The organism is Intestinirhabdus alba, assembly GCF_009711095.1.
Classification (GTDB): Bacteria; Pseudomonadota; Gammaproteobacteria; order Enterobacterales; family Enterobacteriaceae; genus Intestinirhabdus; species Intestinirhabdus alba.
This window is the reverse complement of sequence record NZ_WMJZ01000012.1, coordinates 1-56,475: the sequence shown is the minus strand read 5'-3', so window position 1 is coordinate 56,475 and position 56,475 is coordinate 1. Positions and strand designations below refer to the sequence as shown.

General features: G+C 57.5%; 55 protein-coding genes, 1 tRNA gene and 1 riboswitch (1 of these 57 only partly in view). Of the genes, 26 read left to right on the top strand and 30 right to left on the bottom strand.

Going from position 1 to position 56,475, the window contains the following annotated elements; genetic code table 11:
- The 5 genes from GJV78_RS10455 to GJV78_RS10435 form a co-directional block, all read right to left on the bottom strand.
- Positions 1-16, bottom strand: partial view of a YgiQ family radical SAM protein gene (locus GJV78_RS10455; RefSeq protein WP_155108288.1) — the 5' end (the start) only. It extends 2,171 nt beyond the left edge of the window; 16 of the gene's 2,187 nt are visible here — the first part of the coding sequence; the start codon lies at positions 14-16; its stop codon lies off the left edge, out of view.
- A 102-nt stretch (positions 17-118) separates the two neighbouring features.
- On the bottom strand, positions 119-1,531 hold the full coding sequence (ftsP, locus tag GJV78_RS10450; protein ID WP_155108287.1) for a cell division protein FtsP: 1,413 nt from the start codon (positions 1,529-1,531) through the stop codon (positions 119-121).
- A gap of 72 nt (positions 1,532-1,603) precedes the next feature.
- The gene (gene plsC, locus GJV78_RS10445) at positions 1,604-2,341 is read right to left on the bottom strand and encodes a 1-acylglycerol-3-phosphate O-acyltransferase (protein ID WP_155108286.1); all 738 of its coding nucleotides are present in this window, start codon (positions 2,339-2,341) and stop codon (positions 1,604-1,606) included.
- 394 nt (positions 2,342-2,735) lie between these two features.
- On the bottom strand, positions 2,736-4,985 hold the full coding sequence (gene parC, locus GJV78_RS10440; RefSeq protein ID WP_155108285.1) for a DNA topoisomerase IV subunit A: 2,250 nt from the start codon (positions 4,983-4,985) through the stop codon (positions 2,736-2,738).
- Between the two features lie 132 nt (positions 4,986-5,117).
- On the bottom strand, positions 5,118-5,513 hold the full coding sequence (locus GJV78_RS10435) for a YgiW/YdeI family stress tolerance OB fold protein (RefSeq protein ID WP_155108284.1): 396 nt from the start codon (positions 5,511-5,513) through the stop codon (positions 5,118-5,120).
- Between the two features lie 240 nt (positions 5,514-5,753).
- Here GJV78_RS10435 and qseB point away from each other — a divergent pair, with 240 nt between their 5' ends.
- The 5 genes from qseB (at position 5,754) to lysM (ending at position 9,343) form a co-directional block, all read left to right on the top strand.
- A complete protein-coding gene (gene qseB / locus GJV78_RS10430) occupies positions 5,754-6,419 on the top strand; it encodes a quorum sensing response regulator transcription factor QseB (protein WP_155108283.1) in 666 nt (221 codons plus the stop codon).
- Entirely contained in the window at positions 6,416-7,759 is a 1,344-nt protein-coding gene (gene qseC, locus GJV78_RS10425; protein WP_155108282.1) for a quorum sensing histidine kinase QseC, read from the top strand. The genes qseB and qseC overlap by 4 nt, the downstream gene beginning before the upstream one ends.
- Positions 7,760-7,868: 109 nt before the next feature.
- Positions 7,869-8,450: an NAD(P)H-dependent oxidoreductase gene (locus tag GJV78_RS10420; RefSeq protein WP_155108281.1), complete on the top strand. Its 582-nt coding sequence runs from the start codon at positions 7,869-7,871 to the stop codon at positions 8,448-8,450.
- A gap of 31 nt (positions 8,451-8,481) precedes the next feature.
- Positions 8,482-8,796 (top strand): putative quinol monooxygenase, encoded by a 315-nt coding sequence (locus GJV78_RS10415; protein ID WP_155108280.1) that lies wholly within the window; start codon positions 8,482-8,484, stop codon positions 8,794-8,796.
- Between the two features lie 106 nt (positions 8,797-8,902).
- Positions 8,903-9,343 (top strand): peptidoglycan-binding protein LysM, encoded by a 441-nt coding sequence (gene lysM, locus GJV78_RS10410; RefSeq protein WP_155108279.1) that lies wholly within the window; start codon positions 8,903-8,905, stop codon positions 9,341-9,343.
- 242 nt (positions 9,344-9,585) lie between these two features.
- Here the strand turns inward: lysM and parE are convergent, their stop codons facing one another.
- The 5 genes from parE to nudF are packed head-to-tail and all read right to left on the bottom strand — an operon-like array spanning position 9,586 to position 13,989.
- The gene (parE, locus tag GJV78_RS10405) at positions 9,586-11,478 is read right to left on the bottom strand and encodes a DNA topoisomerase IV subunit B (protein WP_155108278.1); all 1,893 of its coding nucleotides are present in this window, start codon (positions 11,476-11,478) and stop codon (positions 9,586-9,588) included.
- A 26-nt stretch (positions 11,479-11,504) separates the two neighbouring features.
- A complete protein-coding gene (gene yqiA, locus GJV78_RS10400) occupies positions 11,505-12,086 on the bottom strand; it encodes an esterase YqiA (RefSeq protein ID WP_155108277.1) in 582 nt (193 codons plus the stop codon).
- Complete coding sequence (gene cpdA, locus GJV78_RS10395) at positions 12,086-12,913, bottom strand: 3',5'-cyclic-AMP phosphodiesterase (RefSeq protein WP_155108276.1); 828 nt, start codon at positions 12,911-12,913, stop codon at positions 12,086-12,088. The genes yqiA and cpdA overlap by 1 nt, the downstream gene beginning before the upstream one ends.
- Before the next feature lie 24 nt (positions 12,914-12,937).
- Positions 12,938-13,360 carry a DUF1249 family protein gene (locus GJV78_RS10390; protein ID WP_155108342.1) on the bottom strand — a complete coding sequence of 141 codons (423 nt, stop codon included), beginning with the start codon at positions 13,358-13,360 and terminating at the stop codon, positions 12,938-12,940.
- Positions 13,357-13,989, bottom strand: a complete 633-nt coding sequence (nudF, locus tag GJV78_RS10385; RefSeq protein WP_155108275.1) for an ADP-ribose diphosphatase — start codon at positions 13,987-13,989, stop codon at positions 13,357-13,359. The genes GJV78_RS10390 and nudF overlap by 4 nt, the downstream gene beginning before the upstream one ends.
- Positions 13,990-14,187: 198 nt before the next feature.
- Between nudF and tolC the strand changes: the two genes are divergently transcribed.
- From tolC to GJV78_RS10370, 3 genes are all read left to right on the top strand, one after another.
- Positions 14,188-15,654 (top strand): outer membrane channel protein TolC, encoded by a 1,467-nt coding sequence (tolC, locus tag GJV78_RS10380; protein WP_155108274.1) that lies wholly within the window; start codon positions 14,188-14,190, stop codon positions 15,652-15,654.
- 204 nt (positions 15,655-15,858) lie between these two features.
- Positions 15,859-16,527, top strand: coding sequence for a DUF1190 family protein (locus tag GJV78_RS10375; RefSeq protein ID WP_155108273.1), 669 nt, complete (start codon positions 15,859-15,861; stop codon positions 16,525-16,527).
- 5 nt (positions 16,528-16,532) lie between these two features.
- Positions 16,533-17,693, top strand: coding sequence for a glutathionylspermidine synthase family protein (locus tag GJV78_RS10370; RefSeq protein WP_155108272.1), 1,161 nt, complete (start codon positions 16,533-16,535; stop codon positions 17,691-17,693).
- A gap of 68 nt (positions 17,694-17,761) precedes the next feature.
- Here GJV78_RS10370 and ygiD read toward each other — a convergent pair whose 3' ends face one another.
- Entirely contained in the window at positions 17,762-18,550 is a 789-nt protein-coding gene (ygiD, locus tag GJV78_RS10365; protein WP_155108271.1) for a 4,5-DOPA-extradiol-dioxygenase, read from the bottom strand.
- 177 nt (positions 18,551-18,727) lie between these two features.
- Here ygiD and zupT point away from each other — a divergent pair, with 177 nt between their 5' ends.
- Complete coding sequence (gene zupT, locus GJV78_RS10360; RefSeq protein ID WP_155108270.1) at positions 18,728-19,501, top strand: zinc transporter ZupT; 774 nt, start codon at positions 18,728-18,730, stop codon at positions 19,499-19,501.
- 15 nt (positions 19,502-19,516) lie between these two features.
- Here the strand turns inward: zupT and GJV78_RS10355 are convergent, their stop codons facing one another.
- Positions 19,517-19,693 (bottom strand): hypothetical protein, encoded by a 177-nt coding sequence (locus tag GJV78_RS10355; protein ID WP_155108269.1) that lies wholly within the window; start codon positions 19,691-19,693, stop codon positions 19,517-19,519.
- A gap of 533 nt (positions 19,694-20,226) precedes the next feature.
- Here GJV78_RS10355 and GJV78_RS10350 point away from each other — a divergent pair.
- Genes GJV78_RS10350 through dsbI form a run of 3 tightly spaced genes read left to right on the top strand, consistent with a single transcriptional unit; the run spans position 20,227 to position 23,414 of the window.
- The gene (locus GJV78_RS10350; protein WP_155108268.1) at positions 20,227-22,023 is read left to right on the top strand and encodes an aryl-sulfate sulfotransferase; all 1,797 of its coding nucleotides are present in this window, start codon (positions 20,227-20,229) and stop codon (positions 22,021-22,023) included.
- Positions 22,024-22,054: 31 nt separating this feature from the next.
- Positions 22,055-22,723 (top strand): thiol:disulfide interchange protein DsbA/DsbL, encoded by a 669-nt coding sequence (locus GJV78_RS10345; protein WP_155108267.1) that lies wholly within the window; start codon positions 22,055-22,057, stop codon positions 22,721-22,723.
- A 13-nt stretch (positions 22,724-22,736) separates the two neighbouring features.
- The gene (gene dsbI / locus GJV78_RS10340) at positions 22,737-23,414 is read left to right on the top strand and encodes a protein-disulfide oxidoreductase DsbI (protein ID WP_155108266.1); all 678 of its coding nucleotides are present in this window, start codon (positions 22,737-22,739) and stop codon (positions 23,412-23,414) included.
- Between the two features lie 59 nt (positions 23,415-23,473).
- On the opposite strand, the gene ribB is transcribed toward dsbI, so the two are convergent.
- On the bottom strand, positions 23,474-24,127 hold the full coding sequence (gene ribB, locus GJV78_RS10335; RefSeq protein WP_155108265.1) for a 3,4-dihydroxy-2-butanone-4-phosphate synthase: 654 nt from the start codon (positions 24,125-24,127) through the stop codon (positions 23,474-23,476).
- 105 nt (positions 24,128-24,232) lie between these two features.
- Positions 24,233-24,382: riboswitch (FMN riboswitch) on the bottom strand.
- A gap of 133 nt (positions 24,383-24,515) precedes the next feature.
- Here ribB and ubiK point away from each other — a divergent pair.
- The 3 genes from ubiK (at position 24,516) to GJV78_RS10320 (ending at position 27,458) form a co-directional block, all read left to right on the top strand.
- Complete coding sequence (gene ubiK / locus GJV78_RS10330) at positions 24,516-24,812, top strand: ubiquinone biosynthesis accessory factor UbiK (protein WP_155108264.1); 297 nt, start codon at positions 24,516-24,518, stop codon at positions 24,810-24,812.
- A 288-nt stretch (positions 24,813-25,100) separates the two neighbouring features.
- Positions 25,101-25,730, top strand: coding sequence for an OB-fold-containig protein (locus GJV78_RS10325; protein WP_155108263.1), 630 nt, complete (start codon positions 25,101-25,103; stop codon positions 25,728-25,730).
- A gap of 30 nt (positions 25,731-25,760) precedes the next feature.
- Complete coding sequence (locus GJV78_RS10320) at positions 25,761-27,458, top strand: flotillin family protein (protein ID WP_155108262.1); 1,698 nt, start codon at positions 25,761-25,763, stop codon at positions 27,456-27,458.
- Positions 27,459-27,695: 237 nt separating this feature from the next.
- Here the strand turns inward: GJV78_RS10320 and hldE are convergent, their stop codons facing one another.
- Genes hldE through GJV78_RS10305 form a run of 3 tightly spaced genes read right to left on the bottom strand, consistent with a single transcriptional unit; the run spans position 27,696 to position 33,337 of the window.
- The gene (gene hldE / locus GJV78_RS10315) at positions 27,696-29,129 is read right to left on the bottom strand and encodes a bifunctional D-glycero-beta-D-manno-heptose-7-phosphate kinase/D-glycero-beta-D-manno-heptose 1-phosphate adenylyltransferase HldE (protein WP_155108261.1); all 1,434 of its coding nucleotides are present in this window, start codon (positions 29,127-29,129) and stop codon (positions 27,696-27,698) included.
- A gap of 47 nt (positions 29,130-29,176) precedes the next feature.
- Complete coding sequence (gene glnE, locus GJV78_RS10310) at positions 29,177-32,017, bottom strand: bifunctional [glutamate--ammonia ligase]-adenylyl-L-tyrosine phosphorylase/[glutamate--ammonia-ligase] adenylyltransferase (RefSeq protein WP_155108260.1); 2,841 nt, start codon at positions 32,015-32,017, stop codon at positions 29,177-29,179.
- Between the two features lie 18 nt (positions 32,018-32,035).
- Positions 32,036-33,337: a CYTH domain-containing protein gene (locus GJV78_RS10305; RefSeq protein WP_155108259.1), complete on the bottom strand. Its 1,302-nt coding sequence runs from the start codon at positions 33,335-33,337 to the stop codon at positions 32,036-32,038.
- Between the two features lie 347 nt (positions 33,338-33,684).
- Between GJV78_RS10305 and GJV78_RS10300 the strand changes: the two genes are divergently transcribed.
- Together GJV78_RS10300 and GJV78_RS10295 are read left to right on the top strand one after the other, a co-directional pair.
- Complete coding sequence (locus tag GJV78_RS10300; protein WP_155108258.1) at positions 33,685-34,305, top strand: TIGR04211 family SH3 domain-containing protein; 621 nt, start codon at positions 33,685-33,687, stop codon at positions 34,303-34,305.
- Positions 34,306-34,618: 313 nt separating this feature from the next.
- Positions 34,619-35,866: a multifunctional CCA addition/repair protein gene (locus tag GJV78_RS10295; RefSeq protein WP_167519501.1), complete on the top strand. Its 1,248-nt coding sequence runs from the start codon at positions 34,619-34,621 to the stop codon at positions 35,864-35,866.
- A gap of 59 nt (positions 35,867-35,925) precedes the next feature.
- On the opposite strand, the gene bacA is transcribed toward GJV78_RS10295, so the two are convergent.
- Positions 35,926-36,744: an undecaprenyl-diphosphate phosphatase gene (gene bacA / locus GJV78_RS10290; RefSeq protein ID WP_155108257.1), complete on the bottom strand. Its 819-nt coding sequence runs from the start codon at positions 36,742-36,744 to the stop codon at positions 35,926-35,928.
- Positions 36,745-36,864: 120 nt separating this feature from the next.
- A complete protein-coding gene (folB, locus tag GJV78_RS10285) occupies positions 36,865-37,230 on the bottom strand; it encodes a bifunctional dihydroneopterin aldolase/7,8-dihydroneopterin epimerase (protein WP_155108256.1) in 366 nt (121 codons plus the stop codon).
- Between the two features lie 106 nt (positions 37,231-37,336).
- Here folB and plsY point away from each other — a divergent pair, with 106 nt between their 5' ends.
- Positions 37,337-37,954, top strand: a complete 618-nt coding sequence (gene plsY, locus GJV78_RS10280) for a glycerol-3-phosphate 1-O-acyltransferase PlsY (RefSeq protein ID WP_155108255.1) — start codon at positions 37,337-37,339, stop codon at positions 37,952-37,954.
- A gap of 39 nt (positions 37,955-37,993) precedes the next feature.
- On the opposite strand, the gene ttdR is transcribed toward plsY, so the two are convergent.
- Positions 37,994-38,932 carry an L-tartrate utilization transcriptional activator TtdR gene (gene ttdR, locus GJV78_RS10275; protein WP_155108254.1) on the bottom strand — a complete coding sequence of 313 codons (939 nt, stop codon included), beginning with the start codon at positions 38,930-38,932 and terminating at the stop codon, positions 37,994-37,996.
- Positions 38,933-39,141: 209 nt separating this feature from the next.
- Here ttdR and ttdA point away from each other — a divergent pair, with 209 nt between their 5' ends.
- The 3 genes from ttdA to GJV78_RS10260 are packed head-to-tail and all read left to right on the top strand — an operon-like array spanning position 39,142 to position 42,167.
- Complete coding sequence (gene ttdA / locus GJV78_RS10270; RefSeq protein ID WP_155108253.1) at positions 39,142-40,053, top strand: L(+)-tartrate dehydratase subunit alpha; 912 nt, start codon at positions 39,142-39,144, stop codon at positions 40,051-40,053.
- Positions 40,050-40,655 (top strand): L(+)-tartrate dehydratase subunit beta, encoded by a 606-nt coding sequence (gene ttdB / locus GJV78_RS10265; RefSeq protein WP_155108252.1) that lies wholly within the window; start codon positions 40,050-40,052, stop codon positions 40,653-40,655. The genes ttdA and ttdB overlap by 4 nt, the downstream gene beginning before the upstream one ends.
- 48 nt (positions 40,656-40,703) lie before the next feature.
- Positions 40,704-42,167 carry an anion permease gene (locus tag GJV78_RS10260; protein WP_155108251.1) on the top strand — a complete coding sequence of 488 codons (1,464 nt, stop codon included), beginning with the start codon at positions 40,704-40,706 and terminating at the stop codon, positions 42,165-42,167.
- Positions 42,168-42,225: 58 nt separating this feature from the next.
- Here the strand turns inward: GJV78_RS10260 and tsaD are convergent, their stop codons facing one another.
- Complete coding sequence (tsaD, locus tag GJV78_RS10255; protein WP_155108250.1) at positions 42,226-43,239, bottom strand: tRNA (adenosine(37)-N6)-threonylcarbamoyltransferase complex transferase subunit TsaD; 1,014 nt, start codon at positions 43,237-43,239, stop codon at positions 42,226-42,228.
- A gap of 227 nt (positions 43,240-43,466) precedes the next feature.
- Between tsaD and rpsU the strand changes: the two genes are divergently transcribed.
- From rpsU to GJV78_RS10235, 4 genes are all read left to right on the top strand, one after another.
- Positions 43,467-43,682: a 30S ribosomal protein S21 gene (rpsU, locus tag GJV78_RS10250; RefSeq protein ID WP_001144069.1), complete on the top strand. Its 216-nt coding sequence runs from the start codon at positions 43,467-43,469 to the stop codon at positions 43,680-43,682.
- Positions 43,683-43,952: 270 nt separating this feature from the next.
- Positions 43,953-45,698: a DNA primase gene (gene dnaG / locus GJV78_RS10245; RefSeq protein ID WP_155108249.1), complete on the top strand. Its 1,746-nt coding sequence runs from the start codon at positions 43,953-43,955 to the stop codon at positions 45,696-45,698.
- Positions 45,699-45,818: 120 nt separating this feature from the next.
- On the top strand, positions 45,819-47,684 hold the full coding sequence (gene rpoD, locus GJV78_RS10240; protein ID WP_330998800.1) for an RNA polymerase sigma factor RpoD: 1,866 nt from the start codon (positions 45,819-45,821) through the stop codon (positions 47,682-47,684).
- Between the two features lie 57 nt (positions 47,685-47,741).
- On the top strand, positions 47,742-48,305 hold the full coding sequence (locus tag GJV78_RS10235; protein ID WP_155108247.1) for an NADAR family protein: 564 nt from the start codon (positions 47,742-47,744) through the stop codon (positions 48,303-48,305).
- A 23-nt stretch (positions 48,306-48,328) separates the two neighbouring features.
- Here the strand turns inward: GJV78_RS10235 and mug are convergent, their stop codons facing one another.
- Positions 48,329-48,835: a G/U mismatch-specific DNA glycosylase gene (gene mug / locus GJV78_RS10230; protein WP_155108246.1), complete on the bottom strand. Its 507-nt coding sequence runs from the start codon at positions 48,833-48,835 to the stop codon at positions 48,329-48,331.
- A 125-nt stretch (positions 48,836-48,960) separates the two neighbouring features.
- Between mug and GJV78_RS10225 the strand changes: the two genes are divergently transcribed.
- Positions 48,961-49,036, top strand: a tRNA-Ile gene (locus tag GJV78_RS10225).
- Between the two features lie 157 nt (positions 49,037-49,193).
- On the opposite strand, the gene GJV78_RS10220 is transcribed toward GJV78_RS10225, so the two are convergent.
- The 9 genes from GJV78_RS10220 to GJV78_RS10180 form a co-directional block, all read right to left on the bottom strand.
- On the bottom strand, positions 49,194-49,412 hold the full coding sequence (locus GJV78_RS10220) for a DNA-binding transcriptional regulator (protein WP_023223216.1): 219 nt from the start codon (positions 49,410-49,412) through the stop codon (positions 49,194-49,196).
- A gap of 38 nt (positions 49,413-49,450) precedes the next feature.
- Positions 49,451-50,644 carry a phage late control D family protein gene (locus GJV78_RS10215; RefSeq protein WP_103014990.1) on the bottom strand — a complete coding sequence of 398 codons (1,194 nt, stop codon included), beginning with the start codon at positions 50,642-50,644 and terminating at the stop codon, positions 49,451-49,453.
- A 2-nt stretch (positions 50,645-50,646) separates the two neighbouring features.
- A complete protein-coding gene (locus GJV78_RS10210; protein ID WP_103014989.1) occupies positions 50,647-51,111 on the bottom strand; it encodes a phage tail protein in 465 nt (154 codons plus the stop codon).
- 11 nt (positions 51,112-51,122) lie between these two features.
- Positions 51,123-53,552: a phage tail tape measure protein gene (locus GJV78_RS10205; protein ID WP_155108245.1), complete on the bottom strand. Its 2,430-nt coding sequence runs from the start codon at positions 53,550-53,552 to the stop codon at positions 51,123-51,125.
- The gene (locus GJV78_RS10200) at positions 53,545-53,664 is read right to left on the bottom strand and encodes a GpE family phage tail protein (RefSeq protein WP_000763326.1); all 120 of its coding nucleotides are present in this window, start codon (positions 53,662-53,664) and stop codon (positions 53,545-53,547) included. The genes GJV78_RS10205 and GJV78_RS10200 overlap by 8 nt, the downstream gene beginning before the upstream one ends.
- 32 nt (positions 53,665-53,696) lie before the next feature.
- Positions 53,697-53,978, bottom strand: coding sequence for a phage tail assembly protein (locus tag GJV78_RS10195; protein WP_023223220.1), 282 nt, complete (start codon positions 53,976-53,978; stop codon positions 53,697-53,699).
- A gap of 62 nt (positions 53,979-54,040) precedes the next feature.
- The gene (locus GJV78_RS10190; RefSeq protein WP_155108244.1) at positions 54,041-54,559 is read right to left on the bottom strand and encodes a phage major tail tube protein; all 519 of its coding nucleotides are present in this window, start codon (positions 54,557-54,559) and stop codon (positions 54,041-54,043) included.
- 12 nt (positions 54,560-54,571) lie between these two features.
- A complete protein-coding gene (locus tag GJV78_RS10185; RefSeq protein ID WP_087902583.1) occupies positions 54,572-55,759 on the bottom strand; it encodes a phage tail sheath protein in 1,188 nt (395 codons plus the stop codon).
- Positions 55,760-55,823: 64 nt separating this feature from the next.
- Positions 55,824-56,402: a recombinase family protein gene (locus tag GJV78_RS10180; protein ID WP_155108243.1), complete on the bottom strand. Its 579-nt coding sequence runs from the start codon at positions 56,400-56,402 to the stop codon at positions 55,824-55,826.
- Positions 56,403-56,475 lie beyond the last annotated feature (73 nt).

Sequence of the window (56,475 nt, the reverse complement as noted above, 5' to 3'; positions counted from 1 at the left end):
GGGATATTGCGCTCATAGTGCTTCCAGAAACGGTGAAGAATAGTCAAAGATCGGCGATTATATGCCGGAAACTAACAGAAATCGAAAGGTTATTCGCCGCCCGCCAGGCGGGCGGGCGTTAAGGTGCCGCGTTCACCAGAATCTGCCCGATCGAGCCGCGGTCGGCCATTTCCAGCGTCTGGCTGCTGAAATAGAACGGGAAGTGGGCCCAGGAGGGCTGCCCATAATAAACCAGCAGCTCCACCTGCCCGTCCACCCAGACGGTGTCCTTCCAGCCGCGATCCTCCGGGAACGGCATCGCGCCGTTAACGTTGCTAATAAGGAAAGCGCCCCCTTCAATATGAAACGGCTGCGGGCTGTCTGCCCGCACGGTCCAGCGTTCCCAGCTCCCCTGCTGTGCGGTGATGTCAATGCGGTTGATATCCCACAGCTGGCCGTTGATGCCCGGCTCGTCGCCGAGGCTGACGTCGCGGCTGCGGATCGGCACGCCGCTCAGAATTTCCGTTGGCAGCAGGCGCATCGGCAGGCTGTCGGTCACCAGCGGCAGCAGCCCGGTTGGGCGCAGCGTCAGCACCAGCGTCGAAACCAGCACGCTGGAGGGCTCGAAGAACCCGCGGATGCGCTCAACGATGCTCGCCGCTTCGCCGCAGGTCAGCGATACCTCGTCGCCGTTGGTCATATCCACCAGGATCTCCCGACGTTCCCCCGGTGCCAGCGACAGCTGCTTCACTGAAGCCGGGGCCGACAGAAGCCCCTGATCGCCGGCGATAACGTGCAGCGCACGGCCGTCGCTCATCTGTAGCTGATAGCGCCGGGAGTTGGAGGCATTCAGCAGCCGCAGACGCACCCAGCCGCGCGAAACCTCAACGTAGGGGCTTTGCGCCCCGTTGACCAGCAGCGTATCACCGACGAAGCCGCCGCTGCCCGGCTCGCTGTACTCCGGCGTGCCGAAATTATCCAGCCGTTTATCCTGAATAATCACGGGAAAATCATCCACCCCGTAGTGGTTGGGTATGGGTAAAGCCCGGCTGACCTCATCCTCTACCAGCCACATGCCGGCGAGGCCGTTATAGACCTGCTGCGCGGTGCGGTTCGGCGTGTTGGCGTGATACCAGAGCGTGGCGGCATTCTGGCGGATCGGCAGTACCGGTGCCCAGTCGGCGTTGGGCGACATCATCCGCGCCGGGCCGCCCATCAGCGGCCCCGGAACCTGCAGGCCAGCGACGGTCATAGAAACACTCTCGCCAAGACGATTGCTGTAAATCAGCTTAACGTCATCCCCTTTCTGCACGCGGATCGTCGGCCCCAGGTAAAGACCGTTAACTCCCCAGACCGAAGCGCGGGAGCCCTGGGCGAAGGCCCAGTGGGCGCGCTGCAGGGTCATAAACAGCGGCTGCCCGCGGCGGGACTCCAGCAGAGGGGGAACGGGCAGCGGCGGCTGTTGGCCGGCGGCATTCGCCCTCAGCGGAGCGGCACCGGCGCAAAGCGCAAGCCCCGATGCCTGTATGAACTGACGCCGACTGAGTGACATATTTGCTCCATGTGAAACTGGCTAAATAAAAAAACAGGAAGTCATTTCCCGCAGCGGCGCGGCCTTCCCGGCTCACACTTTGCCAGCTGCTTCCCGTTCTGCAACTTCTTTATCAAGCTCGGCGATTTTTTGCGCCATTATCTCGCGACAGTGGGCCGCCAGCTCGCGAACCCGCTCTTTTCCGTACTGGCTGACGTCGATCGGCGGCAGCATCTCCACAATCACCAGGCCATTGTTGAGTCGATTGAGATTAATTTTATTCGAGGTGCGGGAAATGCATACGGGGACAATCGGCACGCCGGCGGCAATCGCCGCATGAAACGCGCCGGTCTTGAACGGCAGCAGGCCGCGGCCTCGGCTGCGCGTGCCTTCCGGAAACATCCAGATGGAGATGCGGCGCTTTTTAAATTGGTTCACCACTTCCGCAATGGTGCCGTGCGCCCTGGTCCGGTTGTTTCTGTCGATCAGCAGGTTGCCGGTGAGCCAGTACAGCTGGCCGAAGAACGGGATCCACAGCAGACTTTTTTTACCCACCGTCACCGTCGGCGGCTGCACGATATTCGCCGCCGTCACCATATCGTAGTTATTTTGATGATTAGCGATATAGATGGCGTTGCCGTAGCTTTCAGCATCATCGGGTTTACGGCACTCAACCTTCAGACCGAACAGCGGTGCCAGGCGGCCAAACAGATGACCAAACGTGGCAACATGCTTTGGATTACGCGGGCTGAACAGGCAGTAAATGGAGCCAAAAATACAGACCAGAATACTGTAAATTAAGGTAATAATAAGGCGAAAAATATATAGCATGACATCCTCTGAAAGCCTGAGAACATGGTGTTCTACACGCTGAATAGTTCGGGTTACGGGGCCAGGCGGCGCGTTTACCCCGTTGCTGAGGCCAGCGAACCGGCAGCCGAAGCATGACGAGTATACTTCACCTGATATCAGATTAGGCTGTGTCCCTTAATCGGGCGTGGCGTCGACGCTCACGAACGGTTAAGGGACACAGCCTGGAGCCTTGTTAAAACGACTCACTGGAAAAACGTATTGTTAATCGCAACGCGGGATTAGACAACGACTTTACGGGAAATTTTCGACCCGCCCAGGGCGACCAGGCAGCCTGGCATGAACCGCCAGCCGGCGTTACAACGTTGCCGGATAGCGCCCGCGCAGGCGGGCACCCTCCGGTACGCTATTGAGTTCACTCTTCGCGAGCGGCGCGGCGGGGGGAATCCACCTCAACGCGATCGATACGCTGCAGGCCGCGCATCAGCGTGCCACGACGTCCCCGCTCACCGACCACTTTCTGCAACTCTTCGGGACGCAGCTTGATTTTGCGCTTCCCGACGTGGATGGTCAGCGTACTCTGCGGCGGCAGCACGTAGAGCAGCGCCAGCGCGTCATCGCCCTTCGCCGCCTCTGCGGACGGAATGTTGATAATCTTGTTCCCTTTGCCTTTCGACAGCTGCGGCAGGGAGCCCACCGGGAACATCAGCATCCGACCGGCCTGGGTTATCGCCAGCAGCATGTCGTTTTCGTCTTCGATCACCACCGGCGGCATTACGCGCGCGTTCTCCGGCAGCGTAATCAGCGCCTTGCCCGCGCGGTTGCGCGCGACCAGGTCGTTAAAGGTGCAGACGAATCCGTAGCCGGCGTTCGACGCCATCAGCAGCTTCTGCTCATCGCTTTCCATCAGCATATGCTCGACGGTCGCGCCCGGCGGCAGCGTCAGTTTACCGGTCAGCGGCTCGCCCTGGCCCCGCGCCGACGGCAGCGTAATCGGATCGACGGCGTAACTGCGCCCGGCCGAGTCGACAAACACCACCGGCTGGTTGCTCTTGCCCTTCACCGACGCCTTCCAGCTGTCGCCCGCCTTATAGCTCAGCCCCTGCGCGTCAATGTCATGGCCCTTGGCGCTGCGCACCCAGCCCATCTGCGACAGGACGATAGTCACCGGCTCGGACGGCAGCATGTCGTGTTCGTTCATCGCTTTGGCCTCTTCCCGCTCGCGCAGCGGGGAGCGGCGATCGTCACCAAAGGCGTCGGCGTCCGCCTGCAGCTCTTTCTTCAGCAGGGAGTTCATCTTACGCTCAGAGCCAAGAACGCTCTGCAGCCGATCGCGCTCTTTCGCCAGCTCGTCCTGCTCGCCGCGGATCTTCATCTCTTCCAGCTTCGCCAGGTGGCGCAGCTTCAGTTCGAGAATCGCCTCGGCCTGGGTTTCGCTAATACCAAACCGCGACATCAGCGCCGGCTTTGGCTCATCCTCACTGCGGATGATCTCAATCACCTCGTCGATATTCAGGAACGCCACCAGCAGGCCTTCAAGGATATGCAGGCGTCTGAGCACTTTCTCCAGGCGGTGGCTCAAACGACGACGCACGGTATCCCGGCGGAACGCCAGCCACTCGGTGAGGATCTCCAGCAGGTTTTTCACCGCCGGACGCCCGTCAAGGCCGATCATGTTCAGGTTAATGCGGTAGCTTTTTTCCAGATCGGTCGTGGCGAACAGGTGGTTCATCACCTGATCCATATCCACGCGGTTAGAGCGCGGCACCACCACCAGTCGGGTCGGGTTCTCATGATCCGACTCATCGCGCAGATCGTCCACCATCGGCAGCTTTTTATTGCGCATCTGGGCGGCGATCTGCTCCAGCACCCGCGCCCCGGAGACCTGATGCGGCAGCGCGGTAATTACCACCGCGCCATCTTCTTTATTCCACACCGCGCGCATACGCACGGAGCCGCGCCCGTTCTCATAAATCTTACGGATTTCAGCGCGGGGAGTGATAATTTCCGCTTCGGTCGGGTAGTCCGGCCCCTGAACGATATCCAGCAGCGCGTCGAGGGAGGTCTTCGGCTGTTCGATAAGGGTAATCGCGGCCTTCGCCACTTCGCGCAGGTTGTGCGGCGGGATATCCGTTGCCATCCCGACCGCGATGCCGGTCGTACCGTTCAGCAGGATATTCGGCAGACGCGCGGGCAGCCTTGACGGCTCCTGCAGGGTGCCGTCGAAGTTAGGCACCCAGTCCACGGTGCCCTGGCCCAGCTCGCTCAGCAGCAGTTCGGCATATTTCGACAGGCGGGATTCGGTGTAGCGCATCGCCGCAAAGGACTTAGGATCGTCCGGTGCCCCCCAGTTCCCCTGACCGTCGACCAGCGGATAGCGATAGGAAAACGGCTGCGCCATCAGCACCATCGCCTCATAGCAGGCGCTGTCGCCGTGCGGATGGTATTTACCCAGCACGTCACCGACGGTGCGGGCAGACTTTTTAAACTTGGCGCGGGCGTCAAGCCCCAGCTCCGACATCGCGTATACGATACGGCGTTGAACGGGTTTCAGCCCATCGCCAATAAACGGCAGCGCCCGGTCCATGATGACGTACATGGAGTAGTTCAGATAGGCGTTTTCCGTAAATTCATGCAGCGCAAGGCGCTCTGCCATTTCGCTCATTAATCGTAATTCCTCAACTGTTAGCCCGAATTTATAGCCGGCCTGCCATCAGGCAATATTGCCGCAGATACTACCTTATCTGGCGCGTTGAGTCACAAAGAAAAAGGGCCGCGAAGGCGGCCCGGATGGCGATTATTTGGTAACTTTCCTGATTTGCTTTACGTCGATTTCGACGGAGTTCCAGTCTTTATCCACTTCCCCCCGGATTTCGACACTATCCTGCGGAGTCACGGTTATGCCGTTCCAGCGTTTGCTATCGATATCGACGTTAATGGTGCCGCTGGCGTCTTTAAACAGGTAGAGATCGTCAGCGATACGCTCCACGATATTGCCACGCAGCGTAACCCAGGTGTCGTCACGCAGCGATTTGGCGTTCTCGGCCGTCGTGCTGCTGCCGTCAGGACCAATAAAGCCGCCGCTCTGCGCCTGCGCTGCCGCCGGGTCGGAAAATCCGCCCTGCGGCCCGGCGGCCAGAACCGGCGTCGCGCACAGCGCAAAGGCGGCCGCTATTGCTGCTATTGTCTTCATGTTATATCTCCCTTTCGCTTCTGATACTCGTCATTCCCGGACACAGCCTGGTCGTCTCATTCCTGATGACTCCCCCGCCAGGGTTTGATATGCAACGCAAATTATTTAGAGTCGATAACCATTATTTAATAGAATAATGCTTAACCACTTCTTAAGCAGAACAAAGAAATTTTTTTACTGTACATCCCCGATGGCGGCGAGGTTTACTTGCGGTTAGCGGGCAGGCACAGGGAAGAAAAAATGCGAATTTTACTGGTAGAAGATGATGTACTGATTGGCGACGGCATAAAAACGGGACTCAGTAAGATGGGCTTCAACGTCGACTGGTTTACCGAAGGCCGCGAAGGCAAAGAGGCGCTCTACAGCGCGCCTTACGATGCGGCGATTCTCGACCTGACGCTGCCCGGCATGGACGGCCGCGACATTCTGCGCGACTGGCGCGGGCGGGGAAAACGCGAACCGGTGCTGATCCTGACGGCGCGGGACGCGCTGGCGGAACGGGTCGAGGGGCTGCGCCTTGGGGCGGATGACTATCTTTGTAAGCCCTTCGCGCTCATTGAAGTCGCCGCCCGCCTGGAGGCGCTGGTGCGTCGCGCCAGCGGCCAGGCCAGCAGCGAGCTGCGTCACGGACGGCTGGCGCTCGATCCCGGCAGCCGGATCGCCAGCCTCGGCGGAGAGCCTTTACCGCTTAAGCCGAAAGAGCTTGCCCTGCTGGAGCTGCTGATGCGCAATGCCGGTCGGGTGCTGCCGCGCAAGCTGATCGAAGAGAAGCTCTACGGCTGGGATGAAGAGGTCTCCAGCAACGCCGTCGAAGTGCATGTGCACCACCTGCGCCGCAAGCTCGGCAGCGAGGCGATCCGCACCGTTCACGGCATCGGCTACACCCTGGGCGAGGCGGCAAGTTGACCCGGCGGCTCAGCCTGCGTCTGCGGCTAACGCTTATCTTCCTGTTCCTGGCGATCGTCGCCTGGGGTGCCTCCAGCTTTGTGGCGTGGAAGCAGACCACCGACAACGTCGATGAGCTGTTTGATACCCAGCAGATGCTGTTTGCCAAGCGCCTTATCGCTCTGGATATCAATGAGCTTACCGCCCCGGAGCGGATGGCGCGCACGCCGAAGAAACTCAAGCACGGCCATATCGACGACGATGTGCTGACCTTTGCCGTCTACACCACCGACGGCAAAATGGTGCTGCACGACGGCGACAACGGCCAGGACATCCCCTACAGCTACCGGCGGGAAGGCTTCGATAACGGCCATCTCAACGGCGACGACGATCTGTGGCGCTTTGTCTGGCTGACCTCGCCGGACGGCCGGTACCGTGTCGTGGTCGGCCAGGAGTGGGAGTATCGCGAAGATATGGCGCTGGCCATCGTGGCCGGGCAGTTGGCCCCCTGGCTTATCGCCCTGCCGCTGATGTTTCTGCTGCTGATCGTCATGCTCCACCGGGAGCTGAAGCCGCTGAAGAAGTTAACTCAGGCCCTGCGCGTGCGCGCGCCGGAATCGGCAGAGCCCCTCAGCCCGAAGGGGGTGCCGAGCGAAGTGCGCCCCCTCGTCGAAGCCTTGAACCAGCTCTTTAGCCGCACCCACGCTATGATGGTGCGCGAACGGCGCTTTACCTCCGACGCGGCCCACGAGCTGCGCAGTCCGCTGGCCGCGCTGAAGGTGCAAACCGAAGTGGCACAGCTTTCCAATGACGATCCCCTGGCGCGAAAGAAAGCGCTTATTCAGCTGGATACCGGCATCGACCGCGCCACGCGGCTGGTCGAGCAGCTGCTGACCCTCTCGCGCCTCGACTCGCTGGATAATCTGCAGGACGTCTCCAGGCTGTCGCTGGAAGAGGTATTACAGTCGGCGGTAATGGATATCTACCATCCGGCCCGCGAGGCGGAAATCGACGTGCGCCTGCACGTTAACGCACCGGACGTCACGCGCACCGGACAGCCGCTGCTGCTCAGCCTGCTGGCGCGTAATCTGCTGGATAACGCCGTGCGCTACAGCCCCCGGGGCAGCGTGATCGAGGTGACTCTCAACGCCGACGGCTTCACGGTTAAAGATAACGGTCCGGGAGTCGCGCCGGCGGTGCTGGGCCGCATTGGCGAACGTTTCTACCGCCCGCCGGGGCAGGCCGTTACCGGCAGCGGGCTGGGGCTGTCCATCGTCCGGCGCATCGCCCTGCTCCACGGCATGACCGTCACTTTTGACAATGCGCCGGAAGGGGGATTCACCGTTGCCGTGCGGTGGTAACGGCACGATTATTGCTCCAGAAGCAAAAGACTTTGCACATTCTGCTCATTTCCCCCCGCTGACCGCTGGCGTAACATAGCCCACATACGCATTTCTGAGAGGATAAAAAATGAGCAACATTCTGATTGTTAACGGTGCGAAAAAATTCGCCCACTCTAACGGCCAGCTTAACGACACTCTGACAGAGGTTGCCGAAGGGCAGCTGCGCGATCTCGGCCACGCGGTGAAGATCGTCCGCGCCGACGGCGAATATGACAGCAAAGAGCAGGTACAGAACTTCGTCTGGGCCGACGTGGTGATCTGGCAAATGCCGGGCTGGTGGATGGGCGCGCCGTGGACGGTAAAAAAATATATCGATGACGTCTTTACCGAAGGGCACGGCACGCTGTACGCCAGCGACGGCCGCACCCGCTCCGACGCCGCTAAAAAATATGGCTCCGGCGGCCTGATCCAGGGCAAAAAATATATGCTCTCGCTGACCTGGAACGCGCCGATGGAAGCCTTTACCGATAAAGAGCAGTTTTTCCACGGCGTCGGCGTGGACGGCGTATACCTGCCGTTCCATAAAGCCAATCAGTTCCTCGGGATGGACGCGCTGCCGACCTTTATCGCCAACGACGTCATCAAAATGCCCGACGTCCCGCGCTATGTGGCGGAATATCGCAAGCATTTGAGCGAAATTTTTGGTTAACTAAGCGGACTGCAATCAGAAGGAGTTAACCATGCTTACCGTTATTGCTGAGATCCGCACCCGCCCTGGCCAGCACCACCGCCAGGCGGTTCTGGATCAGTTTGCCAAAATCATTCCGACCGTGCTGAAGGAAGAGGGCTGCCACGGCTATGCGCCGATGGTGGATCATGCCGCCGGCGTCAGCTTTCAGACGACCGCCCCGGACTCTATCGTCATGGTCGAGCAGTGGGATAGCATTGCGCACCTTGAGGCGCATCTGCAAACTCCGCATATGAAAACCTGGAGCGAAGCGGTCAAAAGCGACGTGCTGGAGATGAATATTCGTATTCTGCAGCCGGGCGTTTAATTTCCCTTCCCTTTCCTGCCCCTCTTTTTCAGAGAGGGGCTAGTATCCGTTCTCTCCTCCACCTGCTATGCTTTATTTTGTCTTTATATTCAACAGGAGGAATAGAATGGGTATTTTTAACTTTGTGAAAGAAGCGGGTGAAAAACTCTGGGATAATCTGACGGACCATAAAGGACAGGGCGATAAGGTGTCAGACCACCTTAAAAAGCTCAATATCCCTGGCGCAGACAAAGTGCAGGTCAACATTACCGACGGAAAGGCCAGCGTTACCGGTGAAGGCCTGACCCAGGAGCAGAAAGAAAAAATCCAGGTTGCGGTAGGCAATATCGCCGGGGTCAGCGAGGTGGAAAACAACATTACCGCCACTGACGCCAACGATGAAGCGACCTATTACACGGTGAAATCAGGGGATACCCTGAGCGCCATTTCAAAAACCGTCTACGGTGACGCCAACCAGTACAACAAGATCTTCGAGGCGAACCGCCCGATGCTCTCCAGTCCTGATAAAATCTATCCTGGTCAGACCCTGCGTATTCCGAAGGCCTGATCGCATCTGAACCCGTAAGCGGGAAGTCTGTCTGGGCTGGGGTTCATTGATCTGAAAACGCGGCCCGCTCCCCGTGAAGGGCGACCGGAACAACGACGGCCTATTTCAGGGCGCAGATTGATACACCCCACCGACGGGCTATTGCGCAGGTCCTGAAGGGGTAGTTAACCGTTAAAGAAATGCCCCGCGTCGATAAGAAGCGGGGCGTTTTTATTTGTACGGCTCCGGACCTGTTACAGCCGTTACCCCTCCAGCTCGGCGAGGTCGCCCTTCTCCTGCAGCCAGTTACGCCGATCTTCGGAGCGCTTTTTAGCCAGCAGCATATCCATTACCGCGTTGGTGCGCTGGTCGTCCTCGTCGCTGATGGTCAGCTGTACCAGGCGACGGGTATTGGGATCGAGGGTGGTTTCGCGCAGCTGCATCGGGTTCATTTCGCCCAGCCCTTTAAAGCGCTGCACGTTCGGCTTGCCCTTTTTGCGCTTCAGCTGTTCCAGCACGCCCGCCTTTTCTTCTTCCGTCAGCGCGTAATAAACCTCTTTGCCAAGGTCGATGCGGTACAGCGGCGGCAGCGCGACGTAGACGTGGCCCTGCTTCACCAGGCTGCGGAAATGCTTCACAAACAGCGCGCAAAGCAGCGTGGCAATGTGCAGACCATCGGAGTCCGCATCGGCAAGAATACAAATTTTGCCGTAGCGCAACTGGCTGAGATCCTCGCTGTCCGGATCGATACCGATCGCCACGGAGATGTCATGCACCTCCTGGGAGGCCAGCACTTCATCGGAGGAGATCTCCCAGGTATTGAGGATCTTTCCTTTAAGCGGCATGATCGCCTGGTATTCGCGATCGCGCGCCTGCTTGGCGGAACCGCCCGCCGAGTCACCTTCCACCAGAAACAGTTCGGTACGGTTCAGATCCTGAGCGGTGCAGTCCGCCAGCTTGCCCGGCAGCGCCGGCCCGCTGGTCAGCTTTTTACGCACCACCTTCTTCGCCGCGCGTAGCCGGCGCTGGGCGCTGGAGATCGCCATCTCCGCCAGCAGTTCAGCATCCTGCACGTTCTGGTTCAACCACAGGCTGAAAGCGTCCTTCACTACGCCAGAAACAAAGGCCGCGCACTGCCGCGAGGAGAGGCGCTCTTTCGTCTGGCCGGCAAACTGCGGGTCCTGCATCTTCACGGAAAGTACCCAGGCGCAGCGATCCCAGATATCCTCCGCAGAGAGCTTAACGCCACGCGGCAGAATATTGCGATATTCACAAAATTCGCGCATTGCGTCGAGCAGCCCCTGCCGCAGGCCGTTGACGTGCGTCCCCCCCTGCATGGTCGGGATCAGGTTGACGTAGCTTTCGGTCAGCAGCTCGCCGCCCTCCGGCAGCCAGAGCAGCGCCCAGTCTACGGCTTCGGTATCGCCGGTAAAATTACCGACAAACGGCTTTTCCGGCAGCAGAGGCAGGCCGTTGACCGCTTCGGCAAGGTAGTCGTTCAGGCCGTCCTGATAGCACCAGCGCTGCTCGCTATGGTTAATCTCATCCTTAAAGGCGATCTCCACGCCGGGGCAGAGCACCGCCTTTGCTTTCAGAATGTGGGTCAGGCGGGAGACGGAAAACCGTGGGCTGTCGAAGAAACTTTCATCCGGCCAGAAGTGTACGCTGGTGCCGGTATTGCGTTTGCCGCAGGTGCCGATGACCTGCAGGTCCTGCACCTTATCACCGTTTTCAAAGGCGATATTGTAGATCTGACCGTCGCGGCGGACGGTTACCTCCACGCGCTTTGACAGGGCGTTGACTACCGAGATCCCCACGCCGTGCAGGCCGCCGGAAAACTGGTAGTTTTTATTCGAAAATTTGCCCCCGGCGTGCAGCCGACAGAGGATCAGCTCTACCGCCGGCACGCCCTCTTCCGGGTGAATATCCACCGGCATACCGCGACCGTCATCAATGACTTCCAGCGACTGATCGGCGTGTAAAATAACCTCCACGCGCTTTGCGTGGCCCGCCAGTGCCTCATCGACACTGTTATCAATAACTTCCTGCCCAAGATGGTTAGGCCGGGTGGTATCGGTATACATCCCCGGGCGGCGGCGCACCGGCTCAAGCCCGGTAAGGACTTCAATGGCGTCAGCGTTGTAAGTTTGCGTCATGGTTTAATTAGAATTTGAAATGATTGTCAGCAGCTTTGCAGACCAAGAAAATCGACAATCTGGTTGAAATAATCTTCGAAGCCAGTGAATGCGTGGTTTCCGCCCTCAATAACGGTTTGACGGCAGGAGGCGTAATACGCCACCGCCTGGCGGTAGTCCAGCACTTCATCCCCCGTCTGCTGCAGCAGCCAGATCAAATCGGGCGCTTCCAGCGGGTCAATCTGCATGACTTTGAGATCGTAAATATGGCGAGACTCTAGCACATATTGCTGCCCCGTGTACGGGTTCTGGTTTTGCCCCAGATAATCGGCCAGCAGCTCGAACGGCCTGACGGCCGGGTTCACCACTACCGTAGGCAGCATAAAACATTGTGACAGCCAGGTGGCGTAATAGCCGCCCAGCGAGGAGCCGATTACGCCCAGCGGCTCGCCGCCGCGACCGAGCACGATCGACTCCAGCATCTCCGCCGCATCGGCCGGATAGGGCGGCAGCTGCGGGACGATGGTTTCCACCCGCGGATAGTGCTCCGCCAGCCACTTTTTCAACAGACAGGCCTTCGCCGAGCGGGGCGAGCTGTTAAAACCGTGCAAATAAAGAAGCGCGGACATTAGTAACCTTCTGAGGCGGTGTCTGGCCGGAAGCCGTTGCCCGTCAGGCGGCACACCTCCGTTTCCAGCGTGCCGTCGGCGGCCAGCTCCAGCGTACGCCAGCCCGGCCCAATCATATCGAGGGTGAAGTTGGCGCAGTGGGGTTTAAACTGAACGCAGGTTGACGGCGTCGCCAGCAGACGGCGGCCGTTCCAGTCAAGATCCAGCTCCTGATGAATATGGCCGCACAGCAGGCACTTCACGCGCGGATACTTCACCAGCACGTCGCCCAGCCCGGCGGCGTTGCGCAGGCTGTGCTGATCGAGCCAGCTGCAGCCCGATGGTAGCGGATGATGATGCAACAGCAGCAGCGTATAGCGCTCCGGCGCGCCGGCCAGCTTCTGCTCCAGCCACTCAAGCTGATAGTCGCTCAGTTCGCCGTGGGGAACGCCGTAGACCTGGCTGTCCAACAGCAGAATTTGCCATTTCTCGCCCAGCAGCACCTGCTTGGCCGGAGAGATCCCCGCCTCCCGCAGCGCGCTGTACATCGCAGGCTGGAAATCATGGTTGCCCGGCAGCCAGACGCAGGGTGCGCGAAAGCTTGCGATGCCCTCCGCAAAATGCTTATAGGCCGCCGCGCTCTGATCCTGCGCCAGGTCGCCCGTTGCTACGATCAGATCGTAGTCGTTTCGCCGTGCCCCTATGGCGTCTAACACGGCCCGATAGCTTTCCCAGGTATTCACACCCAGCAGCGTCTCGTGCTTTTCGGCAAACAGGTGAGTGTCGGTTATTTGTAAGATCCTGACCCTGGCCTCACCAGCCAGAGGTAGGTTTAACAGGCTTTCCAAATGGTGTCCTTAGGTTTCACGACGCTAGTAAACCGGAATCGCCATCGCTCCATGTGCTAAACAATACCTTAACCAGTCCGCTAAAAACTGATTAATTTGATGCTTTTCGTCGCGTTGATGCAACTTTTTATTAGGGTAATCATACCGCGCTTTGAAACGAAAGATCTGCTGGCTTGAACACACTTCAGCGACCGTCGCATCATGATACAGGCGCACCGTCATTGACGGCAGACTCCAGTACGTGATAGCGGGCGCGGTCTGTTCGATCGTAACAAGCGTAGTGTATCGGGTCGATTCCACAATCGTTAACCGATATTGCGCGTTGGCCACCTGATAGCTGACCGTTTCGCCGGGTTCATCGCAGCGCGGCAGCAGCCGGCGCAATTGCGAAAAATTGGTTTCGCAAAGGCGCATCATTTCAGGAAAGTCAGGTGTGTAACGCTTCATTTTTTCCACTCGTTAATTAACTCTTTATAGTGCAGCTGCAGCCATTGCAGAGCGATGACGGAAGCCGCGTTATCGATTATCCCCTCATTAACCCACCGGTAAGCCTGTTCCCGACTTACCACATGAACCCGAATGTCTTCGTTTTCATCAGCCAGACCGTGAATACCGCCCGCGGTCGTGGCGTCCACTTCGCCCACCATAATGGACGAGCGCTCGCTGGTGCCGCCCGGACTCGCCAGATAGCTCAACACCGGCTTAGTCCGTTTAACGACCAGCCCGGCCTCCTCCATAGCCTCGCGGCGGACAACCTCCTCCACGCTTTCGCCCTCTTCGATCATCCCGGCCACCACCTCCAGCAGCCACGGCGTTTCGCTGGTGTCCCAGGCCGCAATCCGCACCTGCTCGATCAGCACCACCTCGTCCCGCTCAGGGTCAAAGGGCAGCAAGACCGCAGCGTGGCCACGCTCAAAGATTTCACGGCGCACCTCCTGGCTCATTTCACCATTAAATAAGCGATGGCGGAACCGATAAACCTCCAGCGAAAAAAAACCGCGATAGCACGTTTCTCGTGCAATAATTTCTACATCGTTTTTAGAGAAAGTGACCGGTGAATTGTCTGTTTTACGCATTGTGGCGTCCTGTACCAATAGTGATTTAAATATGAATTTCAAGGGTGATTGACTGCTGTTTTAGCAACCTTGTGATAAATTGGTGCAAATTAACGCCAGATGGCACAGAACGCCAACTTTTTGCAGTGGCGGATTCTGCTAGAATCGGCAATTATTTTTACAATTCGATCAGCGCTAAATACTGCTTCACAACAAGGAATGCAAATGAAGAAATTGCTCCCCATCCTTATCGGCCTGAGCCTGTCGGGGTTCAGCACACTAAGTCTGGCAGAAAACCTGCTGCAAGTTTATCAGCAAGCACGCCTGAGCAATCCGGAACTGCGTAAGTCTGCCGCCGATCGTGATGCCGCATTCGAAAAAATCAACGAAGCACGTAGCCCATTACTGCCGCAGCTGGGATTAGGCGCTGATTACACCTACAGCAACGGCTATCGCGACGCTAACGGCGTTAACACCACCACCACCAGCGGCTCCCTGCAGCTAACCCAGACCATTTTCGATATGTCAAAGTGGCGCAACCTGACGCTGCAGGAGAAGTCAGCCGGTATTCAGGACGTCACCTTTCAGACGGATCAACAAACCCTGATCCTTAACACCGCTAACGCCTACTTTAGCGTGCTGAACGCCATCGATATTCTCTCCTATACCCAGGCGCAGAAAGAGGCGATCTATCGTCAGTTAGATCAGACTACCCAGCGCTTTAACGTCGGCCTGGTCGCCATTACCGACGTGCAGAACGCCCGCTCACAGTATGACACCGTTCTGGCGAATGAAGTCACTGCGCGCAATAATCTCGACAACGCGGTAGAAACGCTGCGTCAGGTCACCGGTAACTACTATCCGGCGCTGGCGTCGCTGAACGTTGAAAGTTTTAAAACCAGCAAGCCGCAGCCGGTTAACGCGCTATTGAAGGAAGCGGAAAGCCGCAACCTGTCGCTGCTGCAGGCGCGGCTGAGCCAGGACCTGGCCCGTGAGCAGATCCGCCTGGCGCAGGATGGGCATCTGCCGACGCTGAACCTGACCGCATCCAGCAGCCTTTCCGACAACAGCTATAGCGGCTCCAGGACCAACAATTCCCAGGGCTATAGCGACAGCACCACGGGTCAGAACAAGGTCGGCATTAACTTTTCCTTGCCTATCTATCAGGGAGGAATGGTCAATTCCCGGGTGAAGCAGGCGCAATATAATTTTGTTGGTGCCAGCGAACAGCTGGAAAGCGCGCACCGCAGCGTGGTGCAGACCGTACGCTCCTCGTTCAACAACATCAACGCCTCCATCAGCAGTATCAACGCCTATAAGCAGGCGGTTGTCTCTGCGCAAAGTTCGTTGGATGCGATGGAGGCGGGCTATTCCGTCGGCACCCGCACCATCGTTGACGTACTGGACGCCACCACGACGCTGTATAATGCCAAGCAGCAGTTGGCCAACGCGCGTTATACCTATCTGATTAATCAGTTAAATATTAAATCTGCTCTCGGCACGCTGAACGAGCAGGATCTGGTGGCGCTGAACAATACCCTGGGCAAGCCGATTCCTACCTCGCCGGAAAGCGTGGCACCGCAAACGCCGGAACAGGATGCCGCCGCTGACGGCTACGCCGCCAGCGGCGGCGCTCCGGTAGCGCAGCCCGTCTCAGCCCGCAGCAATAATCCGTTTAAGCAGTAAAACGGTATGCCTGACAGCGCCACGCTGGCCGGACCAACGTTTAGGGTTCCGGTCAGCGCGGCGCTGATGCAGGCGGTAAACGTAAGGCAACGTAAAGATCCTCTGTTTCAGCCAGCCCTCATCCTTTTTTAGCTTCAATTTCGACCAGCCTTCCTCTATCCTGAGCATTATTTCTTTCACTACCACTGGTCCAGGAAGACAACTATGAAACGGACACGATCCATACATCACGCCGCGTTCCGCAAGCGCTGGAGCGCACGCCATCTGACCCCCGTTGCGCTGGCCGTCACCGCCGTATTTATGCTGGCCGGCTGCGAACAGAGCGACGAAACGGTCTCTCTTTATCAAAACGCCGATGACTGTTCGACGGCGAATCCGGGCAAAGCCGCAGAGTGTACTACCGCATACAATAACGCCCTGAAGGAAGCGGAGCGCACCGCGCCAAAATACGCCACGCGCGAAGACTGCGTCGCTGAATTCGGCGAAGGCCAGTGCCAGCAGGCACCGGCTCAGGCGGGTATGGCACCGGAAAGCCAGGCTCAGGCACAATCCAGCGGCAGCTTCTGGATGCCGCTGATGGCGGGCTACATGATGGGCCGCATGATGGGCGGCGGCGCGGGCTTTGCTCAGCAGCCGCTATTCAGTTCGAAGAACCCCGCCAGCCCGGCCTACGGCAAATACGCGGATGCGACGGGTAAGAACTACGGCGCAGCCCAGCCGGGCCGCACCATGACCGTTCCGAAAACGGCGTTGGCACCGAAACCAGCCACGACCTCAACCGTCACCCGCGGCGGTTTCGGTGAATCCGTTGCCAGGCAGAACACCATGCAGCGTCGCGCCAGCGGCACCTCTAATCGTTCAATGGGCGGTTAATTTTCATGGAAAGAGTCAGCATTACCGAGCGTCCGGACTGGCGTGAAAAAGCCGAGGAATACGGCTTTAATTTTCACACCATGTATGGTGAACCGTACTGGTGTGAAGACGCTTACTATAAGCTTACCCTCGCTCAGGTCGAAAAGCTGGAAGACGTCACCGCCGAGCTGCATCAGATGTGCCTGAAGGTGGTAGAGAGGGTCATCGCCAGCGATGAGCTGATGGCCAAATTCCGCATTCCGAAGCATACCTGGGGCTTTGTCCGCCAGTCATGGCTGACGCACCAGCCGTCGCTCTACTCGCGTCTCGATCTGGCGTGGGACGGCGCTGGCGAACCGAAGCTGCTGGAGAACAACGCCGATACCCCCACTTCGCTGTACGAAGCGGCATTTTTTCAGTGGATCTGGCTGGAAGATCAGCTTAACGCCGGCAACCTGCCGGAGAGCAGCGATCAGTTCAACAGCCTGCAGGAGAAGCTGATTGAACGTTTCACAGAGCTACGCGAGCAGCACGGATTCCAGCTGCTGCACCTCGCCTGTTGTCGCGACACGGTTGAGGATCGCGGAACCGTTCAGTATTTACAGGACTGCGCCGCCGAAGCCGAACTGGCGACCGATTTCCTGTATATCGAAGATATCGGGCTGGGGGAAAAAGGTCAGTTTACGGACCTGCAGGATCAGGTTATCTCGAACCTGTTCAAGCTCTATCCGTGGGAGTTTATGCTGCGCGAGATGTTCTCCACCAAGCTGGAAGACGCCGGCGTTCGCTGGCTGGAGCCGGCCTGGAAAAGCATTATCTCTAATAAGGCGCTGCTGCCCCTGCTGTGGGAAATGTTTCCAAACCATCCAAACCTGCTGCCGGCATATTTCGCCGAAGACGACCACCCGCCGATGGAAAAGTACGTGGTGAAACCCATCTTTTCCCGCGAAGGTGCCAACGTCTCCATCATTGAGGATGGCAAAACGATCGAAGCGGTGGACGGCCCGTACGGTGAGGAGGGATCGATCGTCCAGCAGTTCCACCCGCTGCCGAAGTTCGGCGACAGCTATATGCTGATCGGCAGTTGGCTGATCGACGATAAGCCTGCCGGGATCGGCATTCGCGAAGACAGGGCGCTCATCACCCAGGATCTTTCTCGTTTCTACCCGCATATTTTTATCGAATAAAGCATCATGCCCGACGGCGCTCCGCCTGTCGGGCCGATAAAACGCCAGGCGATATCCACAGGGCGCGGTTACCCTACCTGCACCGACAGCATGCTCAGGCTACCTAATACTATTCCGTCCAGCGGAACGGTCACCGGCTCCTCGCCATCCCACGCGCCGATAATATAGAGCAGCGGCAAGAAGTGTTCCGGCGTCGGATGCGACAGAGAGCCGCTCTCATGGCTAAGGTAATTCACCAGCGGATGTTGCGCGGTCGGCCCCCGCCAGATCAGGTTAGACTTCACAAAATCATTAAACGATACGGCCCACGGCCAGGGCGCAGCGTCGCCCTGCCAGCGCACCGTACGCAGGTTATGCACCGCGTTGCCGCTGGCCAGCAGCATAATGCCCTCATCGCGCAGCGCCGCCAGCCTGCGCCCAATATCAAAATGCCAGGCGGCCGGGCGGGTGCTGTCGATGCTGAGCTGAACCACCGGAATATCGGCATCGGGATACATCTTGCTCAGCACGCCCCACGTTCCGTGGTCAAAGCCCCAGGCCTCTTTATCCTGCGTGACCGGAACCGGCGAGAGCAGCTCGACTAACCGCTGCGCCAGCTCAGGCGAACCGGGTGCCGGATAGTGCATATCATACAAAGCCTGGGGGAAGCCGCTAAAGTCGTGAAGCGTTTTCGGTGCCGCCATGGCGGTTACTCCCGTTCCGCGAATGTACCAGTGGGCTGAAATCACCACTATCGCCCGTGGCCGCGGCAGCGATTCCGCCAGCCCTCGCCAGGCGCGGGTGTAACGGTTATCTTCCAGAGCGTTCATCGGGCTGCCGTGTCCTAAAAACAGTGCTGGCATACGCATTGAAGACATGATGATATCCTTACTGAGGTAATAGGCTGTGTCGACGCCACGCCCGGTTAAAGGACACAGCCTGGTTTATTACCCCCACAATACGCGCTTTCAGTGACGGAAGAACTCAGATAATCGTGACGAAGATCGTCAGTTATTTTGATGTCAGGTCCGGGCAGTCGCTATAAGGAGTCGTTGATGTCAGTACCGTTGATTCTGACCTTGCTGGCGGGTGCCGCCACGTTTATTGGTGCCTTTCTGGGCGTGCTGGGGCAAAAGCCCTCTAACCGCCTGCTGGCGTTCTCACTGGGATTTGCTGCCGGTATTATGCTGCTGATCTCCCTGATGGAGATGCTGCCCGCAGCCCTGGCGACGAAAGGCATGTCGCCGATGCTGGGCTACGGAATGTTTATTATTGGTCTGTTGGGCTATTTTGGCCTGGACCGCATGCTGCCTCACGCCCACCCGCAGGATCTGATGCAAAAAACAGCGCACCCGCTTCCCGGATCCATCAAGCGTACCGCGATATTACTGGCTCTTGGCATCAGCCTGCACAACTTCCCGGAAGGGATCGCCACCTACGTCACCGCCAGCGGTAACCTTGAACTGGGCTTCGGTATCGCCCTGGCGGTAGCCCTGCACAACATTCCGGAAGGGTTAGCTGTCGCCGGGCCGGTATATGCGGCGACGGGTTCAAAACGAACGGCAATCTTCTGGGCTGGTCTCTCGGGCCTGGCGGAAATCCTCGGCGGCGTGCTGGCGTGGCTTATTCTTGGCAGCCTGATTTCACCGATAATGATGGCGGCTATTATGGCTGCGGTTGCCGGCGTTATGGTAGCACTTTCCGTCGATGAACTGATGCCGCTGGCAAAAGAGATCGATCCCAACAACAACCCCAGCTACGGCGTACTGTGCGGCATGTCGGTAATGGGATTAAGCCTTGTGGCGCTACAGTCTACGGGGATTGGCTAAACGTCACCGCAGAGGTTATTTCCCCTCCCGGACCGCATCGTCATTACCGTCGTCGTGGTTAAACAGCTTCTTACGCGCCTCCATCAGCGCATCCCGGTCCTGCCGGAACGCCCGGCAATAACGTTTCATATGGCCAATATACCCCACGACGACAAGCGCCACTAATACAATCCAGTACCAGGCAATAAACATTATTTACCCTTAATATTTAACAACTCCGAACATACAGTGTTAAAAATTCACATACCCATTTTTAGGTATTGGCATATATTCGCATAATACAGAAACAAGAGTATGATTTTGATCATATAAAATGACGACCCAGCGGCTAAATAGCATTTCATTAGCAACAATAAAACATTGTCGATAAGATCACATTACCAGTCTTTTATTATTTACCGCGATAATACAGGCCCCTACTATCAACACACAAAAAGGGTAAAAAAACATTCATAAAAAGTATATTTAAGCCATAACAATAATAACTCTTCTCCAGGAAAGATTTACTCGCACTTCTAATTATCGCGCGCTAAATCGTTCAGCATAATATATTGATCATTATTATACACCCTAAATAATTCGAGTTGCAGGACAAAACGCAGTGCGCTTTGAACAGCCCCAGGGCTGGCCCCGAAGGGGTGAGGCCCTGAGCCGAATAAAGCCAACGCACATGCAACCTGAAGTATGACGGGTATATACAACGTATTATATAAGGAGATATATCTATGTTTAATCAATACCGAAAAACGTTTCTTACCGGTGCGATCGCGCTGGCGTGGGGTCTCACTGCAACAAACCTGTCAGCGGCCGGCTACCAGCCCGCCCCGCCCGCAGGAAAATTAGGTGCCGTGGTGGTTGACCCTTACGGCAATGCCCCGCTGACGGCGCTTGTGGAGCTGGACAGCCATACGATTACTGACGTAAAGGTTACCGTACATGGTAAAGGCAAAAAAGGCGTTCCTGTAACATATTCCGTTGGCGAGCAGACGTTAAAAAATCACGACGGTGTCCCTATATTCGGTCTTTATCAAAAGTTTGCCAATAAAGTTACGATTGAATATAAAGAAAACGGTAACGCAATGAAAGACGATTACGTGGTGCAAACCTCCGCCATTGTTAATCGTTATATTGATAACCGCTCCTTCTCCGACCTTCAAAAAACCCGGGTGATAAAAGTGGCTCCCGGTTTTGAAGATCGGCTTTATCTCGTTAATACCCATACTTTTATTCCTCAGGGCGCACAATTTCACTGGCACGGTGAAAAAGATAAAAATGCCGCTATCCTCGACGCCGGTCCTGCCGGAGGTGCGTTGCCCTTTGACATTGCTCCCTTCACCTTTGTGGTGGATACCGAAGGCGAATACCGCTGGTGGCTGGATCAAAAAGCCTTTTACGACGGCCATGATATCGACATCAATAAGCGTGGTTACCTGATGGGCATCCGCGAAACGCCTCGCGGAACCTTTACCGCCGTTCAGGGGCAACACTGGTATGAATTCGACCTGATGGGGCAGATTCTGGCCGATCATAAACTACCGCGCGGCTTTATGGACGCCTCTCACGAATCGCTTGAAACCGTTAACGGCACGGTGCTGCTCCGCGTCGGCAAACGTAACTATCGCAAAGAGGACGGCCTGCATGTGCATACCATTCGCGATCAGATCATTGAGGTTGATAAGTCTGGTCGCGTGATTGACGTCTGGGATCTGACAAAGATCCTCGACCCGATGCGCGACGCGCTGCTCGGCGCGCTTGATGCGGGAGCGGTATGCGTAAACGTTGATCTTGAACACGCCGGGCAGCAGGCTAAGCTGGAGCCGGATACGCCCTATGGCGATGCGCTGGGCGTGGGTGCCGGACGCAACTGGGCGCACGTCAATGCCATTGACTATGACGCCTCGGATGATTCAATCATCGTCTCTTTACGCCATCAGGGAATTATGAAGATTGGCCGCGACAAGCAGGTAAAATGGATTCTTTCCCCATCCAAAGGCTGGAACGAGCGGCTGGCGGGCAAGGTGCTTAAGCCGGTAGACGGTAAGGGCAAGCCGCTGAACTGCGATGAAAACGGCCGCTGCGAGAGCACGGATTTCGATTTCCCCTGGACCCAACATACCGCCTGGCTCTCCAGCAAGGGGACACTGACCGTCTTTGACAACGGCGATGGTCGCGGCCTTGAACAACCTGCCCTTCCCACAATGAAATATTCACGCTTTGTTGAATATAAAATTGATGAGAAGAAAGGCACGGTCCAGCAGCTGTGGGAGTATGGCAAAGAGCGCGGCTACGACTTTTATAGCCCGATTACGTCAGTTATCGAATATCAAAAAGATCGCAACACCATGTTTGGCTTTAGCGGTTCCATTAATTTGTTCAATGTTGGTGAGTCCACCGTCGGCAAAATCAATGAAATTGATTATAAAACCAAAGAAGTCAAAGTTGAAATCGACGTCTTGTCCGATAAACCGAATCAGCCCCACTATCGCGCTCTGCTACTTCAGCCGCAGCAGATGTTTAAATAATACGTTTGCATTTTTATGCTAAGGAAAAACTATGTCTGTTAAATGGCTTGCTTCACTTCCCAGAAGCCTCATATTAACCGCGGCGCTTGCCTTTTCCTTTTCGGCCTCAGCATTTACCGAAGGAACGGACTATATGGAGCTGGAAAAACCCATTCCTGATGCGGATAAGACCCTGATTAAAATATTCAGCTATGACTGCCCGTTCTGCTACAAATATGATAAGGCCGTCACCGGGCCGGTTTCCGAAAAGGTAAAAGACGTGGTTGCTTTCACGCCTTTCCATCTGGAAACAAAAGGTAAATATGGCAAGCAGGGCAGCGAAGTATTTGCCGTCATGCTCGCCAGAGACAGGGCGGCGGGTATTTCCCTGTTCGATGATAATTCTCAGTTCAAAAAGGCTAAGTTTGCTTACTACACTGCTTATCACGATAAGAAAGAACGCTGGTCTGACGGCAAAGATCCTGCGTCCTTTATCAAAACGGGGCTGGATGCTGCCGGTGTAAGCCAGGCCGACTTTGAAGCGGCCCTGAACGATCCCGCCGTTCAGGAAACGCTGGAAAAATGGAAGGCGGCCTACGAGGTGGCCAAAATCCAGGGCGTTCCGGCCTACGTGGTCAACGGCAAATACCTGATCTACACCAAAAACATTAAATCTATCGACTCCATGGCCGAGCTTGTCAGAGAACTGGCGGCCAAATAAACGGGAAAAGCGTATGGCTTTGCTAAAAGGATTATGGAGAGATTTACGCACGTCGCCGGTAGATACGCTGGTGAGGTGGCAGGAGCGGCGTTTCCTGTGGCTTCTGATGGCGATAGCGATGGGGGGACTTATCATCCTGGCGCACTCTTTTTTCCAGATCTACCTCTATATGGCACCCTGTGAACAGTGCGTTTACATTCGCTTTGCCATGTTTGTAATGGTAGCTGGAGGCGTGATTGCGGCCATCAACCCTAAAAATGTCATATTGAAGCTGATTGGCTGCATTGCAGCTTTTTATGGCAGCATTACCGGCATAATGTACTCGGTAAAGTTAAATAGTATTCATTTTGCAGTGCATAATCCGGACCCGGAGGCGCTTTTTGGCGTGCAGGGGTGCTCCACCGACCCAACCTTTCCGTTCGGCCTGCCGCTGGCGGAGTGGGCACCAGAGTGGTTTAAACCGACGGGAGACTGCGGCTACGACGCCCCCGTCGTGCCTGCCGGCGTGAATCTCAGCAGCGTACAGCAGTGGTTCGTGGATCTCTACCAGCAGTCTGAAGGCTGGTATCTGATCCCGCCATGGCACGTTATGAATATGGCGCAGGCGTGTCTGTTGGCCTTTGGCCTGTGCTTTATCCTGCTGATCGTAATGAGCGCAGCCTGGCTCCTTAAACTCACCAGAGCCGGATAATCCGCACGTGACAAAAAACCGAAGCCGGAATTCCGGCTTCGGTTTTTTTCGTCGCGCCGTTAGCCTGCCTTACGCTCGTGCGCCTGCCGATAAGTCACCAGATCTTCAATGGTGACGACCGCCATATTGTGCTGGCGGGCAAACTCGATGCACTCCGCCGTGCGGGCCATGGAGCCGTCATCGTTGGTCAGTTCGCACAGTACGCCTGCGGGTTTGAACCCGGCCAGCGTCATCAGGTCGATAGTGGCTTCGGTATGGCCGCCGCGGGTCAGAACGCCGCCCGGCTGCGCCCGCAGCGGGAAAACGTGTCCGGGGCGGTTAAGATCGGAGGGCTTCGCGCCGTCGGCGATCGCCGCACGAACGGTGGTAAGACGGTCAGCGGCGGATACGCCGGTCGTCACGCCTTCCGCCGCTTCGATGGTCACGGTAAAACCGGTGCCGTAGGCGCTGGTATTATTTTCCACCATCATCGGCAGGTCGAGCTGCTGGCGGCGATCTTCGGTAAGGCACAGGCAAACAATGCCGCTGCCGTGGCGGATAGTTAAGGCCATCTGTTCAACGGTCATGGTTTCCGCCGGAAAAATCATATCGCCTTCGTTCTCGCGATCTTCATCGTCCAGCACCATTACGCCACGACCTTCGCGCAGCGCGGTCAGGGCATGTTCAACACGTTCAAAAGGCGCACCAAAAGCGGTAAGTAGCGTCTGATTCATGGTAAAAAAACCTCACTAAATTTATGGTTACCAGAATCAGGGCAGTCTTAGGAGTGCCGACAAGCGGCAAAAAAATAACGTGAGCGGGTCCGTGCCCGGCTGGATCGTTACTCTCTCCCATCCGGACTCTAACCGTCGGCCCCGGAATTACACCGGATCTGCTGTCCTTTGGGCAGGTGCCCAAAGCGCTCGCGGGCTTTCAACCTGAGTTGATTTACCGCCGGTGGGGAATTTCGCCCCGCCCTGAGAATAAGCGTGGTAACTATAACGCTATTGATCGCCCCCATCAACGCCTTTACCCGGATGAAGTTCACACTATTCTGGTTTATGACTCCCGGATATGGCACTACAATGTAGAGCTAATACTTACCAGTTCAGGGAAACTACTATGATTGACCCGAAAAAAATTGAGCAGATCGCTCGTCAGATTCACGAGTCGATGCCGAAAGGGATCCGGGAGTTCGGGGAAGACGTCGAGAAGAAGATCCGTCAGACGCTGCAGTCACAGCTGACACGTCTCGACCTGGTGAGCCGTGAGGAATTCGATGTCCAGACCCAGGTTCTGCTCCGCACCCGCGAAAAGCTGGCGCTGCTCGAACAGCGCCTCAGCGAACTGGAGGCGCGTGAAACGCCTGCCGAAGTCAAACCCGCCCCCGCCATTCCGCCGGTCGATCCGCAGGAGTAAAAGATAACGGGCCGTAAGGCCCGCTATTGCATATTGCCCAGGGTCGGCCTTCGCCTGCCGCGCCCTGGAAACAGTCCGGCCTGATTATCCTTTCCCCCCGGATATCCCGCGCTTATTAATAAAAACACCAAATAAGAACCACAAATACATATACCTCGCAAATATCACAGCAAAAATATTTTTTTCGTTTTAACGATGGCGACAACACATGTTATTGTGGCTTTTGTGTCAACGCCGTTTCACATTCTTTCGTTATTCACAGAGATACCGATTTCGGAGGAAGTATGCATGGTTCTGTTTGCAGATTATAATAACCCCTATCTGTTCGCCCTTTCCTTTGTCCTGCTTATCGGTATAGTGGAGATTATTTCACTGGTCTGCGGGCACTTACTTTCCGGCGCTCTGGATGCCCATCTTGAAGGCTACGACGCTCTGCACTCTGGCAATATTGGCCAGGCGCTGCACTATTTGCACATCGGGCGCATACCGGCCCTGATCGTCCTCTGCCTGCTGGCCGGCTGGTTCGGCCTGTTCGGCATCCTGGCGCAGCACGTCTGGGTCACGTTCTGGCAGGCCCCGCTCAGTAATCTGCTGCTCGCGCCGGTCAGCGTTATTCTTTCTGTTTTCGCGGTGCATTACACCGGTAAAGCCATTGCGCCCTGGCTGCCGGTAGATAGCTCCACCGCCATCGGCGAGGATGAGTTTATTGGCCGGATGGCGATCGTCACCGGGCACTCGGCGGTTTCCGGCACGCCCTGTGAAGGGAAATTTACCGATAAATTTGGCCAGATCCACTATTTGCTGCTGGAACCTGAGGCCGGTAAGGCATTTAAAAAGGATGACAAAGTGCTGATTATCTGCCGGCTCTCCGCAACGCGCTATTTAGCCGAACTCAACCCGTGGCCGAATATTTTATAAATTTATTATTACGCAATAGGGACCCATACAATGGATGATGTTTTTGGTTTTTTACCCTCATGGATGTTTACCGCGCTGGTTGCGGTCATCGTTATATTTATCGTCGGCATTATTTTCGCCCGGCTTTATCGTCGGGCCTCCGCAGAACAGGCATTCGTGCGTACCGGCCTCGGTGGGCTAAAAGTGGTAATGAGCGGCGGCGCAATCGTGATGCCCATCTTCCACGAAATTATTCCTATTAATATGAATACCCTTAAGCTGGAGGTCAGCCGCTCCACTGCCGACAGCCTGATCACCAAAGATCGTATGCGCGTTGACGTGGTTGTCGCCTTCTTCGTGCGGGTAAAACCGTCCGTCGAGGGGATCGCCACCGCCGCCCAGACGCTGGGGCAGCGTACGCTGTCGCCGGAAGATTTACGCATGCTGGTGGAAGATAAGTTTGTTGATGCCCTGCGCGCCACCGCCGCTCAAATGACCATGCACGAACTGCAGGACACCCGCGAAAACTTCGTTCAGGGCGTGCAGAATACCGTAGCAGAAGACCTCTCCAAGAACGGCCTGGAGCTGGAAAGCGTCTCGTTAACCAACTTTAACCAGACCTCCAAAGAGCATTTTAACCCCAACAACGCCTTTGACGCCGAAGGTCTCACCAAGCTGACCCAGGAGACGGAGCGCCGTCGCCGCGAGCGTAACGAAGTTGAGCAGGACGTGGAGGTTGCGGTACGTGAGAAGAACCGCGACGCCCTGTCGCGCAAGCTGGAAATCGAGCAGCAGGAAGCCTTTATGTCGCTTGAGCAGGAGCAGCAGGTGAAAACCCGCACCGCCGAGCAGAACGCGAAAATCGCCGCCTTTGAGGCCGAGCGCCACCGTGAGGCAGAGCAAACCCGTATTCTCGCAGAGCGGCAGATTCAGGAGAGTGAAATTGAACGTGAGCAGGCGGTTCGTACCCGTAAGGTCGAAGCCGAGCGCGAAGTACGGATTAAAGAGATCGAACAGCAGCAGGTGACGGAAATCGCCAACCAGACCAAGTCCATTGCCATTGCCGCCAAGTCCGAACAGCAGTCCCAGGCGGAAGCGCGCGCTAACGATGCGCTGGCCGAAGCGGTTCGCGCTCAGCAGAACGTCGAAACGACCCGCCAGACGGCGGAAGCGGATCGCGCCAAACAGGTTGCGCTGATCGCCGCCGCTCAGGATGCAGAAACGCAGGCGGTAGAGCTGACCGTGCGGGCGAAAGCCGAAAAGGAGGCGGCGGAGATGCAGGCGGCCGCTATCGTCGAACTGGCGGAGGCCACACGTAAAAAAGGGCTGGCGGAAGCCGAAGCGCAGCGCGCGCTTAACGATGCGATTAACGTACTCTCCGATCGGCAGACCAGCCTCAAATTCAAGCTGGCGCTGCTGCAGACCCTGCCTGCGGTGATAGAAAAATCCGTTGAGCCGATGAAGTCTATCGACGGCATCAAAATCTTTCAGGTTGACGGCCTGAACCGCAGTGGCGCAGGTGGTGACGTTGCCGCCGCCGGCGCGAGCGGCGGTAATCTCGCGGAGCAGGCGCTCTCTGCGGCGCTCTCTTACCGCACTCAGGCACCGCTGATCGACTCGTTGCTGAATGAAATTGGACTTTCCGGCGGTTCGCTGTCGGCGCTGACCGGGCCGCTGAAGTCGGGAGAGAGCAGCGACCAGCCTGTCGCCCCGCCCCTGGAAGAGGCGGCGTCGAATGACCGGGCGTGAATGTCGCCGAAGGGCGGTCAGATCCGTGGCAAGGCGCGTAACAAGGTAGTGACGCCCTCTTAGCGGCGAACGGCGTGGTCCGAACGGCATTCAGCGTTCTCAGCCCTGGCTATGCTCCGGCAGCGCCACGCCCTATTACGAACACGTCTGATACGCCGTTTCCATTAAAAAGGCCGGAGGGGTATACCGCCCGGCCTGCGTTCTTTTTTAATGTGCCGGAACCTGCCCTGCGGGCAGCTATCTGTCGCCCTCTTTCTGAATTTTCCGGATAATGTTGGTGGTGGAGCAGCCGTCCTCAAAGTTGAGCACCAGCACGTCACCGCCGTTGGCCCAGACCTCTTTACTGCCCGCAATCTCTTCTGGCTTATAGTCACCGCCTTTGACCAGCAGATCCGGCAGAACTCCGGCAATCAGACGCTGCGGCGTATCCTCTTCAAACGAAACGACCCAGTCCACCGCCTCCAGCGCGCTCAACACGATCATACGTTGTTCCAGCGGATTCACCGGACGGGTTTCGCCCTTCAGCCGCCGGGTCGAGGCATCGCTGTTCACCGCGACGATCAGGCGGTCGCCCAGCCTGCGGGCGTTAGCCAGGTAGGAGACATGGCCGGCATGCAGAATGTCAAACACGCCGTTGGTCATCACCACCTTCTCGCCGCGCCTGCGGGCGCTGGCAACGGCCTGCTGCAGCGCCTCCTCGGTCATGACGCCAAAGCCGGTTTCAGCGCGACCGCGCACCGCATTTTCCAGTTCGATGGGCGAAACGGTGGAGGTGCCCAGCTTGCCGACCACCACCCCCGCCGCCGCGTTGGCGAAAAAGCAGGCCTCCTCAAGCGAGTTGCCCGCCGCCAGCGTCGCCGCCAACACGCCGATCACCGTATCGCCCGCGCCGGTGACGTCATACACCTCCTGCGCCTGGGTCGGCATATGCAGCGGCGCTTTCCCCGGCTGCAGCAGGGTCATTCCCTGCTCGGAGCGGGTCACCAGCAGCGCGGAAAGCTCAAAATCGGCAATCAGCTTCATGCCGCGCGCCACGATCTCCTCTTCGCTTTTGCACTTCCCCGCCACCGCTTCAAATTCGGAGAGGTTCGGCGTCAGCAGCGTCGCACCGCGATAGCGCTCAAAGTCCGTGCCTTTCGGGTCAATCAGCACCGGCACCCCGGCCTGACGCGCCAGCTGGATCATCTGGCGGATGCTGGTCAGCGCGCCTTTGGCGTAGTCGGAAAGCACCAGCGCGCCAATTGAACCCAGCGCCTGGCTGATGCGCTCGTGCAGCGGCTGCGGATCGACCCCTTCAAAGCCCTCTTCGAAGTCCAGGCGGATCAGCTGCTGGTTACGGGAGAGCACGCGCAGCTTGGTAATGGTCGGGTGCGTCGGCACCGATACAAAGTCGCACTTGACGTTAACCGCCGCCAGGGTCTTGCTCAGCGCCCTGGCGGCATCATCGATGCCCGTCAGCCCCACAAGGCGGGAGCTGGCCCCCAGGGAGGCGATATTCATCGCCACGTTAGCCGCACCGCCAGGGCGTTCCTCAATGGTATCCACCTTGACGACGGGCACCGGCGCTTCTGGCGAAATACGGCTGGTCGGCCCGTACCAGTAGCGATCCAGCATCACATCACCAACAACCATGACTCCAGCACGTTCAAACTCTGGCAGCGTTACTTTCATTCCCGTCTCCTGAGAGATTCAAAATTTGCGCGCGATAATAGCATATTTCATTCGGCTACCAGCCACTTCCGCCAGCTTGCCTGCACCAGCGTACGCTCCGCGCTGAAGCGCTCCTGCGCGACGTGGCCCGGCAACTCCTGCAGCGCCTGCCGGTGCAGCGCATCGCGCAGCGTGGTATAGGCGCGGGTAAGCGCCGCCGCTTCGTCTTCCTCCATAATGCCGTTCTGCGCCAGCAGCTGCAGAATGCGCACGTTATCCGACCAGCGCGTCAGCTTCGGCTTCTGATGGGCATAGCGCAGCACCAGATATTGGGTAATAAACTCAATGTCGGTGATCCCCCCCTCATCCGCTTTGATATCAAAGCGATCGCGATGACGGTTGCTGAGATGAGCGCGCATCTTTTCGCGCATCTCGCGCACCTCAGTGCGTAACGTCGCGCCGTCCCGCGCCAGGGCCAGGATATCGCGACGCACCGCGTCAAACTGCGCGGTAAGCGACGAATCGCCGTAGACCACCCGGGCGCGTACCAGAGCCTGATGCTCCCATGTCCAGGCTTCGTTTCTCTGGTAATCGGCGAAGGCCTCCGCTGACGTGACCAGCATTCCCGCCGCGCCGGACGGGCGCAGCCGCGCGTCCACCTCATAAAGAATGCCGGAGGAGGTGCGGGTACTGAACAAATGCATAATGCGCTGGGCGAGGCGCAGATAGAACTGCCGTCCGTCGATCTGGCGTTCGCCGTTGGTCATCGCGTCCAGCGGGCAGTCGTGCAGGAAGATCAGATCGAGATCGGAACTGTAGCCCAGCTCCCAGCCCCCCAGCTTGCCGTAGCCAACCACTGCGAATCCGCGCCCTTCCCGCTCGCTGAGATGCCCCGGCAGGCCGTAGCGCGCCACCATCTGCGTCCAGGCCTGCTGCACCACGGCGTCAATTATCGCCTCCGCCAGCCAGGTGAGATGATCGCTGACCTTCATCACCGGCAGCGTACCGGCGATATCCGCTGCGGCGATGCGCAGCTGCTGGGCCTGCTTAAACTGGCGCAGCGCCTCCAGCCGCTGCTCCTCGTCATCTTCCGCAACCCGCAGCAGATACTGCCGCAGCTCGTCGCGGTAGGCGTCGGTGGCGGTGGGTTGATACAGGGTGTTGGGATCGAGCAGTTCGTCAAGCAGCAGCGGATAGCGGGCCAGCTGGCTGGCCACCATCGGCGAGGCGGCACACAGCGAAATCAGGTGCTTCAGGGCTCCGGGGAACTCGCTGAGCAGCTCAAGATAAGTGGTGCGGGTGACGATGCCGACCAGCAGCGGCGTAATGCGCGACAGCGGCACGGTGGCGTCGTCGCGGGTGCAGACATCGCTCAACAGGTGCGGCATCAGGGAGTCAAGCACCTGGCGACCGCGCGGGCCGACGGGACGCTTGTCCAGCTCCTTACGGAAATCGGCGATCAGCGCCAGCACCCGCCTGCGATCGTCGTCGGCAAGATGCGCCAGCGTCGGGGGCGAGTCCTCCTCCTGCAGCGCATCCTGCCACAGCTCGCGCCACTGCTCCGACAGCGAGGACTCCTGGGCGTCGGCCTCGTCGTCGCCAATCAGCTCGTTGAAGACCCGGCGCACGTTCGCCATATGTGCGGTCAGCTGGTCGGCCAGCCGTTCCCAGCCCTCGACGCTCATTCCCCACGCCAGGCGCGCCCGGTTCAGCGCGTCGCCGGGCAGCGTCTGGGTCTGCTCGTCATTAATGCTCTGCAGCAGATTTTCCAGACGGCGCAAAAACAGATAAGCCGCACGCAGCTGCGCCACGTCGCGCTCCGGCAGCAGGTGCAGCGCGGCGATGGCGCTCAGGGTCGGCAGCAGCGAGCGGGACTGCAGCGTCGGCTCGCGCCCGCCGCGAATCAGCTGGAACACCTGCACGATAAATTCAATCTCGCGGATGCCGCCCGCGCCGAGCTTAATATTGTCCTTCAGGCCGCGCCGCCGCACCTCGCGGGCAATCATTCCCTTCATGCTGCGCAGGGACTGGATAACGCTGAAGTCGATATAGCGGCGGAAAACAAAGGGGCGCAGCATGGCGCGCAGCTCGTCGGCGTAGCGGCCGCCGTCGTCGCCCATAATGCGCGCCTTAACCATGGCGTAGCGCTCCCAGTCGCGCCCCTGCTCCTGGTAATAATCCTCCAGCGCGGCAAAGCTCAGCACCAGCGGGCCGCTGTCGCCAAACGGGCGCAGGCGCATATCGACGCGATAGACAAAGCCGTCCATTGTGGGCTGATCCAGCACCTTGATCAGCCGCTGGCCCATGCGCGTAAAGAACTGAGCATTATCCAGTTCACGACGCCCGCCCCGGGTGGCACCGTGCTCCGGCCAAGCGAAGATCAGGTCGATGTCCGAAGAGAAGTTCAGCTCGCTGCCGCCCAGCTTGCCCATCCCGAGGATCAGCAGCGGCTGGGCCACGCCCTCCCGGCTACAGGGCGTCCCCCATTCACGGCAGCAGGCGGCATACAGCCAGTCGCGGGCGGCGACGATCAGCGTCTCCGCCAGTTGGCTGAGCTGCTGTAATATCACCTCGTCAGGCACCCGCGACAGCGCCTGCGCCCAGGCGATGCGCAGCATTATCCGTCGACGGAACAGCCGCAGCTCGCGCATCAGCGCGGCTTCATCAGCGACCGCAGCCAGCGCCTCCTGCAGCCAGCCGGCATAGTGCCGCCATTCATCGGCCTCCGGTGACGCGCTCTCCAGCGCCGTCAGCCAGTCGGGATGGGCCGTCGCGCTGTCCCGCGCAAAATCACTAAAAGTAAGCACTGACTTCGCCTCAGCGCTAATGCTCGTCCCGGCCAGAGCCCCCGGCAGGCCTCCGGAAATACTCTGCCAGTGCTGCTGTAGCGGTGGAGAAAGCGGCTTCATAAAAGATCCGTCCTTGTCTTATCGTTTTCCGCTGTGCAGCCAGAAGGGCTGGAGGCAGATTGCCTCATTACGGAAATGTTCAATTTCAATGGGCTGGCCGGTGACGATAGCGTGACGCAGCCCGCGCCAGTTTTCCAGCCACGCCTCAACCACCGGAGACTCGTAATAGCCCGCCAGCAGCAGCAGGCAGTCGATGTCGCGGCTCAGCCGCGGCAGCCGATCGCGATATTTATCGCCCAGCGGCCGGCCAAAATCACTTTTTAGCCCGGCGGCGGTGCGCGAAAGGTGAATATCGGCGAAACGCTTAAAGGAATGGGCGATTTTATCCTGCCCTTTGGCATCCAGGAACGGCCGCCAGCCGCAGGTGGCCAGCCATTCGGTCAGCGCCAGCTGCGCCCGGACCGTGTGCGGGCTGTAAACCGCCGTTACCGCTGAGGTTCCGGAGGCGATCTCCGCTTCCGCCAGGGTCAGGCACTCGCGTAAGTAAGCGCTCGCTTTACGCGGAATAATGCCGCCAAACAGCCCCAGCGCGTGACGTATCAGCCCTGTGGCCTCCAGCACCGCTGCCTTCGCCGCCTCGTCGCCGCGAACCCATAGTTCCTCATGACGCTGCCACTGCGCCAGTCCCAGCGCCAGGGCCGCTTCCAGCCCCTGTTCAACGCTGGCTTTAGGCGGCATTTTCAACACCGTCGTCGGCACGATGCTTCGCGGCGCATTGCCCTGGGCCAGATGATAACCGCGCGCCGCCTTGCTCAGGCTGCCCAGACGCAGCCCCGCCTGCGAAACCAGCTGGTTTGCCAGCGCCAGTACCGCCCGGGTTTCGCCGCTCAGCAGCTCAAGCTCCAGCTCGCAGAGCGGCTCGGCAAGCGCGCCCGCCGCAATCTCGCCGAGGTCGAGAGCAATTTCAATCCGGCTGTCGTCCATATCGAGCTGCCATTTTTCACGGCAAAAGTCGGTGCTGAACAGCGGCTGCGTCCGCCCGGCAAGATCCGCCGGCAGCTCGCCGCCCGGCCAGACCTCCGCCGGAAAACGGTCCAGCTCCAGCGCCGGCCCGCTCAGGGGAACGTTATATTCCGGGCGCTGATGCAGCCCGCCGATGGTCCGCCCGGCGGTCTTCATGGTCATCTCATAGCGCCCATCCTCACCGCGAATACGCAGCCCCATATCGTGAGCGCGCAGCCAGCCGTCCGCGGTTTCATAATAAATATTGCGCAGCTGAACCGGCGCGTGGTGCTCGCCGCCGAGAGTCTGCAGATAGTCGCGCAGCGCCTCTATGGCGTCGTGACTGACAATAAACTTTAATTCGATTTCCTGAGCCATGGCCTTGTACTTAGTGGTTGTGTCACATTCGGGAAGATTGTCGACGAACTTAATCCGATCTTTTTTGTCAGTAAATAAGCACGCTATCCTTCGGGCTGCCTCTTTAGTTGCCAGCGTCGGCGGCGTACCGGACGTACGCGCCGGGAGATGCGCTCCCCGACGCCCCGAAGGGTCTGGTGTACCGTATTTTGCGCCAAATTGCCATGAAACCGGCTATTTGACGGGCGTAAAAGTTCCCAGGAGTGGCGGAACTGACACAGAGGATTCCGATTGCTGTCGAAAGCTTTGCCTGGAGACACTGATACCACTACTATCGTTCCACTTTTTAAGACAATAACGACAGCCTGATGCCAAAATTACGCCTCATTGGATTAACTTTACTTGCGCTTAGCGCTACCGCCGTCGCTCACGCCGAAGAAAAGCGCTATGTCACTGACGAACTGAACACCTGGGTCCGCAGCGGCCCGGGTGATAATTATCGCCTTATGGGGACGGTCAGGGCCGGCGAGGAGGTCACTCTGCTGCAGACCGATTCCGGCAGCAACTACGCGCAGATAAAAGATGCCTCCGGCCGCACCGCCTGGATCCCGCTGAAAGAGCTGAACACCACGCCAAGCCTGCGTATTCGCGTGCCGGACCTCGAAAAGCAGGTCCGGAGCCTGACCGACAAGCTTAACAACATCGACACCACCTGGAACCAGCGCACCGCCGATATGCAGCAGAAGGTGGCCCAGAGCGACAGCGTGATCGGCGGGCTGAAGGAAGAGAACCAGAAGCTGAAAAACGAGCTGATCGTGGCCCAGAAAAAGGTCAGCGCCGCCAACCTGCAGCTTGACGACAAGCAGCGCACCATCATTATGCAGTGGTTTATGTATGGCGGTGGGGTGCTCGGACTGGGCCTGCTGCTCGGTCTGGTGCTGCCGCACATGCTCCCCAGCCGCAAGCGCAAGGATCGCTGGATGAACTAAATCGCCTTCTCCACCATGCTGACATATGCTTATACCCGTCATACTTCAGGTCGCATGTGCGCTGGCTTTATTCGGCCCGGGGGCCTCACCCTGAAGAGCCGCCGCCAGCGGCGTTCAAATCGGCTAAGCCGATTTGTCCTCGCTCACCCCGGTCACTTACTCCAGTAAGCACTGGGGTTTAATGAGCGACAGCCGCAGCGCTGGCCCCTCGGGGCGAGAGTCATGGATGAGCCAGGTAAACATGTCGCTAATGCGTATGCGGCCTGAACCAGGACGGAGAGAGAACGTGTATTTTTCAGTAGAGGTGATGTGAGTGAAGGTTTATCTGGTCGGCGGTGCGGTTCGGGATGCGTTATTAGGGTTACCGATCAAAGATAAGGACTGGGTGGTGGTTGGTGCAACACCGCAGCAGCTGCTCGACGCGGGCTACCAGCAGGTAGGCCGCGATTTCCCCGTATTCCTTCATCCGCAAACTCACGAGGAGTACGCGCTGGCGCGTACCGAGCGCAAATCCGGCTCCGGGTATACCGGGTTTACCTGCTATGCCGCGCCGGACGTCACCCTGGAAGAGGATCTGCAGCGCCGCGACCTGACCATTAACGCTCTGGCGCAGGACGATCGCGGCGAGATCGTCGACCCTTACGGCGGGCGTGGCGATTTACAGGCGCGCCTGCTGCGTCATGTCTCCTGCGCCTTTAGCGAAGATCCGCTGCGGGTGCTGCGGGTGGCGCGCTTTGCCGCCCGCTACGCCCACCTCGGATTCCGCATCGCCGACGAGACGCTGGCGCTAATGCGCGAGATGTCCCACGCCGGCGAGCTTGAACACCTGACGCCCGAGCGGGTCTGGAAAGAGACGGAAAGCGCCCTGACTACCCGCAACCCGCAGGTCTATTTTCAGGCTTTACGCGACTGCGACGCGCTGGGCGTTCTGTTCCCGGAGATAGACGCACTGTTTGGCGTCCCGGCTCCGCCAAAGTGGCATCCGGAAATCGACACCGGCGTGCATACGCTGATGACGCTGTCGATGGCCGCCATGCTCAGCCCGGAGGTGGACGTGCGCTTTGCCACGCTGTGCCACGATCTGGGCAAAGGCTTAACGCCTCCGGAACTTTGGCCCCGCCACCACGGACACGGCCCGGCCGGCGTCAGGCTGGTGGAGCAGCTGTGCCAGCGCCTGCGGGTGCCCAATGAGATTCGCGACCTGGCGAGGCTGGTGGCGGAGTTTCACGATCTCATCCATACCTTCCCGGGCCTGCAGCCCAAAACCATCGTTAAGATTTTTGATTCCATTGACGCCTGGCGCAAGCCGCAGCGCGTCGGACAGATAGCGCTGACCAGCGAGGCCGACATGCGCGGCCGCACCGGCTTTGAAACGGCGGATTATCCTCAGGGACGCTGGCTGCGCGAAGCCTGGCAGGTGGCGCAGGCGGTGCCGACAAAGGCGGTTATCGAGGCCGGGTTTCAGGGCGCGGCCGTTCGCGAAGAGCTGACGCGCCGCCGCATCGCGGCGCTGGCCGACTGGAAAGCGCTGCGCTGCCCGAAGCCCAATCCAGGGGCCTGACCGTCCGAACGCTCCGGACGGTGCCCGCGATGGGCTGCGGACGCCGCCCGGGGCTTTGCTCAGAGGAAAACGAGGTAAACGGCGGCCGCCACGATAAAGCGATAAATGGCAAAGGGGATAAACGAGATACGCTTAATCAGCTGCAGGAAGGTTTTAATGGCGATCAGCGCCACGATGAAGGCGGTAACAAAACCAACGGCGAACATCGGCAGGTCGGCGGCGCTCAGAAACGCCCAGCTCTTGTAGAGGTCAAGCGCCGTGGCCCCCATCATCATCGGCACCGCCAGCAGAAAGGAGAACTCCGACGCGGCATAGCGGCTCACCCCCATCAGCATCCCGCCGGAGATGGTCGCGCCGGAGCGGGAGAAACCGGGCCACAGCGCCAGGCACTGGAAGCAGCCGATGGTAAACGCCTGGCCATAGCTCATATCATCCAGCCCCGCCGCCCGGGGCGTCTTCGGCTTCAGCCATTCGGCGACAATCAGCAGCAGGCCGCCCGCCACCAGGGCATACACCACGTTAATCGGGTTAAACAGCGATTTAATGGCGCTATGAAAAATCAGCCCCAGCGCCACCGCCGGTATCATCCCCAGCAGAATATGGCCCAGCGTCAGCCGCCCTTTGCCGACGCCCTCATGGGGCACCCGGCCAAAGCGAATGCCGATAAGCCCGAACAGACGCCGCCAGAACATCACCACCACCGCCAGAATCGATCCCAGTTGGATCACCACTTCAAAGGTCTTTGCCGTCTCGCCCTCAAAACCCAGCAGATGACCAACAATGATCATGTGTCCCGTGCTGGACACCGGCATAAACTCCGTCAATCCTTCGACCACGCCCAACAGCGCTGCAACCAGCAGCGAGTGCATATCGCTCATCAATAAACCCCTAAAAAGTCAGAAATAAATCAGTAAAGCATCACGGTCTGCTTAAGCCGCCTGATAACACCGGCTCTAAGACCGTGATAAATACGTTCAGTTTAATGATGATGAAATTAATTATTTCTCTTTGTGATTCTCGCCACGTTCAATGATAACGCCGACGTTCGCCGCCCGCGCCACCGCGCCGGGCTTACTGAGCTTAATGCGCACCCACGGCGAGCCGAAGCGGCCGAGCAGCAGGTCCGCCACCTCTTCGGCAACCCGCTCCACCAGCGCAAAACGCCCGCCCTCCACGTGCTCGATCACCGCTCCGGCCACGTCCGCATAGCTCAGGCAGTCGGCGACGTCGTCGCTGGCGGCCGGTTTACGGTTGTCCCATGCCATTTCTATATCGAACACCAGCTTCTGCTCGATGGTCTGTTCCCAGTCATAAACCCCGATGGTGGTAATGACCGAAAGTTGCTCTATAAATACAATATCCATCACGCCCTGCCTGCTTTTTGGCTAACCCGGATACCACTTCCGGCTAAATATGCGTATTATCCACAGAAGTAGCGTTTAAAACGACATTTTCAAAACGGAACAGCTTATGAGTGCAATCGCGCCTGGAATGATCCTTTTCGCGTATCTCTGCGGCTCCATTTCCAGTGCTATTCTGGTCTGCCGCATTGCCGGTTTGCCCGATCCGCGCCAGAGCGGTTCCGGCAATCCCGGCGCAACTAACGTGCTACGAATCGGCGGCAAGGGAGCGGCCGTCGCGGTACTGATTTTTGACGTTCTTAAGGGGATGCTGCCGGTATGGGGCGCGTACGCGCTGGGCGTCACGCCTTTCTGGCTGGGCCTGATCGCCATCGCCGCCTGCCTGGGGCATATCTGGCCGGTCTTTTTCGGCTTCCGGGGCGGTAAGGGCGTCGCCACCGCGTTTGGTGCCATCGCCCCCATCGGCTGGGATTTAACCGGCGTTATGGCGGGCACCTGGCTACTCACCGTACTGCTGAGCGGCTACTCCTCGCTGGGAGCCATCGTCAGCGCCCTGATTGCGCCGTTTTACGTCTGGTGGTTTAAACCGCAGTTCACCTTCCCGGTCTCTATGCTTTCCTGCCTGATCCTGCTGCGCCATCACGATAACATCCAGCGCCTGTGGCGTCGCCAGGAGACGAAAATCTGGCACAAGCTGAAGAAGAAGCGCGAGCGCGATCCGGAGTAATTCACGTAGCGCCTGATGCGGCGCTGCGGCTCGCCGCCGTTACGCCCGCGCCGGCTGATACCCCTCCTGCGGTTTGCCTAGCCGCTGCTGGCACCACGCCGCCAGAAACTCCACGCACACCCGCAGCTTCACGCTGCGATACAGCGGTTCACGGTATACCGCCCAGATATTGGCGCTCTGCGCGTATTCCGGCAGCACCCGCGCCAGCCTGCCGTCGTCGAGAAACGGCTGTACGTCCCACTCGGAGCGCAGCATAATTCCCTTACCTTCCAGCGCCCACTGCAGCACGATTTCGCCACTGTTGGAGGAGAGGTGCCCGCTCACCTTCACCGATTTCTTCTCCTGGCCGTTGCCCAGCTCCCAGACGCCGTGGGTCATATCGCGCTCTTTTGTCACCAGGCAATCGTGGCGGCTTAATTCCTGCAACGTTTTTGGCTCAGGATATTTTTGTAAATACGCCGGTGCCGCGCACAATATTCTTTTATTCTTCGTTAACAAATGCGCGATATAATAATCGGGAATATCGTCATTGATACGAATATCCAGATCGATATTATCCTGCACCAGATCAATTTGCCGATCGAAGAGTTCAAAGTGCACCTGTAATTCAGGGTAATTACGCATAAGCTCCGTAATAGCCGGCGCAATATAGCTGCGGCCAAAGCCGAAGCTGCAGCCAATGCGGATCATCCCTTCCGGCCGCGTTTTGATCAGCGTCACTTCATCCACCAGCCGCTGGTACTGGGTGAGAATAGTCAGCGCCTGTTCATAGCAGCGCCGCCCGCTTTCGGTCAGCGATACGCCTCTTGCCGAGCGGCTGAGCAGCGTGGTGGATAGCGTGGTTTCAAGGATCTGAATCCGCTTGGTCACGAAGGCCGGCGTCTGTCCCAGCGCCGCCGCCGCAGCGCTAAAGCTTCCGGCATGAACTATCTCGACCAGCACCTGCAGGTCTTTGGCTAAGGGGTAGCTGTTCAGCATGGTCAGAATATCCCGGTGTTGGAGAGCCGCAGTGTAATTCTCCCGGGGCCTTTAAACCCTGCTTTCGCTCAAATTTACGCGCTATTTATCTCATGATTCACGATCTGTTAATTGCATATACACAGCGGCAAAAAATATAAAACCACACCTTTAGTGGTAGTTTGTTATACAGAATTTATTTCCAGAAAAAATATAAGACTGGAGTTAATATGATGAGCAAGCAAAATAAGCAAAGCGCAATAACTACGCTGACGGAAATTGTCGCAAATTTTACCGCGATGATCTCCACCCGAATGCCCGACGACGTGGTGGATAAATTAAAACAGCTGCGGGAAGCAGAAACATCAACAATGGGTAAAATCATTTACCATACGATGTTCGACAATATGCAGAAGGCGATCGATCTGAACCGCCCGGCCTGCCAGGACACCGGCGAGATCATGTTCTTTGTGAAGGTCGGCTCCCGCTTCCCGCTGCTGGGCGAGCTGCAGGCTATTCTGAAGCAGGCCGTTGAAGACGCCACCGTCAAAGCGCCGCTGCGCCACAACGCGGTGGAGATCTTTGATGAAGTCAACACCGGCAAAAATACCGGCAGCGGCGTGCCCTGGGTGACCTGGGACATCATCCCCGACGGCGAAGACGCAGAGATTGAAGTCTATATGGCGGGCGGCGGCTGCACGCTGCCGGGACGCTCAAAGGTATTAATGCCTTCAGAAGGCTACGAAGGCGTTGTGAAGTTCGTTTTCGAAAATATCTCCACCCTGGCGGTTAACGCCTGCCCGCCGGTGCTGGTGGGCGTGGGGATCGCCACCTCCGTTGAAACCGCCGCCGTACTGTCGCGCAAGGCGGTGCTGCGCCCGATCGGCACCCGCCATCCGAATCCAAAGGCCGCCGAACTGGAGCTGCGCCTGGAGGAGGGGCTGAACCGTCTGGGCATCGGCCCGCAGGGGCTGACCGGCAACAGCTCGGTGATGGGCGTGCATATCGAGTCCGCCGCGCGCCATCCTTCAACCATCGGCGTCGCCGTCTCCACCGGCTGCTGGGCGCACCGCCGCGGCACGCTGCTGGTTCATCCCGACCTCTCCTTCGAAAACCTGTCTCATACCCGGAGCGCCTTATGAAAAAGATCCTGACCACCCCGATCAAGGCTGAAGACCTGGAAGATATCCGCGTTGGCGATGTGATCTATCTGACCGGCACGCTGGTCACCTGCCGCGACGTCTGCCACCGTCGCCTGATTGAGCTTAAGCGTCCAATCCCCTACGACCTGAACGGCAAGGCGATTTTTCACGCCGGGCCTATTGTGCGTAAAAACGGCGAAAAATGGGAAATGGTCTCCGTTGGCCCTACCACCAGTATGCGTATGGAGGCCTTCGAAAAAGAGTTTATTGAGCAGACCGGCGTGAAGCTGGTGGTCGGTAAAGGCGGCATGGGGCCGCTTACCGAAGAGGGCTGCCGACAGCACAAGGCGCTGCACGTTATCTTCCCGGCGGGCTGCGCTGTGCTGGCGGCCACCCAGGTCGAAGAGATCGAAGAGGTGCACTGGACGGAGCTGGGTATGCCGGAGTCGCTGTGGGTCTGCCGGGTGAAAGAGTTCGGCCCGCTGATCGTCTCCATCGACACCCACGGCAACAACCTGATCGCCGAAAACAAAAAGCAGTTCGCCGAACGTCGCGGCCCTATCGTCGACGAGATCTGCGAGCACGTTCACTACATCAAATAACCCTTCCGGAGAGGCGCTACGCCTCTCCCCTTTCGCAGGGAAACGACCATGGCATTTTTAGCTAATGGGTGGCGATACCTGGCTCCGCTGGTGGTTATCGCCATTATTGCCGTACTGCCTGTCCCCGCCGGTCTTGAGAGCCATACCTGGCTCTACTTTGCGGTTTTTGCCGGGGTAATCGTGGGGCTGATTCTGGAACCTCTGCCGGGTGCGGTGGTGGCGATGGTGGGCATCTCGGTCATCGCCGTGCTCTCGCCCTGGCTGCTGTTCAGTTCTGAACAGCTGGCCCAGGAGGGCTTTAAATTTACCGCCAGGTCGCTCTCCTGGGCGGTCAGCGGCTTTTCTAATTCAGTTATCTGGTTAATCTTCGCCGCCTTTATGTTCGGCACCGGCTATGAGAAGACCGGCCTCGGCCGGCGCATTGCGCTGATGTTGGTTAAAAAGATGGGGCATCGCACGCTGTTTCTCGGCTACGCGGTAATGTTCTCCGAACTGATCCTCGCCCCCGTCACCCCCTCCAACTCCGCGCGCGGCGCGGGGATCGTCTATCCGATTATCCGCAACCTGCCGCCGCTCTACGATTCGCAGCCCAACGGTGCCAGCGCTCGCGCCATCGGCTCCTACATCATGTGGATGGGAATCGTTGCCGACTGCGTGACCAGCGCCATCTTTCTGACGGCGATGGCCCCTAACCTGCTGCTGATTGGCCTGATGAAGGGGGCGTCCCACACCGCCCTGAGCTGGGGCGACTGGTTCCTCGGCATGCTGCCGCTGAGCATTCTGCTGGTTCTGCTGGTGCCGTGGCTGGCGTATGTACTCTATCCGCCGGTGCTGAAGTCGGGCAATCAGGTACCGCGCTGGGCGGAGGCGGAGCTGAAGGCGATGGGGCCGCTCTGCGCGCGGGAGAAAAAGATGCTGGTGCTGATGGTCGGCGCGCTGGTGCTGTGGATCTTCGGCGGCGACTATATTAACGCCGCAATGGTCGGCTACAGCGTGGTGGCGCTGATGCTGGTGCTGCGTATCATCTCCTGGGACGATATCGTCAGTAATAAGGCCGCGTGGAACGTCTTCTTCTGGCTGGCGTCGCTGATTACGCTCGCCACCGGGCTGAACAACACCGGCTTTATCACCTGGTTTGGCGAACTGCTGGCCGACGGGCTGAGCGGCTATTCGCCGACGGTGGTGTTCATCGCCCTGATCGTGGTGTTTTATCTGCTGCGCTACTTTTTTGCCAGCGCCACCGCCTACACCTCCGCGCTGGCACCGATGATGATCGCCGCGGCCCTGGCGATGCCGGCAATCCCGCTGCCGGTCTTCTGCCTGATGGTCGGCGCGGCCATTGGCCTGGGCAGTATTCTCACGCCGTACGCCACCGGTCCCAGCCCGATCTATTACGGCAGCGGCTATTTGCCAACGGCAGATTACTGGCGGCTGGGAGCGATCTTCGGCCTGATTTTTCTGCTGCTGCTGATCGTCACCGGGCTGCTGTGGATGCCGCTGGTGCTGCTTTAGGCCCGAAATCGCTTCTGCCAGGCCGGATAGCGCGACGTCGACTGTCCGGCCCGTCCGTTCAGGCGGCGGGCAGCTCCGCCAGCGGCCAGCGCGGACGCACGCTCACCCCCAGATCCGCCGTGGCCCCTGCCTTAAAGCGCACCATCCCGGCGTAGGCGATCATTGCCCCGTTGTCGGTACAAAACTCCGGACGGGCGTAAAACACCTCGCCGCGCCGCTTTTGCATCATCTCGCCAAGCTTCGCCCGCAGGGTGCGGTTGGCGCTGACGCCGCCCGCCATTACCAGCCGCTGAAAGCCGGTCTGCTCCAGGGCGCGCCTGCACTTAATCAGCAGGGTATCCACCACCGCATCCTCAAAGGCGCGGGCGATATCCGCGCGGGTCTGTTCATCATTAGCATGACTGCGAATGGTGTTGGCGGCGAAGGTTTTCAGCCCGGAGAAGCTAAAGTCCAGCCCCGGACGATCGGTCATCGGTCGCGGAAAGACGAAGCGCCCCGCCGTACCCTGAGCGGCCATTTTTGACAGCAGCGGGCCGCCGGGGTAATCCAGACCCAGCAGCTTGGCCGTTTTATCAAACGCCTCCCCCGCAGCGTCATCGATGGACTCCCCCAGCAGCGCGTACCGGCCAACGCCGGTCACGCTGATAAGCTGGGTGTGGCCGCCGGAAACCAGCAGCGCCACAAACGGGAATGCCGGCGGGTTCTCCTCCAGCATTGGTGCCAGCAGATGCCCTTCCATATGGTGTACGGGGATAGCCGGCACCTCCCAGGCAAACGCCAGCGCGCGCCCGACGGTGGCCCCGACCAGCAGCGCGCCGACCAGACCCGGCCCGGCGGTATAGGCCACCGCATCGATCTCCTTCGCCGTTACGTTCGCCTCCTTCAGCGCCGCCTGGATCAGCGGCACGGTCTTGCGCACGTGATCGCGGGAGGCCAGTTCGGGCACCACGCCGCCGTAGTCGGCGTGCAGCTTCACCTGGCTGTACAGCTGGTTGGCTAACAGACCCTTTTCGTCGTCGTAAATGGCAATGCCGGTTTCATCGCAGGAAGTTTCAATACCCAGTACACGCATGACTTGTTTTACCTCATTTTGATACCGCGCAGTGTAGGTCGAATGCGGGTCGATGTATACCCTGGGACCCGACTTCGTGTATACTCTGCCCCCTTATAAAAGTCCCTTTCAAAAAAGGCGGCGGTGCTTTACAAAGCAGCAGCATTTGCAGTAAAATTCCGCACCATTTTGAAATAAGCTGGCGTAGATGCCAGCGGCAAACCGAATTAATCAAAGGTGAGAGGCACATGCCGGTAATTAAAGTACGTGAAAACGAGCCGTTCGACGTAGCTCTGCGTCGCTTCAAGCGTTCCTGCGAAAAAGCAGGTGTTCTGGCGGAAGTTCGTCGTCGTGAGTTTTATGAAAAACCGACTACCGAACGTAAGCGCGCTAAAGCTTCTGCAGTGAAACGTCACGCGAAGAAACTGGCTCGCGAAAACGCACGCCGCACTCGTCTGTACTAAGTATTCTGAGGACCAGGTCCTCTCTTCAGACCGAGTTATCGTTGTAAGGCCGTGCTTCCGAAAGGAATGCGCGGCTTGTTTTCGTTTATGCATATAGCATGTATGCCCGGCAATTTTCACGCGGCATCAGGATGGCAGCAGAGCGCAGCCATCGGTGATACAGCCTGGAAGACGAGGGGATACACCACCTTATTCAGGTTGCTTCAGGGCAGCGGCTACCGGGCCGCGATGGAAGCAGGTTGAAGGACGAGCGTTTAATTTACGGGGCATATGGCTGGACGAATCCCACGTGTATTTATTAATGACCTGCTGGCGCGCACCGACATCGTCGACCTGATCGACGCGCGGGTGAAGCTAAAAAAGCAGGGCAAGAATTACCATGCGTGCTGTCCGTTCCATAACGAAAAAACCCCCTCTTTCACCGTCAACGGTGAGAAACAGTTTTATCACTGCTTCGGCTGCGGCGCACACGGCAACGCTATCGACTTTCTGATGAACTACGACAAGCTTGAGTTCGTGGAAACCGTCGAAGAGCTGGCGGCAATGCACAACCTCGACGTGCCGTTCGAAGCGGGCAGTGGCCCCAGTCAGATAGAGCGCCATCAGCGGCAAAACCTTTATCAATTGATGGACGGTCTGAACACGTTTTATCAGCAGTCTCTGATGCAGCCCGCCGCCGCCCCTGCGCGCCAGTATCTGGAAAGGCGAGGACTCAGCAGCGACGTTATTGCGCGATTTGCGATTGGTTTTGCTCCCCCCGGCTGGGACAACGTCCTGAAGCGGTTCGGCGGCAATAGCGAGAACCGCCAGTCGCTGGTCAATGCGGGTATGCTGGTTACTAACGATCGGGGTCGCAGTTACGATCGCTTTCGCGAGCGGGTTATGTTCCCTATCCGCGATAAGCGCGGCAGAGTGATGGGGTTTGGCGGGCGAGTGCTGGGCAACGATACGCCGAAATATCTGAACTCGCCGGAAACCGATATTTTTCATAAGGGCCGCCAGCTTTACGGTCTTTATGAAGCTCAGCAGGATAACGCCGATCCGCAGCGTCTGCTGGTCGTGGAAGGCTATATGGACGTGGTGGCGCTGGCGCAGTACGGCATTAATTACGCCGTTGCGTCCCTCGGGACCTCGACCACCGCCGATCACATCCAGCTGCTGTTTCGCGCGACGAATAATGTGATCTGCTGTTACGACGGCGATCGCGCGGGCCGCGACGCCGCGTGGCGGGCGCTGGAAACCGCGCTGCCCTACATGACCGACGGGCGTCAACTGCGCTTTATGTTCCTGCCCGACGGAGAAGATCCCGATACGCTGGTGCGTAAAGAGGGCAAAGAGGCGTTTGAAGCGCGAATGGAACAGGCGATGCCGCTTTCTGCATTCCTGTTTAATAGCCTGCTGCCGCAGGTCGATCTGAGCACGCCGGACGGACGCGCCCGGCTCAGCACCCTGGCGCTGCCGCTGATAGGCCAGGTGCCGGGTGAAACGCTGCGCATTTATCTGCGCCAGGAGTTGGGGAACAAGCTGGGTATTCTGGACGATGGACAGCTTGAACGTTTAATGCCGAAATTATCTGAAAACGGTGCTTCCCGCTCCGCTCCGCAGCTAAAACGCACGACCATGCGTATACTGATAGGACTGCTGGTGCAGAACCCGGATCTGGCACCGCTGGTGCCGCCGTTAGACGGTCTGGATCAGAAAAAGCTGCCCGGGCTTGGCTTATTTGTAGAACTGGTCAACACTTGTTTATCCCAGCCGGGGCTGACCACCGGGCAACTTTTAGAGCATTATCGCGACACAAAGAGTGCGATAACCCTTGAAAAACTGTCGATGTGGGACGATATAGCAGATAAAGACATTGCTGAAAAAACCTTCACCGACTCACTCAACCATATGTTTGATTCGTTGCTGGAACTGCGCCAGGAGGAGTTAATCGCTCGTGAGCGCACGCATGGCTTAAGCAGCGAAGAACGCCGGGAGCTTTGGACACTGAATCAGGCGCTGGCAAAAAAGTAAACTTAACGGCTTAGGTGCCGATTATCTATCGGGAAGCCCCCGACAGCCGCACAGAGAGGCAGCGGCACGAATATAAGTACGCCCTCGCTTTAAAGGTTGGCAGCAGCACCGCCAACACCAATCAAACGAAATAAGTGTGGATACCGTCTTATGGAGCAAAACCCGCAGTCACAGCTGAAGCTTCTTGTTACCCGTGGTAAGGAGCAAGGCTATCTGACCTATGCCGAGGTCAATGACCATCTGCCGGAAGATATCGTCGATTCAGATCAGATCGAAGACATCATCCAAATGATCAACGATATGGGCATTCAGGTGATGGAAGAAGCGCCGGATGCCGACGATCTGATGCTGGCTGAAAACACCGCGGATGAAGATGCTGCCGAAGCCGCTGCGCAGGTGCTTTCCAGCGTTGAATCGGAAATCGGGCGTACAACCGACCCGGTACGCATGTACATGCGTGAAATGGGCACCGTTGAACTGTTGACCCGCGAAGGTGAAATTGACATCGCTAAGCGCATCGAAGACGGGATCAATCAGGTTCAGTGCTCCGTTGCCGAATACCCTGAAGCCATTACCTATCTGCTTGAGCAGTACGATCGCGTGGAAGCTGAAGAAGCGCGCCTGTCCGATCTGATCACCGGATTCGTCGATCCGAACGCGGAAGAAGATCTGGCACCGACCGCCACTCACGTCGGTTCCGAACTCTCTCAGGAAGAGCTGGACGACGACGAGGAAGATGAAGAAGAAGACGACGACAGCGCCGATGACGACAACAGCATCGACCCCGAGCTGGCACGTGAAAAGTTTGCCGAGCTGCGCACGCAATATGAGGTGACTCGCGACACCATCAAAGCGAAGGGCCGCAGCCACGCCGCCGCGCAGGAAGAGATCCTGAAGCTGTCGGAAGTGTTTAAGCAGTTCCGCCTGGTGCCGAAGCAGTTCGACTATCTGGTCAACAGCATGCGCGTCATGATGGATCGCGTGCGCACCCAGGAACGTCTGATCATGAAGCTCTGCGTTGAGCACTGCAAAATGCCGAAGAAGAACTTCATCACGCTGTTCACCGGCAATGAAACCAGTGAAACCTGGTTCAACGCCGCTATCGCAATGAACAAGCCGTGGTCCGCCAGGCTGCACGACGTGGCGGATGACGTGCAGCGCGGCCTGCAAAAGCTGCAGCAGATCGAAGAAGAGACCGGCCTGACCATCGAGCAGGTAAAAGATATTAACCGCCGGATGTCCATCGGCGAGGCGAAGGCGCGCCGCGCCAAGAAAGAGATGGTAGAAGCAAACCTGCGTCTGGTTATCTCTATCGCCAAGAAGTACACCAACCGCGGCCTGCAGTTCCTCGACCTGATTCAGGAGGGCAACATTGGCCTGATGAAGGCGGTAGATAAGTTCGAATATCGTCGCGGCTACAAGTTCTCCACCTATGCCACCTGGTGGATTCGCCAGGCGATCACCCGCTCTATCGCGGATCAGGCGCGCACTATCCGTATTCCGGTGCATATGATTGAGACCATCAACAAGCTCAATCGTATTTCCCGCCAGATGCTACAGGAGATGGGCCGTGAGCCGACGCCAGAAGAGCTGGCGGAGCGTATGCTGATGCCGGAAGATAAGATCCGCAAGGTGCTGAAAATCGCCAAAGAGCCGATCTCCATGGAAACGCCGATCGGCGACGATGAAGATTCGCATCTGGGGGATTTTATCGAGGATACCACCCTCGAGCTGCCGCTGGACTCTGCCACCACCGAGAGCCTGCGCGCCGCTACCCACGACGTGCTGGCCGGTCTTACCGCCCGCGAGGCGAAGGTGCTGCGTATGCGTTTTGGTATCGATATGAACACCGACCACACGCTGGAAGAGGTAGGTAAACAGTTCGACGTTACCCGCGAACGTATCCGTCAGATCGAAGCGAAGGCGCTGCGCAAGCTGCGCCATCCGAGCCGCTCTGAGGTGCTGCGCAGCTTCCTCGACGATTAAACAAGCGCAATAAAACAGGGCCCTCCTCGCGAGGGCCTTTTTACAGGAATCGTTACCATGCAACAAGGATGTTATTCCCTTCCAGCCCTGCTTGAGGCTCTTGAGGGCGGGCAAAAAGTAAAATATCTCTGGTTCTGGGGCCACAGGCCCGCTGCTGATGGCACCGTGACCGCGGCCTGTTTCAGCCAGTGGTGGCAGGGCGCGCCTTTCAGCCATAACGGAGCGATCTATGCAACCGCGGAGCACTGGATGATGGCGGGAAAAGCGCGCCTGTTCGGCGACAGCGTGACGCTAAGCAGGATCCTTGCCGCTTCCACCCCCGGCGAGGCGAAAAAGCCGGGCCGTACGGTGAAAGGCTTTGACAAGCAGCGCTGGCGGGCGCACCGTTTTGAGCTGGTTTGCGAAGGCAATATCTATAAATTTAGTCAGCATCCGGCGCTGAAAGCCTTTCTGCTCAGCACCGCGCCCCGCGTACCGGTGGAAGCCAGCCCGGTTGATAAAATCTGGGGCATCGGACTGGCGAAGCATCATCCTGACGCCGGTACACCATCACGCTGGCGGGGGGAAAACCTGTTGGGCTTCGCGCTGATGGCGGTCAGGGATCGCCTGGCAACGGCCTGATGCTCCCGGCGCAATAAGCGCCGCTACTGGCCGCGCACCATCAGCGCCTGATCGAGTTCGCGAAACGCCTCTACCAGCTTCTCCAGCTTAATCCGGCTCAGGCCGCTGGTATTCGGCAGTACCCAAATCTGGGTGCGGCCAATGCCGATCCGCTGTTTCCCCCACTGAACGCCCCGCTGGCTGAATCCCTGTTCAAAAGCCTGTTTGCCAAGTACCGCTAACGCCTGCGGCTGATAATCTTCAATTTTCTCAATCAGCATCCGTCCGCCGTCGTGCAGCTCTTTTCGCGTCAGCTCATTCGCCTGTACCGTTGGCCTGTCCACCAGTTTGGTAACGCCGCAGCGAAAATCGAGCAGCTGTTCCGCCTCCTCAGGCTTCAGCTGGCGGTCGGTAAATCCGGCCTGGTGGATCACTTTCCAGAAACGGTTAGCGGGGTGAGCAAACGGAAAGCCGCTGCCCGCCGAAGAAAGCCCCGGGTTGATGCCGCAGAACACCACTCGCAGCCCCGGAGCCAATATATCCTTTACCATGATTTCTCCTGGTCAATAGCACGTTCAGAAAGTATAACGGATTGAAAAGACATTGATTATAAAAACAACATCCGTACGCTTATCGCTGGATTGCACCGCGGAGTTACTTTATAATTCACCGCCACGGCCCCTTAGCTCAGTGGTCAGAGCAGGCGACTCATAATCGCTTGGTCGCTGGTTCAAGTCCAGCAGGGGCCACCAAATTTTAGCTTTAGAATCATATAATTAAGCCACTCTAGCGAGTGGCTTTTTTGTTATCTCATTTTTGAGTGGCGATGAAATGGCGATTGATTTTTTACCGCCACTTTCCTGAACGCATAAAAAAACCCGCACGCGGCGGGTCTTTAGAGAAAATTTATCAGAGCCACAATGGCCGCTGACCACTCACCGACGGGTGAGGTGGCGCCGGAATTATTGTTCCCGGTGTAACGATAAAACGTTCTACAGACTCCATCGTTACGAATGTGCAACTGCAATTAATATTCGTACATTGATGGTAACGCTCTTTAGTATTCTCGCTAAGATAGCGACTGGTACGAGCATGCGCTGCATGCTGGCATTTTGGACAATGGAACATGCCACCCCACACATTCACAAAAAGTGAATTAATAATACTCAGTTATTCACCATTTGAGAACCATTTTCTTCCGACTCATATTCTATGCCAGAAAGCATAACCTCGAGCTCTACAGCCGTCGTGAAGCCATTCCCGCCTAGATTATGGGTAACCTTACTGATTATCCACGACTGGTCATCGATGACGCTCTTAAAGCCCGAGACCCTGACCGGCATTTCGGGATAAATATCTTCCCGACCGGTTGCCAGCATGATTGAGAACTCCGCAACGCCACGCTGCAATTTATCCCACTTCGCCTGAGCCGCTCGCATCGCTTGCGCCTTTGTCGCGTAAATGGTCGTCAGTGCGAAAACGTTGTCAGCCTCACCGGCCATATATTCACCCTCGCGGGCTTCCTGCTCTTTCTTCTTTTTCGCTGCGGTTTTACTGCCCACGACTTTTGCTTTCGGGTGCTGTAGCGCCCGGAGGTGTTGCTCTTTGGGCTTGCGCTTCAGCTTCAGCGATTGCTTTTGCTTCGCCGGTTTTGGGTCTTTGGTGTGCAGCCATTTAGCCGTTACGCCGGTGTAAGCACCACGGTCAGCAATAGCAAACTGATGCCGGTCGCCGTCACTGCGCTGGATAGTAATCTGAGGGATAGCTTTTCCACTGGCCGTCGTACCACTTCCCGCTTTAAGCATCAGCAATTTACCCGCTTTGACCGATACCGCGCCGCCGTTGCGTTCCGCTAGGCGAGTCAGGAAAACAGCGTCGGATTCCTGCGACTGGTCGATATGCGGAATTTTTATCCCGGCAAGAGAATCCGCGACGCTGGCCGTTAATTTATTACGGGCGGCTATCGCGCTGACGATAGCGCCGAGTGTGGTGTCGTGCCATGATTCCTCGCGGCGTGAATTGAGCGTTCCGCGAAAATCAGCGCTACGGGCGCGAATGGTCACCGTATCCGGTGCCCCCCGGTGCTCCACCTCATCGACGGTAAATCGTCCCTTACCAACGAGCGCGAAACCTTTCCAGCCGAGGTACAGCGACAACACCGCGCCACGAATCGGCAGCGCGACAAGTCCGTCAGAATCATCGAGTTCAATGTCGAGCTGGTCAGCTTCAAAGCCCCGGTTATCCGTCATCGAGAGATTAATCAGCCGGTCGCTGATATTGCCGGTAATATCTTTGCTTTCCAGTGTCAGCATAAAATCGGGCGTCAGTGTGGCCCCCGCGCCGGTGATAATATCCAGCATGATTAAGCCCCCACCTTAGACAGCAGATCGCCAGCTTTACCGACCAGACTTTCGGCCTGTTTTCCGATATCGCCATAGACCGCCGCGAGCGATTCATCGACACGGGTCAGTGACAGAGTGAAGCTGATTTTTCGGGGGGACCCGTCCTCAAAAAATACCGTGCCAGTCTCCGAGACATTGCTGACAATAAACATCCCGTAAATCCAGCCTGAGCCAGAAATAAGCGGCCATGCTCGCCCCTGCTCGGCCATCGCATAAAGCGTCAGCATCGAAAACTTGCCGCCGGTCAGCTCAGGATACAGGTCACCGCTCAGGGTAATTTTGTCCTCCCCTTCACCGAGATACTGAAATGCGTCACGCTTCCCGACGCGGGAGTTTGACGTCCAGCTATAATCCGCGCTGCGCTGCATACTCTGATAGGGCAACGTCTGACGCATAAAAACAAACATACCTAGTGCCAGCATCATAATCGGTCTCCTTAGTCATGCATCATGCTTGCGCGGGCCTTGGCGCGTTTCTCACGCTCATATTTTTCTAAGGCATCCTGTAAATCATTACCTAACCGACCGCCCGGCATACCGTTTCCCGGCACGTTGATTTGATAGGTTGGCCGACTCTGGTCGATGTAGGTTTTACCGGCAGGTGCCGTGACCGGCTGATAGCTGTTGTAAGAGCTGATAGCCGGGCTGTAACCGTTCTGCGTCGCCGCACTGGCTTTCGCCGCGGTCTGGTCAAGCGAGCTGGATTCTTTGTTGATAACCCCGAGCTTTTCGAGCACCCAGTCAATCCCGCTTCGCAGCTTGTTAAAGGCGTTAAGCGGCATCAACAAAGCATCAGCCAGCGCCTGACCGAACATGACACCAACATTACGGCAACTGTTTAATGTGTCCTGAGTCGCTTTTACCGGCGCTATCAGGTCTTTAAACCACTGCCAGACACCGCGAAGTTTCTCCCCAAGGCCGTCAAAGACGGGTGCCAGCGGCGCGAACATTTCCCCGACCGGCGCAAAGGCGCTCATCAGCCCCTCGATAACACCACCGAAAAAGGCGCTGACCGGCTCCCAGTATTTGCGAATAAGCAGCGCGCCAGCGACAACCGCCGCAGCAACGGCCACGACCGGCCATGTAATCGCACCGATAGCGGCGATAACCCCACCACTGATTGTCGTAAAGACAGCACCAAGTGCGCCAGCAGCAGCGATGATGGCGTTAATACCGATAATAACCGGCCACGCAACAAGGCCGATTGCCCCTATAACCCCCACAACACCGATAGCCGCCGCTGAAATAACCCCAAGCGTCGTCGCCAGTGATTTATTTTTTTGTATCCAGCCATCAAGTTTTAAAACATACCCAGTCGCCGTTTGTACCAGCTTACGCAAGGATGACTCTTGCTGGTCAAACAGGTCTGTTCCGACCGCCTCATAAGCTGACTGGAACTCTTTAAAGTCGCCGCCGAGGTTGTCTTGCATGACCTTGACGAGCTCAGCCGTTTTACCGTCAGATGCTTTAAGCGTGGCGGTAAGCTGGTCCAGCTTTCCGCTTGAGGCGGCAGTCATTAATACAGCAGCAGCTGAGCTTGCCTCTTCACCGAATATGGTTTTCATATATTCAGCGCGCTGACCGGTACCGAGATTGTTTTTCTCAAAGCTCCGCTGCATTTCTTTCAGGATTGTAAATATTGGGCGCGTGTTCCCCTTACCATCAGCCGTTTTTACGCCGAGCTCTTTAATAGCGTCATACGCTTTTCCCGTAGGAGCCTGTAGGCGACTTAACACGGCGCGGCTCCCCGTACCCGCCATCGAGCCTGTAATTTTGGCGTCATGCAGTGCGCCGACCATTGCGGCTGTTTCTTCGATACTGACCCCGGCATTTTTCGCCACCGGCGCGGCGTAGGTCAGCGCATCACTCAGGCCGTCAAAGTCGGCGGCGGTTTTGTTCATCGTCATCGACAGAACATCACCGATATGAGCGACCTTATCGTTTGAGAGCTGGAATGCAGATCGCATCCCCATCAATAACCCAGCGTTCTCTTCCATCGTTCGACGGTTTGCGAGCGCCATATCAAGCGTCACTGGCGTAGCCGCCTGAATAGCAGCGGTATCACCACCGGCTTTTGCAATAATAATCTGAGCACCGGCAGCATCATCAGCCGACGCGGCAGTGTTATCACCGAGCTGACGCGCCTGTTTGCGAAGAGCCACCATATCAGCTGAATCTTTTTCGACGCCGAGAACAGCCTGAAGCTCAGAGTTTTTCTGAGCAAAATCATAACCGGGTTTCATTAGTGCAACACTGGCGAGAGTACCTGTTGTTGCCATACCTACCCCGGCAGCGCCCATCGAGGCGGCATTCCCTGCCAGAGCCTTCCCTGCCTGGTAGCGTTTTTGTACTGCACTCAGTTTCGCCTGTTGCGCGCTGACGCGCGCCAGTGCTTCACGCTGTCGGTTAAGCTGCGCGGTCGTTTCGCTGATATTATTTTTCAGGCGATTTTCATCATTCGTCAGGTTGCGGGTATTTATCCCCGCTTTACCGAGCTCGGCCTGTTGCCGCTTAACTGACTGCGTGAGGCTGTTATATTTCGTCTGTAACCCATCAGCCGCGCGTTTCGCGGACTCCAGCACTCTGGCCTGTGCCGCCGTTGGCCGCTCCGTGTTTTTAAACTGTACCGCCAGCGCTTCAGCTTCCTGTTTTGCTTTTTCCAGCGACTGACCGGTTACCGCCAGTTGCCCGCTGGTTTTACGAAAACCGTCGATTTTCGATGCCTGACCATTCAAATCACGCAGGGATTGCTGAGTCGTGCGGATATCACCAGACAGCGATTTACTCGCCGTCTGGATCGCTTTAAAGGGTCGGGTCGCCTGGTCGACAGCTTTCAGCAGCACTTCGAGTTTGAGGTTATTACTCATTCGTGTTTCCGCTTCGCTGTAGCGCTTTTTCGCGCCAGTTGACGAGCTCGGTCAGGCTCATGGGATAAAGGTCTGATGGCGACCAGTGGAAAATTACCGCTATGTCAGCCATCAGGTCATCGACCGAGAGTTTTTTCGGGAAGGTTACGCCGCCGAACTCGGTGACAAAAAACCGACCACCTTACCGGCAAACGACAACAGGTCGGGCAGCTCCAGCGCGGCGGCTTCCTGCTCGGTCAGCGACGGCATGGTCATGCGCGGCAGCACTTTAATCAGCGCATCGACGTCAGAATTTGCGACAGATGCCAGGCTGACGCCGCGAAGGGTTCCGGCACACGGTTTTAACAGGGTGACATCGGAAATAACCTGCTCACCGCGCTTGATGGGTTTAATCAGAGTGACGATATTTTCGTTAGTTTTTTCCATGATATTTCTCGTTAAATTCAGGTTTCAGGATCCCCGGCCAGCCATGCTGACCGGGACAATAATTACAGACCGATATTCTGTCGGTGTGCCTCAAGCATGTCGGTACCGTTCACCATTTCGACGAGGTTCACGGAGTCAATTTCGACCATATCTTTACCGTTGAGGGTCAGCTTGTAGTACGAGCACTCGAGCGAGATTTTCGACTCAGTGTCTTCGCCCTGCTTGGCTTCGCCGAGGTCGATTTCTTTCTGACGGCCACGGAGAACGACCTCAACCGGCACGGTCTCGCCGGTGTCATCACGCTGGTAAGACCCGGCAAAACGTAGCGGCACGGAGGCCGTACCGGTGGCGGCATATAACGACCAGACAGCATCATCAGGAAAACCGCCGAGCGAGATTTCAGCCGACAGCGCATCGTCATCGAGGCCAAGGTCAACCGAGGCTGAGCCATTCATCCCGCCGCCGCGATACTTCTCGAGCTTGCGGGTTAATTTTGGCAACGTGACGGACTGCACGACGCCGAGATAACTCACCCCGTCGATAAACAGGTTCATGAGTTTGAGCTTGCGCGGTAATGCCATTTGTCAGGCTCCTTATTTGCTGTTGACGGACGAGATAAGATTCGCCAGATATTTATCGGTGATGCGCTGGCGTAAGGTCAGGTGTTCGAGTGGTGGCACTGGCGTATAGTCATAATCGATAAACAGTTTCCCGGCCTTCAGGGTTTCTTTGCTGTTCGCCTCTTCGTCAAACCAGCACGTCGCATCGATGATGTAACCGCCGCTTTTCAGCTCGCGGAATTTCGCGTTGATGCCGTCGATAATGTCGCGAATAAGCGTCGCGGTGATGGGCTTATCGTTCGCCCACATATGCCCCTCGGCCATTGTGTCGGCGATGACCTGTGCCGTGCGGGTGTAGTTCTCAAACTGAAACAGCGGGTCATCGGAGCAATTACGGTTACCCCAGAAACGGAAACCATCGGCACGAATCAGCGTGGTAACACCGGCCTCATTCAGCAGGTCAGCATCGGTGCCTTTTTCCTGCAAATCCCAGAAGACGGACGCGCTGATACCGGTGACCTCATTGACGCCGACGTTTGACAGGGTTTTGTGCCAGCCGGTGTCATTGTCAATTTTGGCACGCAGACCCAGCGCGATGGCGGTCGCGTAGCTGGTCGTTGTGGCGCTGGCCGTGGTATCCCATCCGAGGAATTCAGGCCAGATAATCATGAGTTCACGCGCGCTGAAATTCTCACGATAGGCAATGACGTCAGAAATGGTTTTACAGCCCCACGCGCTGACATAGGCGAAAGCGCGCAGTTTCTGAGCCACGGAGACAAGCGCGGTCGCCACCTCCTGAGTATCGAGACCCGGCACACCGAGAATGCGGGGCTTCACACCAGTGACCGCTTTCGCCGTCAACAGCGCTTTCAGCCCGGTGTATTTGCCGTTCTCATCCGTGGTGCCGATGATGTTCGAAATGGTTTGCTTCTGAGCCTCTTCGTCATCACCGGTACCCTCGGCGACACGCACGACAACAACAACCGGTTTTGACTGGTTAGCGATGAGCTGTAAGGATTTTGCCAGGGTACCTTTAGTACCGGCTTTTGCGATGGCGCTTTGTGGGTTGGTAATCAGCACAGGCTCATTGAGCGGAAATGCCCCGGCGTCAGCATCGCTGGCCGTGCAGACCATACCAACGACCGCTGTTGATACCGTCGAGATTGTGCGGGTGCCGTCGTTAATTTCGACGACCTCGACACCGTGATGAAAATCACTCATCCGTTTAACTCCGTTAGTTGGGGTGAGTGATATTGTCGGGTGTACGTTTACAGGGGGCTATTTGTCAGGGTTCGCCGGTGTCTGACACAACGGGATTTGTCGCCGGGAATTTTTTATACAGCGTCGATATGCCCACATCAAAAATCAGTGCGACACGCTGTCGTGACTCCCCTGCCGCAATCAACCGGCCAGCCTGAGCCCATTCGTCTGGCGTCAGCTTTGGCCGACGTCCTCCGATTCTGCCTTGTGCTCTGGCAGCATCCAGACCGGCACGAGTTCGTTCGACAATTAACTCGCGCTCCATTTCCGCAAGAGCCCCCATGATATGGAAGAAAAAACGCCCCATTGGCGTTGAGGTGTCAATACTGTCGGTCAGGCTTCGGAAATTAACCCCGCGCTGGCGAAGCTCTTCAGTCATCGAGACAAGATGACGCATACTACGCCCGAGCCGGTCGAGCTTCCAGACAACGAGAGTATCACCGGCATTTAGTTGCCTGAGAGCGCGATTTAATCCTGGTCTGTTTGTCGATTTACCGCTGATTTTATCCTCGAATATTAGCTCACATCCCGACCGCTCCAGCGCGTCACGCTGTAGCGCGGTGTTTTGTTCATTTGTTGATACGCGCACATAACCAACCTGCATCCTTTTTCCCTCATGCAAAAGCCGAAATGATGCCAGTTGAGGCTTAAACCTGCATTTTCTTAAACCTTGGTTT

Bases quoted from the DNA above. Each gene is read 5' to 3' on its own strand.
- ftsP (WP_155108287.1), bottom strand. From the start codon at position 1,531: ATGTCACTCAGTCGGCGTCAGTTCATACAGGCATCGGGGCTTGCGCTT.
- plsC (WP_155108286.1), bottom strand. From the start codon at position 2,341: ATGCTATATATTTTTCGCCTTATTATTACCTTAATTTACAGTATTCTG.
- parC (WP_155108285.1), bottom strand. From the start codon at position 4,985: ATGAGCGAAATGGCAGAGCGCCTTGCGCTGCATGAATTTACGGAAAAC.
- GJV78_RS10435 (WP_155108284.1), bottom strand. From the start codon at position 5,513: ATGAAGACAATAGCAGCAATAGCGGCCGCCTTTGCGCTGTGCGCGACG.
- qseB (WP_155108283.1), top strand. From the start codon at position 5,754: ATGCGAATTTTACTGGTAGAAGATGATGTACTGATTGGCGACGGCATA.
- GJV78_RS10420 (WP_155108281.1), top strand. From the start codon at position 7,869: ATGAGCAACATTCTGATTGTTAACGGTGCGAAAAAATTCGCCCACTCT.
- GJV78_RS10415 (WP_155108280.1), top strand. From the start codon at position 8,482: ATGCTTACCGTTATTGCTGAGATCCGCACCCGCCCTGGCCAGCACCAC.
- lysM (WP_155108279.1), top strand. From the start codon at position 8,903: ATGGGTATTTTTAACTTTGTGAAAGAAGCGGGTGAAAAACTCTGGGAT.
- parE (WP_155108278.1), bottom strand. From the start codon at position 11,478: ATGACGCAAACTTACAACGCTGACGCCATTGAAGTCCTTACCGGGCTT.
- yqiA (WP_155108277.1), bottom strand. From the start codon at position 12,086: ATGTCCGCGCTTCTTTATTTGCACGGTTTTAACAGCTCGCCCCGCTCG.
- GJV78_RS10390 (WP_155108342.1), bottom strand. From the start codon at position 13,360: ATGAAGCGTTACACACCTGACTTTCCTGAAATGATGCGCCTTTGCGAA.
- nudF (WP_155108275.1), bottom strand. From the start codon at position 13,989: ATGCGTAAAACAGACAATTCACCGGTCACTTTCTCTAAAAACGATGTA.
- tolC (WP_155108274.1), top strand. From the start codon at position 14,188: ATGCAAATGAAGAAATTGCTCCCCATCCTTATCGGCCTGAGCCTGTCG.
- GJV78_RS10375 (WP_155108273.1), top strand. From the start codon at position 15,859: ATGAAACGGACACGATCCATACATCACGCCGCGTTCCGCAAGCGCTGG.
- GJV78_RS10370 (WP_155108272.1), top strand. From the start codon at position 16,533: ATGGAAAGAGTCAGCATTACCGAGCGTCCGGACTGGCGTGAAAAAGCC.
- ygiD (WP_155108271.1), bottom strand. From the start codon at position 18,550: ATGTCTTCAATGCGTATGCCAGCACTGTTTTTAGGACACGGCAGCCCG.
- zupT (WP_155108270.1), top strand. From the start codon at position 18,728: ATGTCAGTACCGTTGATTCTGACCTTGCTGGCGGGTGCCGCCACGTTT.
- GJV78_RS10355 (WP_155108269.1), bottom strand. From the start codon at position 19,693: ATGTTTATTGCCTGGTACTGGATTGTATTAGTGGCGCTTGTCGTCGTG.
- GJV78_RS10350 (WP_155108268.1), top strand. From the start codon at position 20,227: ATGTTTAATCAATACCGAAAAACGTTTCTTACCGGTGCGATCGCGCTG.
- GJV78_RS10345 (WP_155108267.1), top strand. From the start codon at position 22,055: ATGTCTGTTAAATGGCTTGCTTCACTTCCCAGAAGCCTCATATTAACC.
- dsbI (WP_155108266.1), top strand. From the start codon at position 22,737: ATGGCTTTGCTAAAAGGATTATGGAGAGATTTACGCACGTCGCCGGTA.
- ribB (WP_155108265.1), bottom strand. From the start codon at position 24,127: ATGAATCAGACGCTACTTACCGCTTTTGGTGCGCCTTTTGAACGTGTT.
- ubiK (WP_155108264.1), top strand. From the start codon at position 24,516: ATGATTGACCCGAAAAAAATTGAGCAGATCGCTCGTCAGATTCACGAG.
- GJV78_RS10325 (WP_155108263.1), top strand. From the start codon at position 25,101: ATGGTTCTGTTTGCAGATTATAATAACCCCTATCTGTTCGCCCTTTCC.
- GJV78_RS10320 (WP_155108262.1), top strand. From the start codon at position 25,761: ATGGATGATGTTTTTGGTTTTTTACCCTCATGGATGTTTACCGCGCTG.
- hldE (WP_155108261.1), bottom strand. From the start codon at position 29,129: ATGAAAGTAACGCTGCCAGAGTTTGAACGTGCTGGAGTCATGGTTGTT.
- glnE (WP_155108260.1), bottom strand. From the start codon at position 32,017: ATGAAGCCGCTTTCTCCACCGCTACAGCAGCACTGGCAGAGTATTTCC.
- GJV78_RS10305 (WP_155108259.1), bottom strand. From the start codon at position 33,337: ATGGCTCAGGAAATCGAATTAAAGTTTATTGTCAGTCACGACGCCATA.
- GJV78_RS10300 (WP_155108258.1), top strand. From the start codon at position 33,685: ATGCCAAAATTACGCCTCATTGGATTAACTTTACTTGCGCTTAGCGCT.
- bacA (WP_155108257.1), bottom strand. From the start codon at position 36,744: ATGAGCGATATGCACTCGCTGCTGGTTGCAGCGCTGTTGGGCGTGGTC.
- folB (WP_155108256.1), bottom strand. From the start codon at position 37,230: ATGGATATTGTATTTATAGAGCAACTTTCGGTCATTACCACCATCGGG.
- plsY (WP_155108255.1), top strand. From the start codon at position 37,337: ATGAGTGCAATCGCGCCTGGAATGATCCTTTTCGCGTATCTCTGCGGC.
- ttdR (WP_155108254.1), bottom strand. From the start codon at position 38,932: ATGCTGAACAGCTACCCCTTAGCCAAAGACCTGCAGGTGCTGGTCGAG.
- ttdA (WP_155108253.1), top strand. From the start codon at position 39,142: ATGATGAGCAAGCAAAATAAGCAAAGCGCAATAACTACGCTGACGGAA.
- ttdB (WP_155108252.1), top strand. From the start codon at position 40,050: ATGAAAAAGATCCTGACCACCCCGATCAAGGCTGAAGACCTGGAAGAT.
- GJV78_RS10260 (WP_155108251.1), top strand. From the start codon at position 40,704: ATGGCATTTTTAGCTAATGGGTGGCGATACCTGGCTCCGCTGGTGGTT.
- tsaD (WP_155108250.1), bottom strand. From the start codon at position 43,239: ATGCGTGTACTGGGTATTGAAACTTCCTGCGATGAAACCGGCATTGCC.
- rpsU (WP_001144069.1), top strand. From the start codon at position 43,467: ATGCCGGTAATTAAAGTACGTGAAAACGAGCCGTTCGACGTAGCTCTG.
- dnaG (WP_155108249.1), top strand. From the start codon at position 43,953: ATGGCTGGACGAATCCCACGTGTATTTATTAATGACCTGCTGGCGCGC.
- GJV78_RS10235 (WP_155108247.1), top strand. From the start codon at position 47,742: ATGCAACAAGGATGTTATTCCCTTCCAGCCCTGCTTGAGGCTCTTGAG.
- mug (WP_155108246.1), bottom strand. From the start codon at position 48,835: ATGGTAAAGGATATATTGGCTCCGGGGCTGCGAGTGGTGTTCTGCGGC.
- GJV78_RS10220 (WP_023223216.1), bottom strand. From the start codon at position 49,412: ATGTTCCATTGTCCAAAATGCCAGCATGCAGCGCATGCTCGTACCAGT.
- GJV78_RS10215 (WP_103014990.1), bottom strand. From the start codon at position 50,644: ATGCTGGATATTATCACCGGCGCGGGGGCCACACTGACGCCCGATTTT.
- GJV78_RS10210 (WP_103014989.1), bottom strand. From the start codon at position 51,111: ATGATGCTGGCACTAGGTATGTTTGTTTTTATGCGTCAGACGTTGCCC.
- GJV78_RS10205 (WP_155108245.1), bottom strand. From the start codon at position 53,552: ATGAGTAATAACCTCAAACTCGAAGTGCTGCTGAAAGCTGTCGACCAG.
- GJV78_RS10200 (WP_000763326.1), bottom strand. From the start codon at position 53,664: ATGGCTGACATAGCGGTAATTTTCCACTGGTCGCCATCAGACCTTTAT.
- GJV78_RS10195 (WP_023223220.1), bottom strand. From the start codon at position 53,978: ATGGAAAAAACTAACGAAAATATCGTCACTCTGATTAAACCCATCAAG.
- GJV78_RS10190 (WP_155108244.1), bottom strand. From the start codon at position 54,559: ATGGCATTACCGCGCAAGCTCAAACTCATGAACCTGTTTATCGACGGG.
- GJV78_RS10185 (WP_087902583.1), bottom strand. From the start codon at position 55,759: ATGAGTGATTTTCATCACGGTGTCGAGGTCGTCGAAATTAACGACGGC.
- GJV78_RS10180 (WP_155108243.1), bottom strand. From the start codon at position 56,402: ATGCAGGTTGGTTATGTGCGCGTATCAACAAATGAACAAAACACCGCG.